The 54,928-nt window shown below is 63.3% G+C and carries 57 protein-coding genes and 3 tRNA genes; 24 read left to right on the top strand and 36 right to left on the bottom strand.

The annotated features are described in order from the left end of the window. The first annotated feature begins 303 nt into the window (after positions 1 to 303). Positions 304 to 377: transfer RNA gene (locus Q0X62_RS08020), tRNA-Cys, on the top strand. A gap of 40 nt (positions 378 to 417) precedes the next feature. On the opposite strand, the gene Q0X62_RS08015 is transcribed toward Q0X62_RS08020, so the two are convergent. Beyond that, positions 418 to 1,119, bottom strand: coding sequence for an SDR family NAD(P)-dependent oxidoreductase (locus Q0X62_RS08015; RefSeq protein ID WP_297733789.1), 702 nt, complete (start codon positions 1,117 to 1,119; stop codon positions 418 to 420). Between the two features lie 71 nt (positions 1,120 to 1,190). Between Q0X62_RS08015 and Q0X62_RS08010 the strand changes: the two genes are divergently transcribed. After that, complete coding sequence (locus tag Q0X62_RS08010) at positions 1,191 to 2,711, top strand: cryptochrome/photolyase family protein (RefSeq protein ID WP_297733786.1); 1,521 nt, start codon at positions 1,191 to 1,193, stop codon at positions 2,709 to 2,711. A gap of 1 nt (position 2,712) precedes the next feature. Here the strand turns inward: Q0X62_RS08010 and Q0X62_RS08005 are convergent, their stop codons facing one another. Further along, the gene (locus Q0X62_RS08005; RefSeq protein WP_297733783.1) at positions 2,713 to 2,853 is read right to left on the bottom strand and encodes a DUF2256 domain-containing protein; all 141 of its coding nucleotides are present in this window, start codon (positions 2,851 to 2,853) and stop codon (positions 2,713 to 2,715) included. Positions 2,854 to 2,890: 37 nt separating this feature from the next. After that, the gene (locus tag Q0X62_RS08000) at positions 2,891 to 3,241 is read right to left on the bottom strand and encodes a DUF962 domain-containing protein (protein WP_297733780.1); all 351 of its coding nucleotides are present in this window, start codon (positions 3,239 to 3,241) and stop codon (positions 2,891 to 2,893) included. A gap of 369 nt (positions 3,242 to 3,610) precedes the next feature. Here Q0X62_RS08000 and Q0X62_RS07995 point away from each other — a divergent pair. After that, a tRNA-Asn gene (locus tag Q0X62_RS07995) sits at positions 3,611 to 3,686 on the top strand. Positions 3,687 to 3,768: 82 nt separating this feature from the next. On the opposite strand, the gene Q0X62_RS07990 is transcribed toward Q0X62_RS07995, so the two are convergent. The 7 genes from Q0X62_RS07990 to Q0X62_RS07960 form a co-directional block, all read right to left on the bottom strand. Then, positions 3,769 to 4,491 (bottom strand): prephenate dehydrogenase/arogenate dehydrogenase family protein, encoded by a 723-nt coding sequence (locus Q0X62_RS07990; RefSeq protein WP_297733777.1) that lies wholly within the window; start codon positions 4,489 to 4,491, stop codon positions 3,769 to 3,771. Then, complete coding sequence (locus tag Q0X62_RS07985) at positions 4,488 to 5,186, bottom strand: hypothetical protein (RefSeq protein ID WP_297733775.1); 699 nt, start codon at positions 5,184 to 5,186, stop codon at positions 4,488 to 4,490. The genes Q0X62_RS07990 and Q0X62_RS07985 overlap by 4 nt, the downstream gene beginning before the upstream one ends. A gap of 56 nt (positions 5,187 to 5,242) precedes the next feature. Continuing rightward, positions 5,243 to 7,150 (bottom strand): ABC transporter ATP-binding protein/permease, encoded by a 1,908-nt coding sequence (locus tag Q0X62_RS07980; protein ID WP_297733772.1) that lies wholly within the window; start codon positions 7,148 to 7,150, stop codon positions 5,243 to 5,245. 67 nt (positions 7,151 to 7,217) lie between these two features. Then, complete coding sequence (locus Q0X62_RS07975) at positions 7,218 to 8,183, bottom strand: hypothetical protein (RefSeq protein WP_297733769.1); 966 nt, start codon at positions 8,181 to 8,183, stop codon at positions 7,218 to 7,220. Next, positions 8,180 to 8,527, bottom strand: coding sequence for a PadR family transcriptional regulator (locus tag Q0X62_RS07970; protein ID WP_297733767.1), 348 nt, complete (start codon positions 8,525 to 8,527; stop codon positions 8,180 to 8,182). Before Q0X62_RS07970 ends, Q0X62_RS07975 begins: the two co-directional genes overlap by 4 nt. Positions 8,528 to 8,622: 95 nt before the next feature. After that, complete coding sequence (locus Q0X62_RS07965; protein WP_297733764.1) at positions 8,623 to 8,994, bottom strand: hypothetical protein; 372 nt, start codon at positions 8,992 to 8,994, stop codon at positions 8,623 to 8,625. 5 nt (positions 8,995 to 8,999) lie between these two features. Then, entirely contained in the window at positions 9,000 to 10,019 is a 1,020-nt protein-coding gene (locus tag Q0X62_RS07960) for a LysM peptidoglycan-binding domain-containing protein (protein ID WP_297733762.1), read from the bottom strand. 120 nt (positions 10,020 to 10,139) lie between these two features. Here Q0X62_RS07960 and Q0X62_RS07955 point away from each other — a divergent pair, with 120 nt between their 5' ends. Then, complete coding sequence (locus Q0X62_RS07955; RefSeq protein WP_297733759.1) at positions 10,140 to 10,739, top strand: TIGR00730 family Rossman fold protein; 600 nt, start codon at positions 10,140 to 10,142, stop codon at positions 10,737 to 10,739. On the opposite strand, the gene Q0X62_RS07950 is transcribed toward Q0X62_RS07955, so the two are convergent. Genes Q0X62_RS07950 through Q0X62_RS07940 form a run of 3 tightly spaced genes read right to left on the bottom strand, consistent with a single transcriptional unit; the run spans position 10,740 to position 12,255 of the window. Next, positions 10,740 to 10,943: a helix-turn-helix transcriptional regulator gene (locus Q0X62_RS07950; protein WP_297733757.1), complete on the bottom strand. Its 204-nt coding sequence runs from the start codon at positions 10,941 to 10,943 to the stop codon at positions 10,740 to 10,742. Beyond that, positions 10,940 to 11,329 (bottom strand): hypothetical protein, encoded by a 390-nt coding sequence (locus Q0X62_RS07945; protein ID WP_297733754.1) that lies wholly within the window; start codon positions 11,327 to 11,329, stop codon positions 10,940 to 10,942. The genes Q0X62_RS07950 and Q0X62_RS07945 overlap by 4 nt, the downstream gene beginning before the upstream one ends. Positions 11,330 to 11,331: 2 nt before the next feature. Further along, on the bottom strand, positions 11,332 to 12,255 hold the full coding sequence (locus Q0X62_RS07940; RefSeq protein WP_297733751.1) for an alpha/beta hydrolase: 924 nt from the start codon (positions 12,253 to 12,255) through the stop codon (positions 11,332 to 11,334). Positions 12,256 to 12,457: 202 nt separating this feature from the next. Between Q0X62_RS07940 and Q0X62_RS07935 the strand changes: the two genes are divergently transcribed. Beyond that, on the top strand, positions 12,458 to 13,837 hold the full coding sequence (locus Q0X62_RS07935; RefSeq protein ID WP_297733748.1) for a serine hydrolase: 1,380 nt from the start codon (positions 12,458 to 12,460) through the stop codon (positions 13,835 to 13,837). Here Q0X62_RS07935 and gltX read toward each other — a convergent pair. The 6 genes from gltX to Q0X62_RS07905 form a co-directional block, all read right to left on the bottom strand. Next, a complete protein-coding gene (gene gltX, locus Q0X62_RS07930; protein WP_297733745.1) occupies positions 13,834 to 15,171 on the bottom strand; it encodes a glutamate--tRNA ligase in 1,338 nt (445 codons plus the stop codon). The two genes, Q0X62_RS07935 and gltX, sit on opposite strands and share 4 nt — an antisense overlap. Positions 15,172 to 15,260: 89 nt before the next feature. Further along, positions 15,261 to 15,770 carry a hypothetical protein gene (locus tag Q0X62_RS07925; protein WP_297733742.1) on the bottom strand — a complete coding sequence of 170 codons (510 nt, stop codon included), beginning with the start codon at positions 15,768 to 15,770 and terminating at the stop codon, positions 15,261 to 15,263. A 56-nt stretch (positions 15,771 to 15,826) separates the two neighbouring features. Then, positions 15,827 to 16,264, bottom strand: a complete 438-nt coding sequence (locus Q0X62_RS07920) for a hypothetical protein (protein WP_297733739.1) — start codon at positions 16,262 to 16,264, stop codon at positions 15,827 to 15,829. After that, a complete protein-coding gene (locus tag Q0X62_RS07915; RefSeq protein ID WP_297733736.1) occupies positions 16,261 to 16,668 on the bottom strand; it encodes a hypothetical protein in 408 nt (135 codons plus the stop codon). Before Q0X62_RS07915 ends, Q0X62_RS07920 begins: the two co-directional genes overlap by 4 nt. A gap of 349 nt (positions 16,669 to 17,017) precedes the next feature. Beyond that, complete coding sequence (locus Q0X62_RS07910) at positions 17,018 to 18,676, bottom strand: NAD+ synthase (protein WP_297733733.1); 1,659 nt, start codon at positions 18,674 to 18,676, stop codon at positions 17,018 to 17,020. A gap of 85 nt (positions 18,677 to 18,761) precedes the next feature. Continuing rightward, positions 18,762 to 19,691: a Gfo/Idh/MocA family oxidoreductase gene (locus Q0X62_RS07905; protein WP_297733730.1), complete on the bottom strand. Its 930-nt coding sequence runs from the start codon at positions 19,689 to 19,691 to the stop codon at positions 18,762 to 18,764. Between the two features lie 186 nt (positions 19,692 to 19,877). On the opposite strand from Q0X62_RS07905, the gene Q0X62_RS07900 reads away from it, so the two are divergent. The 4 genes from Q0X62_RS07900 (at position 19,878) to Q0X62_RS07885 (ending at position 23,125) form a co-directional block, all read left to right on the top strand. After that, the gene (locus tag Q0X62_RS07900; RefSeq protein WP_297733727.1) at positions 19,878 to 20,696 is read left to right on the top strand and encodes a DUF3667 domain-containing protein; all 819 of its coding nucleotides are present in this window, start codon (positions 19,878 to 19,880) and stop codon (positions 20,694 to 20,696) included. A 21-nt stretch (positions 20,697 to 20,717) separates the two neighbouring features. After that, a complete protein-coding gene (locus tag Q0X62_RS07895) occupies positions 20,718 to 21,713 on the top strand; it encodes an NADP-dependent oxidoreductase (protein ID WP_297733724.1) in 996 nt (331 codons plus the stop codon). Next, positions 21,713 to 22,462, top strand: coding sequence for a DUF3667 domain-containing protein (locus tag Q0X62_RS07890; protein WP_297733720.1), 750 nt, complete (start codon positions 21,713 to 21,715; stop codon positions 22,460 to 22,462). The genes Q0X62_RS07895 and Q0X62_RS07890 overlap by 1 nt, the downstream gene beginning before the upstream one ends. A gap of 396 nt (positions 22,463 to 22,858) precedes the next feature. After that, the gene (locus Q0X62_RS07885; RefSeq protein ID WP_295695939.1) at positions 22,859 to 23,125 is read left to right on the top strand and encodes an HU family DNA-binding protein; all 267 of its coding nucleotides are present in this window, start codon (positions 22,859 to 22,861) and stop codon (positions 23,123 to 23,125) included. Positions 23,126 to 23,248: 123 nt separating this feature from the next. On the opposite strand, the gene Q0X62_RS07880 is transcribed toward Q0X62_RS07885, so the two are convergent. From Q0X62_RS07880 to glmU, 5 genes are read right to left on the bottom strand one after another with little or no spacing between them, the layout of a single operon-like run. Further along, the gene (locus tag Q0X62_RS07880) at positions 23,249 to 24,619 is read right to left on the bottom strand and encodes a class II 3-deoxy-7-phosphoheptulonate synthase (RefSeq protein WP_297733717.1); all 1,371 of its coding nucleotides are present in this window, start codon (positions 24,617 to 24,619) and stop codon (positions 23,249 to 23,251) included. 1 nt (position 24,620) lies between these two features. Further along, positions 24,621 to 26,009, bottom strand: a complete 1,389-nt coding sequence (gene gor, locus Q0X62_RS07875) for a glutathione-disulfide reductase (protein ID WP_297733714.1) — start codon at positions 26,007 to 26,009, stop codon at positions 24,621 to 24,623. A 32-nt stretch (positions 26,010 to 26,041) separates the two neighbouring features. Further along, positions 26,042 to 26,743: a ribose-5-phosphate isomerase RpiA gene (gene rpiA, locus Q0X62_RS07870; protein WP_297733711.1), complete on the bottom strand. Its 702-nt coding sequence runs from the start codon at positions 26,741 to 26,743 to the stop codon at positions 26,042 to 26,044. Next, positions 26,740 to 28,209 carry an NAD-dependent succinate-semialdehyde dehydrogenase gene (locus tag Q0X62_RS07865; protein ID WP_297733708.1) on the bottom strand — a complete coding sequence of 490 codons (1,470 nt, stop codon included), beginning with the start codon at positions 28,207 to 28,209 and terminating at the stop codon, positions 26,740 to 26,742. Before Q0X62_RS07865 ends, rpiA begins: the two co-directional genes overlap by 4 nt. Then, positions 28,206 to 29,564 (bottom strand): bifunctional UDP-N-acetylglucosamine diphosphorylase/glucosamine-1-phosphate N-acetyltransferase GlmU, encoded by a 1,359-nt coding sequence (gene glmU / locus Q0X62_RS07860; protein WP_297733705.1) that lies wholly within the window; start codon positions 29,562 to 29,564, stop codon positions 28,206 to 28,208. The genes Q0X62_RS07865 and glmU overlap by 4 nt, the downstream gene beginning before the upstream one ends. Positions 29,565 to 29,679: 115 nt before the next feature. Between glmU and Q0X62_RS07855 the strand changes: the two genes are divergently transcribed. Next, positions 29,680 to 30,369 (top strand): HAD hydrolase-like protein, encoded by a 690-nt coding sequence (locus tag Q0X62_RS07855; RefSeq protein WP_297733702.1) that lies wholly within the window; start codon positions 29,680 to 29,682, stop codon positions 30,367 to 30,369. 2 nt (positions 30,370 to 30,371) lie between these two features. Here the strand turns inward: Q0X62_RS07855 and Q0X62_RS07850 are convergent, their stop codons facing one another. Next, positions 30,372 to 30,590: a phosphoglycolate phosphatase gene (locus Q0X62_RS07850; RefSeq protein WP_295695953.1), complete on the bottom strand. Its 219-nt coding sequence runs from the start codon at positions 30,588 to 30,590 to the stop codon at positions 30,372 to 30,374. A gap of 251 nt (positions 30,591 to 30,841) precedes the next feature. On the opposite strand from Q0X62_RS07850, the gene Q0X62_RS07845 reads away from it, so the two are divergent. The 7 genes from Q0X62_RS07845 (at position 30,842) to Q0X62_RS07815 (ending at position 38,917) form a co-directional block, all read left to right on the top strand. Further along, positions 30,842 to 30,916: transfer RNA gene (locus Q0X62_RS07845), tRNA-Val, on the top strand. A 193-nt stretch (positions 30,917 to 31,109) separates the two neighbouring features. After that, on the top strand, positions 31,110 to 32,150 hold the full coding sequence (locus Q0X62_RS07840) for an extracellular solute-binding protein (RefSeq protein WP_297733699.1): 1,041 nt from the start codon (positions 31,110 to 31,112) through the stop codon (positions 32,148 to 32,150). A gap of 2 nt (positions 32,151 to 32,152) precedes the next feature. After that, positions 32,153 to 33,775, top strand: coding sequence for an iron ABC transporter permease (locus Q0X62_RS07835; protein ID WP_297733697.1), 1,623 nt, complete (start codon positions 32,153 to 32,155; stop codon positions 33,773 to 33,775). Next, positions 33,772 to 34,830, top strand: a complete 1,059-nt coding sequence (locus Q0X62_RS07830; protein WP_297733694.1) for an ABC transporter ATP-binding protein — start codon at positions 33,772 to 33,774, stop codon at positions 34,828 to 34,830. Before Q0X62_RS07835 ends, Q0X62_RS07830 begins: the two co-directional genes overlap by 4 nt. Before the next feature lie 33 nt (positions 34,831 to 34,863). After that, positions 34,864 to 35,178 carry a hypothetical protein gene (locus Q0X62_RS07825; protein WP_297733691.1) on the top strand — a complete coding sequence of 105 codons (315 nt, stop codon included), beginning with the start codon at positions 34,864 to 34,866 and terminating at the stop codon, positions 35,176 to 35,178. A gap of 236 nt (positions 35,179 to 35,414) precedes the next feature. Further along, positions 35,415 to 36,449, top strand: a complete 1,035-nt coding sequence (locus tag Q0X62_RS07820) for a helix-turn-helix domain-containing protein (RefSeq protein ID WP_297733688.1) — start codon at positions 35,415 to 35,417, stop codon at positions 36,447 to 36,449. Between the two features lie 308 nt (positions 36,450 to 36,757). Further along, complete coding sequence (locus Q0X62_RS07815; protein WP_297733685.1) at positions 36,758 to 38,917, top strand: Ig-like domain-containing protein; 2,160 nt, start codon at positions 36,758 to 36,760, stop codon at positions 38,915 to 38,917. 219 nt (positions 38,918 to 39,136) lie between these two features. Here Q0X62_RS07815 and Q0X62_RS07810 read toward each other — a convergent pair whose 3' ends face one another. The 4 genes from Q0X62_RS07810 to Q0X62_RS07795 form a co-directional block, all read right to left on the bottom strand. Then, entirely contained in the window at positions 39,137 to 40,210 is a 1,074-nt protein-coding gene (locus Q0X62_RS07810; RefSeq protein ID WP_297733682.1) for a Glu/Leu/Phe/Val dehydrogenase dimerization domain-containing protein, read from the bottom strand. A 119-nt stretch (positions 40,211 to 40,329) separates the two neighbouring features. Continuing rightward, positions 40,330 to 40,854: a uracil-DNA glycosylase family protein gene (locus tag Q0X62_RS07805; protein WP_366946127.1), complete on the bottom strand. Its 525-nt coding sequence runs from the start codon at positions 40,852 to 40,854 to the stop codon at positions 40,330 to 40,332. 52 nt (positions 40,855 to 40,906) lie between these two features. Continuing rightward, positions 40,907 to 41,179: a DUF3253 domain-containing protein gene (locus Q0X62_RS07800; RefSeq protein ID WP_297733679.1), complete on the bottom strand. Its 273-nt coding sequence runs from the start codon at positions 41,177 to 41,179 to the stop codon at positions 40,907 to 40,909. Between the two features lie 6 nt (positions 41,180 to 41,185). Then, positions 41,186 to 41,629 (bottom strand): PaaI family thioesterase, encoded by a 444-nt coding sequence (locus Q0X62_RS07795; RefSeq protein WP_297733677.1) that lies wholly within the window; start codon positions 41,627 to 41,629, stop codon positions 41,186 to 41,188. A gap of 99 nt (positions 41,630 to 41,728) precedes the next feature. Here Q0X62_RS07795 and Q0X62_RS07790 point away from each other — a divergent pair, with 99 nt between their 5' ends. Then, positions 41,729 to 42,451, top strand: a complete 723-nt coding sequence (locus tag Q0X62_RS07790; protein ID WP_297733674.1) for an acyltransferase — start codon at positions 41,729 to 41,731, stop codon at positions 42,449 to 42,451. Positions 42,452 to 42,872: 421 nt separating this feature from the next. Here Q0X62_RS07790 and Q0X62_RS07785 read toward each other — a convergent pair whose 3' ends face one another. After that, entirely contained in the window at positions 42,873 to 44,153 is a 1,281-nt protein-coding gene (locus tag Q0X62_RS07785; protein WP_297733671.1) for a nucleoside transporter C-terminal domain-containing protein, read from the bottom strand. 95 nt (positions 44,154 to 44,248) lie between these two features. Between Q0X62_RS07785 and Q0X62_RS07780 the strand changes: the two genes are divergently transcribed. Together Q0X62_RS07780 and Q0X62_RS07775 are read left to right on the top strand one after the other, a co-directional pair. Continuing rightward, on the top strand, positions 44,249 to 44,464 hold the full coding sequence (locus tag Q0X62_RS07780; RefSeq protein WP_297733668.1) for a DUF1289 domain-containing protein: 216 nt from the start codon (positions 44,249 to 44,251) through the stop codon (positions 44,462 to 44,464). 6 nt (positions 44,465 to 44,470) lie between these two features. Beyond that, on the top strand, positions 44,471 to 45,190 hold the full coding sequence (locus tag Q0X62_RS07775) for a TIGR02281 family clan AA aspartic protease (protein ID WP_297733665.1): 720 nt from the start codon (positions 44,471 to 44,473) through the stop codon (positions 45,188 to 45,190). A 1-nt stretch (position 45,191) separates the two neighbouring features. Here Q0X62_RS07775 and Q0X62_RS07770 read toward each other — a convergent pair whose 3' ends face one another. Next, positions 45,192 to 46,016 (bottom strand): sulfite exporter TauE/SafE family protein, encoded by an 825-nt coding sequence (locus tag Q0X62_RS07770; protein ID WP_297733662.1) that lies wholly within the window; start codon positions 46,014 to 46,016, stop codon positions 45,192 to 45,194. Next, positions 46,017 to 47,012, bottom strand: a complete 996-nt coding sequence (gene dusA, locus Q0X62_RS07765) for a tRNA dihydrouridine(20/20a) synthase DusA (protein ID WP_297733659.1) — start codon at positions 47,010 to 47,012, stop codon at positions 46,017 to 46,019. Between the two features lie 141 nt (positions 47,013 to 47,153). On the opposite strand from dusA, the gene Q0X62_RS07760 reads away from it, so the two are divergent. From Q0X62_RS07760 to Q0X62_RS07745, 4 genes are all read left to right on the top strand, one after another. Further along, positions 47,154 to 47,705 carry a hypothetical protein gene (locus tag Q0X62_RS07760; protein WP_297733657.1) on the top strand — a complete coding sequence of 184 codons (552 nt, stop codon included), beginning with the start codon at positions 47,154 to 47,156 and terminating at the stop codon, positions 47,703 to 47,705. Positions 47,706 to 47,781: 76 nt separating this feature from the next. Next, complete coding sequence (locus Q0X62_RS07755) at positions 47,782 to 49,347, top strand: EAL domain-containing protein (protein ID WP_297733654.1); 1,566 nt, start codon at positions 47,782 to 47,784, stop codon at positions 49,345 to 49,347. A 19-nt stretch (positions 49,348 to 49,366) separates the two neighbouring features. Continuing rightward, positions 49,367 to 49,918, top strand: coding sequence for a response regulator (locus tag Q0X62_RS07750; protein ID WP_297733652.1), 552 nt, complete (start codon positions 49,367 to 49,369; stop codon positions 49,916 to 49,918). A 213-nt stretch (positions 49,919 to 50,131) separates the two neighbouring features. Beyond that, the gene (locus tag Q0X62_RS07745) at positions 50,132 to 52,744 is read left to right on the top strand and encodes a PAS domain-containing sensor histidine kinase (protein ID WP_297733649.1); all 2,613 of its coding nucleotides are present in this window, start codon (positions 50,132 to 50,134) and stop codon (positions 52,742 to 52,744) included. A 6-nt stretch (positions 52,745 to 52,750) separates the two neighbouring features. Here the strand turns inward: Q0X62_RS07745 and Q0X62_RS07740 are convergent, their stop codons facing one another. From Q0X62_RS07740 to Q0X62_RS07725, 4 genes are all read right to left on the bottom strand, one after another. Continuing rightward, a complete protein-coding gene (locus tag Q0X62_RS07740) occupies positions 52,751 to 53,296 on the bottom strand; it encodes a periplasmic heavy metal sensor (RefSeq protein ID WP_297733646.1) in 546 nt (181 codons plus the stop codon). Beyond that, a complete protein-coding gene (locus tag Q0X62_RS07735) occupies positions 53,293 to 53,700 on the bottom strand; it encodes a hypothetical protein (RefSeq protein ID WP_297733643.1) in 408 nt (135 codons plus the stop codon). The genes Q0X62_RS07740 and Q0X62_RS07735 overlap by 4 nt, the downstream gene beginning before the upstream one ends. Next, positions 53,700 to 54,419 (bottom strand): RNA polymerase sigma factor, encoded by a 720-nt coding sequence (locus Q0X62_RS07730; RefSeq protein WP_297733640.1) that lies wholly within the window; start codon positions 54,417 to 54,419, stop codon positions 53,700 to 53,702. Before Q0X62_RS07730 ends, Q0X62_RS07735 begins: the two co-directional genes overlap by 1 nt. After that, positions 54,407 to 54,928: hypothetical protein (locus Q0X62_RS07725; RefSeq protein ID WP_297733638.1), on the bottom strand; the 522-nt coding region annotated here is incomplete at its 5' end. The genes Q0X62_RS07725 and Q0X62_RS07730, both read right to left, overlap by 13 nt.

Here is a 54,928-nt window from a genome sequence, read left to right as displayed (position 1 = left end):
GCGTGCGATCAGGTCGCGGGGCACTAAACGACCGACCCCATCTACCTGGCGTGTTGGAATCGGGGTGGAGACAGCCCGGGAAAACTCCGCGGACGGGATGTCGGCGATGTCACGTTATTCAAATCAACCGGTTATCGGCATTGGCCGACATCCCGTTCCCCTCCCATCCCTCCGGCGATTGATGCGTGCGGAGCCAAAACTGTGCGCTTGGGCGCCGCAACCCACACTCCACTGCCCGACAGGTGACAAAGCCGGATTGCTCGCGCCGCGCGAGAGCGCTATAGCTCCCGGCTCGCAAGGCTTGGCACCGTGGCGGAGTGGTGACGCAGCGGATTGCAAATCCGTGTACCCCGGTTCGATTCCGGGCGGTGCCTCCAGCCTTCCCGCGAATTTCCCGACCGATAATCAACCGCCCGCTCAATACGGGACGGGCTCACCCTTGTGGTCGAAAAAGCCGCCGCTCTGGTCTACGCTCAGGGCCTCGATCACGCGCAGGATATCCGAGGCTGCCTCCCCTGCCGGGCGGACATCCAGGCCGGATTTGGAAAAGGGCGCTGACAATCTGGTGTCGACCGTACCCGGGTGCAGGGCCACGCAAATTGCTTCCGGTCGCTTGCGCGACAATTCGATGGCCGCACCACGCACGAACTGGTTCAGCGCTGATTTCGAGGCGCGATAGGCATGCCAGCCTCCGAGCCGGTTATCACCGATCGAGCCTACCCGCGCCGACAGGGTCGCGAATACCGCCCGCCCCTTGCGCGGCAGGAGAGGCAGGATGTGTCTCATCAGCAAGGCCGGCCCGACCGCATTGATGGCGAAAGCCTTGTGCAGATGGGCCGGGTCAAGATCGCGCAAGCTCCGCTCGGGCGAAAATTTCGCGTCGTGCAGGAAGCCAGTGGCGTCAATGACCAGACGAATCTCGCCCGGCTGATTGACCAGCCAGTCGGCCGCTCCGGACAAACTGTCGGGCTTTTCGAGATCCACAGCCGGAGTCGATCCGCGCGACAGGCAGATCACGCGGTCATAGGCGTCATGTGCGATCAGGGCCGAGACCAGGGCTGCGCCCACCCCGCCGGTCGCGCCGATCACCACGGCCAATCGGGCTGTTGTCCTGCTCATCGGCTCACCATCTGCTGGTCTGCTTGAGCACTGTCTACGTATCGAACGGGTGAGTGGATGAGGGATGCCACATGACTGATCTTGTGCTCGTTCTGGGCGACCAGCTCAGCCCCGGCCTGCCAAGCCTGCGCCAGACCCGGCCCGAGGATGCCGATATCCTCATGGTCGAGGCAATCAGCGAGACGGATTATGTCTGGCACCATCGCAAGAAGATGGTGCTCATCTTCTCGGCCATGCGCCATTTCGCAGCGGCTCGGCAAGCCGAAGGCCGGAAGGTCATCTATCACCGCCTCGACCAGGACAAGCCCTGCGCCGATTTCGCCGACGGGATCGAGCGCGCGCTGGCCGCGAACACCTATGACCGCCTGATCATTACCGAACCGGGCGAATGGCGCCTGCGTCGGGAATTCGAAACCTGGCACGACCGGTTTGGATTGCCCGTTGTGGTCCTGGAAGACGACCGCTTCTTGTGCTCGCACGACCGGTTCGCCAGCTGGGCGGAAGGGCGCAAACAGCTGCGCATGGAATATTTCTACCGTGAGATGCGGCGCGAAACCGGCTTGCTGATGGAGGGCGACAAGCCGGCCGGCGGGAAATGGAATTACGATGCCGAGAACCGCAGGCCGGCCACCGACGACCTCTTCATGCCTCGCCCCCACAGCGTCGAGCCCGATGCCATCACCCGCGAAGTACTGGACATGGTGGCTGATCGCTTTCCCGACGGCTTCGGCGACCTGGAACCCTTCCGCTTTGCTGTCACGACTGACCAGGCCGAACTCGCTCTGGGCCATTTCATCGCCACGGCTTTGGCCGAGTTTGGGCCCTATCAGGACGCCATGCTGCGCGGTGAAGCCTTTCTCTGGCACTCCGTGCTTTCCGCGTACATCAATATCGGCCTGCTCGATCCGCTCGCCGTCTGCCAGCGTGTCGACGCGGCCTGGCGGGCCGGCGATGTACCGCTCAACTCGGCCGAGGGCTTCATCCGCCAAATCATTGGCTGGCGCGAATATGTGCGCGGCATCTATTGGCGCGAAGGTCCCGACTATGTCCGCCGCAATGCTTTGGGCGCTGAACGCCCCCTGCCCGACTTCTACTGGAGTGGTGAGACCGACATGGCCTGCCTCGCGGCCGCGATCGACCAGACACGCCGCGAGGCCTATGCCCACCATATCCAGCGCCTGATGGTGACGGGCACATTTGCCCTGATCGCCGGCATCGATCCGCACGCCCTGCATGAATGGTATCTGGCGGTCTATGTGGATGCCTTTGAATGGGTCGAGGCGCCCAATACGATCGGCATGTCGCAATTTGCCGATGGCGGTCTGCTGGGCTCGAAACCCTATGCCGCGAGCGGCGCCTATATCGATCGCATGTCCGATTATTGCGGCGATTGCCGCTATAATGTGAAGGACAAGACGGGGCCGGACAGCTGCCCGTTCAATTCGCTCTACTGGGACTTTCTCGACCGCAATGCCGACACGTTGCGCAGCAATCCGCGTCTGGGCCCGGTCTATCACAATTGGGACCGGATGGATGACGCCAAGCGCCAAGCCTATCGTGATCGGGCCCGCGACGTCCTCGCCGCGCTTTAGCTCACCGCGCCCGGCGGCAGCGGTCGGAGCAGTATTTGACCTCATCCCAGACCGCCGCCCATTTGCGGCGCCATTCGAACGGCCGACCGCAGCTCGCGCAGATCTTGGCCGGTTTGGGTTGTCTGGAGATGTGGCGGGCCATGAGCCGAACCTAGTGCCCGGCGGCGCGCGGACCAGTCCTAGCCTTCACTCGCCTGTTCGCCGGTGGTCACGCCCGCCTTCTCCAGCTCGGCATCCAGGCGCCCGGCGAGGAAGAGGCCGTACATGCGGTAATCACCGATGAGCGACCAAAGTGGATAGGTGAAGGTCGCCGGCTTGTTGCGCTCAACGAAGGCATGACTGACCCAGGCGAAGAAATAGCCCGAGACCGGCACGGCCAGAAGCAGCCACCAGGTCTGCGAAGCCAGCGCGTAGATCAGGACGAATATGGCCAGGGTCGAGCCGACGAAATGCCAGGCCCGCGTCCAGGGCTTGGCGTGTTCGCGCAGGTAAAAGGGCCAGAATGATTCGAATGTGGCGTGTTCGCGCATGGTCACCTCCGGTGATTCGCCTGCCGAATCAGTAGCACGGCAGCTTTCTCGCCCGAATGCGGGCCGTTATCATGGTGAATGATGTCTGTGGCGTTTTCCACGTATTTCCATGATTCCATTAGGAAACAGGCAAGGACAATAAACCAAATCCCCAATTCTCCCGATCCCATTAACTCCGCTTTAAGGGTTCGGGGCTGATTTTGAGTGCGTCTTCCCGTGAAGACACCCCACCATCCACCCAATGCCTTTTCGGGAGCCCCAGCGGCTCCCGATTTTTTTTGCACCCACTTGCTGCTTCTTGCACACAAGGGTGCTTGCGCCCCGAGCAAAAGCTCTGATAAAAGCCGGGCCTCGCTTGAGAGCACATGTTCCTCGGTAGCTCAGTTGGTAGAGCAGGTGACTGTTAATCACCGGGTCGGCGGTTCGAGCCCGTCCCGAGGAGCCATTCTCAAGTCCTACCCCGCCTCGCGGGGCTGAATGGCCCGCTCTCCGGCGGGCTTTTTCATGCCGGATTTCAGCAAGCCGCCCTATTCCAGCCGCTCGTCCAGCGCCCGTGCCGTCCGGAAGAATCGCGCTCGCAAATCAGCAGCATGCGGGTTGTGGCGCTCGATGGCGCGGAACAGCGCGTCGCTGTCACCCGCGACCAGATCCGCCGCCTGTTTCAGAAGCTCATAGCTGCGCGTCGTATAGGGCGCAGCCGGCAGGTCGAGATCGGTGATGACCTTGGAGACCAGATGGGTCAGGGCCTGCACGCTGGCCATGGTGCGGTCATGGGTGTCAGCGTCGGACACATGCACATCGAGCCGCAAGTCATCGCGCAGGAAATTCGCCACACAGGACGGGTCCACGCCCGGCTCGGGACACAGAACGATGGATTGTCCTGCCAGCCCGTGCGCCGCGCTCTGCGGGCCGAAAAGCGGGTGGGTCCCGAGAATACGGGTGGTGTCGGGCAGCTCGGTGCGCATCGCCGCCATCGGTTCCAGCTTCACCGAGGCGACATCCATCACCAGCGCCCCCGGCTGAATGAGGGGCGCAATCTCGCGGCACACCTCCGCCATGACCTGCACAGGCACCGCCAGGATCACGACCGGGCGCGACGCCGCCTCTGCGAGCGAGACAAGCGTCACGCCGTCCAGCGCGGTAACTGCCGGGTCATGGACGACCAGATCGAGATGGGGGACGAGATGGCTCGCCGCCAGACGCCCGAAAGCGCCCGCGCCGATCAGGCCGACGGAAAGGCTCGATGTCATGTCCCGGCGCTCTCCGCGTGAGCGGAATCGCGATCGGCGGCCAGCTGGCCGACAATTCGGTCCACCTGTCGCGAGCCACGCCATACGCGCCAGAACAGGTAGAGGACGCCCACTGACACCAGGCCGGCGGTTGCTCGGTAGGCGACGACAAGGGAGGAAACGATCAGATTGGCCGGATTGTTCTCCAGCGGCGCGAATCCAAGCCCGAACACTTCCGGCACATCGCCGAGGGCACCCCGAAACACCTGGTCAGCCAGGAAGACCCCAATGGCCGCCCCCGACGCGGGATAGCCCGCAGCACCGGTCACCGGGTCGGCATAGCCCGGAAGAAGCCAAGGATGTGACCAGATAACGATAAAAAGAAGAAGGGATGGCCCACCGATACCGAGGGCAACGAGGCCAAACGCCCGAAGCACGGCTTGGCGGCGGGCGGTGGCGCGTGTTTCTCGCAATTCCACAATCCGCTTGTCGATAGAGTCCGGGCGTGTTGGTCGGCGGCCGCGCTTTTGGAGCAGAAGATCACTCTCCTTGAAGCCCTCAAGCACATTCAATTGTCGGCGCGCCAGCAACAAGAACCCGATAAATCCGAGCCCAAGACCAAGCCACGCATAACTTCGCTGGGCCTCCGGCGAGGTCAGAACCTGCCCGACACCCGAGCCAGAAAAGGCCTGCCAGCCCTCTAAAATCATGTCCATGAGACGCCCCCGCGCTGCTGTGAGCAGACTAGGCAGCATGGCGGCAAAGACAACGCCTATTCGGCCATGCGAGCCGTTTCCAGCGTCTCGCCCGCCGCAGAGACCGCTTCGCTCTGAAGCCGCCACATATCGGCATAGAGCCCGTTCAGGGCGAGCAGCTCATCATGCGTGCCCGCTTCCGCCACACGACCGGCATCGAGCACGAAAATCCGGTCCGCTCCGGCAATAGTCGAGAGGCGGTGGGCGACGGCAATCGTGGTCCGGCCCCGGGCGGCATCGCTGAGCGCGGCCTGGACCTCGCCCTCGGTCTGACTGTCCAACGCCGAGGTCGCCTCGTCGAGGATCAGCACGGCCGGGTCCTTGAGGATGGCGCGGGCCACACCGACGCGCTGTTTCTCGCCGCCCGAGAGTTTCAGGCCACGTTCGCCGACCAGTGTCTCCAGACCCTCCGGCAGGCCGCGTACGAAATCCGAGAGATGCGCACGCTCCAGCACGGCCTCGATCTCCGCCTCGCTGGCATCCGGCTTGCCATAGATGACGTTGGCGCGGAGCGTGTCATTGAACAGCACCACATCCTGCGGCACGAGGCCGAGCGCATCGCGCAAGCTGGTCTGGGCAATGCCACGCAGGTCCTGGCCATCGATCAGCACCCGCCCCTGCTCGGGATCATAAAAGCGGAAGAGCAGGCGCAGCACGGTCGACTTGCCGGCACCCGAGGGTCCGCAAATCCCGACAAAGCCGCCGGCGGGTATATCCATGCTCACCCCGCCCAGCGAGCGCGAGCGCCCATCATGGGTGAAGGCCACATCCTCGAAGCGCACCGCCCCGCCGGCCAGCTTCAGCGGTCGGGCATCCGGCGCATCATCGACATCGGGCTCCAGCGCCAGCGTCTCATAAACACGCTCCATGTCGACCGCGCCCTGCTTGATCTCGCGATAGGCCCAGCCAAGGATGTTCAGCGGCTGATAGATATTCATCAGCACCATGGTCACCGCCGCCACATCGCCGACGCCGAGCACGCCATTATAGGCTTTCCAGCCAGCCGTGAGCGCCATGGCCAGGAGGCCGGCATTCATCACCAGGGCCTGCAATCCGTTGAGCAAGGCCAGCGAGGACTGGGACTTCGCCGCGGCGCTGGCATAGCGCGTCATCGCCGAATTATAGGCCTCGCTCTCGCGTTCTTCGGCGGCGAAGGCTTTCACCGTCTCGAAATTGATCAGCCCGTCTACGGCGCGGGCCGAGGCTTCATTATCGGCCTCATTCATCTGCCGCCGGATGACGACGCGCCATTCAGTCATCGACCAGGTCAGGCCCATATAGACCGCGATGGTGACCACCGCGATGACTGCGAACTCCCAGCCGTAATTGGCACTGAGCACGATCGCCGCCAGCGTCAGCTCGAACAGGGTCGGCGCGATGTTGAAAATCAAGAAGCGCATCAGGAAATCGACGGCACGGGCGCCGCGTTCGATGATGCGCTGCAGGGCGCCGGTGCGCTTGGTCTGGTGATAGCCGATGGACAGACGCTGGACATGGGCGAAAGCCCGCACTGCGGTCAGGCGCTGGGCGTCCTGGCTGACCGGCGAGAACAGCGCGTCGCGCAATTGCGGCGCCCCGACCGACATGAAGCGCGCTACGGCATAGGCGATGAAGGCCAGCGAGAAAGTCGTGAGGACGCCGGGCCAGAGCGTGCTGCCCTGACTCCCCTCTCCCGCCGCGCCGCCGCCGCCGCCGCCGCCGGTGGCCTCCACGATCAGATTGATCCCGTCACCAAACAGGATCGGCGCGCCCACGGAAAAGAGCTTGGCGATGATTGTCAGGACCAGCGCCAGGCCCATGCGAAAGCGCCATTTGGCCATGTCCGGCGAGGCCAGCAGGGCGAAAAGGCGCAGCATGGTCAGCCCGAGCGCCCCCTTGGGCGCCACTTTGGCGTCTTCCGCACTATCTGGGGCTGTCGGTCTCATGACGACTAGAGATAGGGCGTGGCGGTGTCACGCGCCAGTGAGCGGTGTGCCAATGATCTCCGCCGACTCAATCGGGAGCGGACTGCGCGCCGACTATGACCGCTCCGCGATGGTTGCGCCATTCCCGATGCAATGCCGTGATACTGCTGATCAGCCCCCAGCCTCCGAACAAGGCCATGGCTAGCTTCATGTATTCATTGGTCGGCTCGGCGGCAAAGACATCGCCGGCCAGCACCATCTGGAAGAGGGCCGCCGAGAGTATCAGGGTCAGCACTGCCTCGACGCGGCGTGAGGACCGCGTCACGCGGCCGGCAAGCGCTTGCCAGGCAGGGACGAGAATGGACAGCGCCAGCAGGCCCCACAGGACCGGCGCGCGCTCCGCCGCGAAGGCCGGATCATAGGCGAAGGCGTCGAGCAGGGCGGTCGGGGCAGCGCCGCTCGTCAAACCCGCCATGACCTGTGCCGGACCAACGACCAGGATCGCCAGGCCGGCCGACCAGAAGGCGGTCGAGGCGACCATCAAGGGCCGGTTGACCGCAGCCGGATCACGAACCGGAGGCAGCGCAGTCGGCGACCATTTACCCCGCAGCCAATGACGACGGGCAAAGCCGACGATCCAGAACACGACCAGTAATCCGCCAAGGCATTGAAGGGTTGCCGCCAACGTCTCGTCAGCGATCCGGCTGCCGAAAGACGGGTCGGATCGCGCCGCCGGATCGGACAATGCAACGCCCAGCCCGAGGACCGCCAGGGCACCGACCAGGATCACGGCCAGCTTGCGGAATAGACATGCGTCAAAGGCCTCGATCACTTGAGCCGGCCGGTGATAGCTGAGCGCCACGGTTTCCGGATGCCCGAACCCCAGCAACAAAGCCTCCGCCGTCGCCGCGTCGGGCTCGCCCCCCGGCGCCCGCCCGGCGAGTTCTTCGTTCAGGAGGGCCGACAATTCGGCGCCGATATCGGCGCGTCGCCTTGCCGGCAAACGCCGGGTCACCGCCTGCACATAGCGGGCAATCAGTTCCTGGGCAGTCATTGGTCCGCTCCATCCGTGACAAGTCCGTCCATAACCGCGCCAAGCGCGTGCCATGATTTTGAAAGCCGGGAGTAGAGATGCTGCCCGTCCTCGCTCAGCGTGTAGTAGCGCCGCGGCGCCCCCTCTCCGGTCCGCCACTCGCTGACCAGCACGCCCTGCGTCTCCAGCCGCCGCAAAAGCGGATAAAGCGTGCCCTCCTCGATCTCCATGCCTCGCGCCGCCAGCGCCTGGCGCAGGGAGTAGCCGTATTGAGCGCGGGTCAGCTGCGACAGGGCCGCCAGCACGATCGCACCGCGGCGCAATTCGAGTTCAAGCTTCGCGAAGGGGTCATCAGTCTCTACCATATGCCGCACTGTACTGTGAGTCGCACAGTAAGCAATGAGAATCTCCCGGAGACAGGGTGTCAGGCCTGGAGTTTACCCGCATCCGAGCGCCGGCCTCAGGCGAGGTCGGCCCGGGTCCAGGCATGCCAGAGCACGGGAATAAGCAATGGGCAGATACAGAAAACCAGCCGGTGCCAGCCGAGCAGGCCGCTTCCGACCCGAAGGAGCAGCAGACCAAAGCCGAAGGCGGCAAAGCCGATCCAGCTGCCCGTCATGCCGGTCAGGATCGCCGCCAACGGCCCAAGCTGTGTATCGCCGGGGTCCCGGGACCACCCCACCATGACCCCGTACGGATAGAACGCAATCAGCAGGGCATGGATGATATGCAGACCGACAAGGACCACGCCCACATCCAGCAGGATGGGAGACCAACGGCGCCAGGGCGAGGAATCCAGGTCGAGCGGGAGGTCCTTTTCAGGATCGCCCATCGAGGCTAGCCGCCCTGCCCGTCTTCTGTCGGAGCTTCGAGCACTTGGCCAGGATAGATCAGGTCCGGATCCCGGATCTGCTCACGATTGGCCTCATAGATGACGGTGTACTGCACGCCTTCGCCATAGAGTCGGCGCGCCAGGCGCCAGAGCGAATTGCCCGGCTGAACAACCACCGAATTGGGCCCCATATTGAGATCCTCGGCTGCGACGCGCTCGAACGGCAGGACAATGACCGCACTGACATGGCCGTCTTCATCGACCTGGTCGATCTGGAGGTCATAAACGCCCGGCGCCAGAAGCGCCCCGGCCTGCAAGGTCCAGCGACCATCGCGTCCGACATTGGTCTCGCCGACCTGGGCGCCATTGGCATAGATGCGGACTTGGGTGCCAGCTTCCGCGCGGCCGGAGAAGATCACGGCGCCGGTCTCGTCATAATCGACGGTTTCCAGCACCAGTGGACCCATTTCACCCGTAGAACAGGACGGACATTGCCAGACACGACTGGCTTCGCCCGGACGACCGACCACGACCAGCGGGGTCGGACCACGCTGTTCCGGGATGGAGACCACGACGACCTGTTCCGAGCGCAATTCGCGCCCGTCCTGGGCGGTCATCAGCAAGGACAGCTCGACCGCACCGGAGGGCAGCGGATCATTCAGAATGATCACCCACTCGCCGCGCTCGTTGATCGGCATGCGATCGGTGCGCGAACTGGCATTGTCGAATTCCAGCGCGACATCATTGGCCAGCAGTTGAATGGCCGCGCCGGGTTCACCACGGCCCGCGACGACCGCGGTACCGGCCGGAGCCACACGGACAATGTCGAAAACCGGAGCCGCCAGCATGGCATCGCTCGGATCGGGCTGGGTTGTTGTCCCGGCAGGAGACACCGGATTGCCGACCGCGGGCGCAGGCGCTCCATCGTCGGCGGGCCCGGGACGATACATGATGAAGGCCAGCGCGGCGGCAATCGCCAGCGCGGCAAGGGCTGCAGCGATGATAAACGACCGCGTGGCGGTCATGGCGGCTCTCCCGTCGTCAATTCGGCTGGACACAAAAGTGCGCTCCGGCATACCGGAACTGGATGCAAACCTCGCGCCGTCAGCCTTCGGCGAATAGCATCCCGGTTCGATAAAGCAAATATGAGTGATGTGACGATGGCAAAACTAAGGTCGATTGGTGTCTTCTGCGGATCACGTATGGGTGAACGCAAATCCTATGCAGATGCCGCGGAGGCGGTCGGCCGCGCCATCGCCCAAGCGGAATGCCGTCTGGTCTATGGGGGGGGCGATGTCGGCCTGATGGGGATTTCCGCCTCGACCGCCGCCGCCGAGGGCGGGTCAGTATACGGAATCATTCCCGGCTTCCTGATCGCCCGCGAGGGTCATCTCGAGGGGGTCGAGATCAAGATCGTGGAGACGATGAGCGAGCGCAAGAGCCTGCTCATCGCCGAGAGCGACGCCTACATCATCCTGCCCGGCGGAACCGGAACGCTGGAAGAAGTCTTCGACGTCATTTCGCGCCAGCAGCTGGGCTTGCAGGACAAGCCGATCGTTTTCCTCAACACGGACGGCTTCTGGGCCCCCTTCATCGACCTCATCGCTCACACGGTCAAAGAAGGGTTCACCCCGCAATCCCTGGCCGACCATGTCGATCTGATTGACCGGGCTGACCTGGCAATCGCCCGCATTTGCGCCCAGCTCGACGAGCAGGACACGGCGAAGGCCGAAAAGGCGGACTGATCAGTCCGCCTCGCCTTTCGGGTCGAAGACGTCTTCAATCGTCAGGTCGAACGCACCGGCCAGGGCAAAGGCCAGGGTCAGGGACGGGTCATGCTTGCCGGTTTCAACCGCATTGATGGCCTGGCGCGACACATTTACCCGTTCACCCAGCTCGGCCTGGCTCCAGCGGCGCTCGGCGCGCAGCACGCGCAGCCGGTTCCTCACCGGTACACCACATATTTCTGGAAGCAGCCGACCAGGCCCCAAAAGCCGATCAAGGTCGGGAATATCCAGATTGTCGGGAAGGCGGGTAGTGCTAGAGCACCTTCCAGGAAACCGTAGGCGAAGCTGCCGAACCCCATCAACAAGGCTGCGATGATCATCGCCTCGGCGATCAGGCGCTGCTTGAATTCGTCAATCGAGCGATAGAACACGACCACGGCCCACAAGGCGAACAGGCCGGGTATGACAGGCATCAGGGCCACCGCGCCGCGCATCAGGGGTCCGGTCTCGTTGGACCCCAGCCAGGAGACCGAGCTGATCAGGATCAGCATGTAGGCCACCATCGAGGCGGTGAAGCGGATCATGTAGCGCTTGACGTTCTCGGCCATGATCAATTCTCCTCATTCTGGCGCACAATCACAGCACCCAGTGCGGATCGGAACCTGTCCGGCTGGTCGAGCATGATGAAGTGGCGCGAGCCATCGATCCGCAGCAGGTCCAGCGAGGCCAAACCGGCATATTGCCTTGCATAGACGGATTCGAGCTGGTCCGCGCTCATCGGCGAGCCCTCGCTCCAGGCAATGAGCACGGTGACCGGCGCGGCGACATCCGACAGGACCGGGCTGTAGTCCGTTGCCATGACCTCGCCCATCGCGGCACTGACAACGGCCTGATCGGCTTGTTCCATCCAGCTCATGACCTGCGCCTGTCCGGCCTCAGTGATCGACTGGACCGGAAGGCCCTGTCGGGACATGGCGAGGAATTGTTCCCGCGGCGCGGCCGCCATCTGCGCTGAGACGCCGGCCGCATAAGCTGCCGCCTGGCCCGGCGTGATCGCCGGATTGAAGAGCCGGGCGAAGAAGGGCGCACTGTCGACCACGACAACGTCGCTGACGCGTTCTGGCGCGCTCGCGGCGATCTGCAAGGCAATCTGCGCGCCCATGGAGTGACCAACGAGGACGACGTCGTCGAGGCCTTCGGACTCAAGCCAGCGATCCAGATCTGCGACCGCACTGCCGATGACACCGGCTTCGCCGCGCGGCACGGCCGGCACATCGCCGAAACCGGCCAGGGTCACAACATGGGCGTCGATATCCGGGCCCAGCGCCGCGACGGTCGAGTCCCAGACGTCGCCCGGGGTTGCGAGCCCTGGAATGAACACCACGGTCCGGCCCTCGCCCGAACCGTTTCGTTCGATCTCCAGGGTCGCCAGATCCTGGGCCTCGCTGCGGGCGACCATGGTTGCGGTCACGATCGCCACCATGATCCCGATCCAACCGGCCATACTCATTCGTCCGGGTCTGCGCGCTTTCATGAGTTTCTCCATCAGCTTTTCATGACTTATTGTCATGCTTACCTGATATTCCGATCCAGAATTGTCAAGACAACATGACAATAAGTCATGCTGGCCATTCTAAACGAGACTCGCACAGACTTGATTGGAGCGTGAAGCTGTCGATGGGCAATCTCCGGCGCTCCCGGGCTGTATCAGCCTCCCTGCGTCAAGTGGAATGTCGATGTTACTGACCCTTCTCTCGCCAGCGCTCGCCAGCCTCACCCTTCTAGTCCAGACCGCCGAGACGGACCCCGCACCGATTTCTGCCGCCTTCCTTGCGGAAGCCGAGCGGCAGATGAGCGACCCGGCCGCGCCCGGGCTCGCCGTGGCGCTGGTCGAAGCTGATCGCGTGTCAGACATCATCACGCTTGGTACGGCAGACACGGAAACCGGTCGGCCCCTTTCACCGACCAGTCCATTCCGGTCGGCATCGACGCTCAAAATGGTGGTGGCCGCTGCGGTGCTGCGCCAGGCAGAGATTGACGGGGTTTCGCTCGACACCCCTATCGGAAGCCTGGCACCGGACCTGCCCGGATTTCTGCATCCGATCACCCTGCACCAATTGCTGACCCATACCGGCGGGCTGGTGGACCGCACGGATGATTTTGGCCGTCTCGACGCCGCCGCGCTGCGTGACGCCATTCTCGCCCTCGAGCCGGACACACTCTACCTGCCGCCGGGCACGGCCTTCAGCTACTCCAATATCGGCTACAATATCGCAGGCTATGTTCTGGAGCGCATGGCGAGCGAACCCTTTGATGTCGCGCTCGAGCGGCTTGTCCTGTCCCCTCTCTCGATGGACCACAGCACATTCGAAACCGCGCGGGCCCAAGCGCTCGGCTGGGCCGCACCGCACTGGCAGGGCACACCGCTCGAACGAAATCCCGAAAACCGGGCCGAATGGCCCTCCGGCATGATGTATACTAGCGCCGCCGATGTGGGGCGCTTCCTGGCCGCGCTGATGCAGGACGGGATCATTGACGGCGAACGCGTCTGGCCCGCCGGCCTGAGCGAACGCCTGGTCACGGACCATGTCCGCGCCGAGGAGACGGCGACCGGCTTCGGTTATGGCTATGGCGTGATGATCGGCACGTTCGCCGGACACCGCGCTTGGTTCCACTCCGGTGGCCTGCCCGGCTATCGCGCCAATGTGCTGGCCTTGCCAGATGACAATCTGGCGATCGCGCTGCTGGCCAATGGTGAGGGCTTTGACCGAACTGCCCTGCTGGAAACACTCATCCCGTCAGCGCCCCCAAGCCCAACCTCACCAAGCGGCCCGATGAGCGGTGACGTCGCGTCCATGCCGCGCCTGGCCGGGCTCTATACACAAGCCGATGACCTGCCAAGCCTGTGCGTTTATGAGCGAGACGGCGCCCCCCGTATCGACAGTCGCGGCCGGACGCTGAGCCTGCATCGCGATGGCGAGACGGGGCTGGTGGGGCTGGATGCAGACGGCAACGTGCGAGCCCGCTATCGCCTCTATTTCGACGCGCGCGGCGAGATCCTGGCTTTGGGCAGCTGGGTCCGCGCCTTCCGGCGCACGGCGGATAGCTGTGATTAGGCCGCCTCACCCGCCAAACGCTTGAGAACCGTCTCGCGACCGATGAGTGGCAAGAGAACGGCCATTTCCGGACCGCGCGGTTCACCCGTCAGCATGAGCCGCAAGGGCATGAAGAGTTGCTTGCCCTTGCGGCCGGTGGCCTCCTTCAGGGCATTGGTCCAGACCGACCAGCTATCACTGTCAAGCTCGCCAGCGGGCAAATAATCGGCCGCAACCGCGGCATAGTCCGCCTCCTCGATCACCGGGGTGACCGGGCCATCGATCAGCGCGGCCCAGGCTTTCACATCGGCCAGGATTTCCAGATTCGGACGCACAGCCTCCCAGACCGCCTCGCCCTTGTCGGCACCCAGCTCGGCCAGGCGCGGCTGGGCCGCCGCATAGGGCATGGCGTGCAGGAGTTTGGCGTTCACACGCTTCAGCTCTTCATCATCAAAGCGGGCCGGCGAACGGGACAGCTTGCCGAGGTCAAAGCCTTCCAGAAGCCCGTCAACATCCGCAAAGGCGTCAACCGGGTCGGAGGTGCCGATCTTGGCCAGCAGCGACATGATCGCCATTGGCTCGAGGCCTTCCGCATCGCGCAATTCCTGGATCCCGAGCGAACCGAGACGCTTGGACAACTTGCCGCCATCGGCACCGACCAGCAGGGCCTGGTGTCCAAAGAGCGGCGCCTTGCCGCCAAGGGCTTCAAAGATTTCAATCTGGGCGCCGGAATTGGTGGTGTGATCCTCACCCCGGATGATGTGGGTGATATCGGCTTCGATATCATCGACCACGCTGGGCAGGGTGTAGAGATAGGAGCCGTCCTCGCGGATCAGGATCGGGTCCGACAGGGACGACGTCGCGATCGAGACATGGCCGCGCACCATGTCGTCCCACTGGACCGGATTGCCCGACAGTTTGAAACGCCAATGCGGCTTGCGCCCTTCAGCCTCGAAGGCGGCCTTTTCGTCATCGGTGAGGGCCAGAGCGGCGCGGTCATAGACCGGCGGCCGGCCATTGGCCATTTGCAGGCGACGCTTGCGGTCCAGCTCATCGCCGGTCTCATAGCACGGGTAGAGCAAGCCCTCGGCCTTCAGCTTTTCCGCCGCCGCGGCATAACGATCAAAGCGGTCAGACTGTTTGAAGGTCTCGTCCCAGGAAATGCCCAGCCAGGTCAGGTCGGCGCGGATGCCGTCCTCGAAAGCCTGGGTCGAGCGCTCGACATCGGTATCGTCAATGCGCAGCACAAAGGTGCCACCCGACTTGCGCGCGAACAGATAGTTGAAGATCGCGGTGCGGACATTGCCGACATGAAGCTTGCCGGTCGGGCTGGGCGCAAAACGGACTTTGGTCATCGACGTGGAGCCTCACAGAGATTGAGGCGCAGGGCTTAGCGCTGTCAGGGCAAAGGGGCAAGCGGGGGGTGCGGATGGGGGCGGGCTCGCTAGTCGAAGATGCGCGCCTTCATCGCCTCCTCGGCCACATCGGTCGCGCGTCCGGGACGCCCGGCCAACCGCCAATAGCACCAGCCGGCGGCCGCGCCGATGACGAGGAAGACCAGATAGAGCCAAAGCGGGAAAGGCCGTGGTCCCGCAGCGGCGCCGAAGGCCAAGGCGCCGACCAGCATTCGCAGAAATACCACCGAGAGCAGCGCACCGGCGACGAGCTCACAGAGCGGTCGCGACCATTTCATGACGCGAAACAGACTGACCAAGCCCCAGACCGGCAGCGCCGAGACAGCAGCCGTGACACCACCGGCGAATGCCCCCCAGACAGGCGCCATTGTGACGCTGCCCCAGTAAGCCTGCCGCCCCGGATCGCTGGCCGCATCGATCGCGCCAATGAAGGCAAACCCGGCAATCACCACCACAGCGGCCAGATAGCAGGTCAGCAGCCAGGCCCCGATCGCGCGCCACGCATTGCGACCGAAAAAGCGCTGGAACACTGTGGGCATGGCGGGTGTCCTCCTGAGGCGGGTGCGCGACACTCAAGCCACGGCTCGCGACCGAATTAAGGCCGCACCGACAGCCGCCAGTACACCACGCCGCCGACTAGTCCTGCAGCCGCAAAGAAACCGGTCATGGGCAGGCCTTCCAGGCCGTACTGGAGCGGAAACCCAAAAATCTGGATCGTGGCCGCCCCGGTCAGCGCGCCCATCAGGAGATGGGAGGCAAGGCCGTACCAGCCGGCCGCGCGCCTCACCCAAGTCAGGATCACAGTCGGCAGCGCCGTCAGCGCGGCGACATAGAGCCCGATGAAGAGGCTGCCGGGGATGAGGGCTTCCAGGAAATCGCTGTCGAGCGGGTCCAGTCGGCCAGCCTCAATCCCACCGACAACAGCAAACCCGACAATGATGGCCAGACCGGACAGGAGTGCGGCCACGAGCCAAGCGAACAGGTTCCGGAGCGTCCCGGCGAGGCTGAAGGGCGGGCGTGTGGTCGCGGTCACGAGGTTTCTCCATTCATCAATTGATTTGCGCGCGGTTTCCCTGCGGCGACCCAGTAGGCACTGCTACCGAGCGCGCCCAACAGGGCAAAAAGGAATGCGGCCGGGTCCCCGCCAAGCCAGGCCGCCGAAACCAGCAGGCTCAGCACGGCGGGAATGCCAGCGTCGGTATAACCTCGCTTCAATCCGAGGCCCCGGACAAGATTGACCAGGAGAATGGCGGGGATTCCGGTCAGCGCCATCGTCACCACAAGTGCGATGATGAATACAAGCGGTGCGACCGGGGCAAGGCCCATACCGACGAAAAGACTGACTGTGCCCGAAACCGCGACGCAGGCCACGAACCACGCCTTCAAACCCGCCCCCACATCTACCTCGACCGGTGCTGGTGTCGTGTTCGCTACCATGTCTCAGCCCCTCTACTTCGATTGATCTTCCCATTTCTGTTTTGACAGAAATTACAGACTATATGAATGAGGCAGGGTGACGCAGGGGATCTGGACATATGCGCAAAGCGCGAACCGGTCACCAAGACCGGATACGGCGCAGTCCCGGCAAGCGGTTTATGGATGAATGCGCACCAGGGGTACGCTTTGCACAGGTCCTCGCCCTCAACGGGCGCGGTGGACCGGCGCGCAGCGTCGAGACCGAGTGGGTGATGGGCGGTCGGTGTCGGAACGATGGCGCGCCTCAACCTGTCCGACGCATCGCTCCGCGACGCGCCACCTTCCCCATCAAGGGGAAGGACCGTCGCCCCTAGTTCCGAAACCTGTTCGTGATCGGATACCTCCGGTCGCGGCCGAAATTCTTGGGGCCGATCTTGACGCCGGGCGGGGCCTGACGGCGCTTGTATTCAGCGCGGTAAAGCAGGTTTTCGATGCGCTTGACCTCGGCCTCATCATGACCGTCCGCGACCAGATCGCGGACCGCGCGTTCTTCCTCGACGAGACCATAGAGGATGGCATCGAGCACGTCATAGGGCGGCAGGCTATCCTCGTCCTTCTGGTCCTCGGCAAGCTCGGCTGAAGGTGGCTTGGTGATAATGCGCTCGGGAATAACCTGGCCGACCGGGCCGAGGCCGACCTGGTGATTGGCCGAATTGCGCCACCAGGCCAGTTCGAAAACTTCCGTCTTGTAGATGTCCTTGAGGGCGTTATAGCCGCCATTCATGTCGCCATAGAGGGTGGCATAGCCGACCGCCATTTCCGACTTGTTGCCGGTCGAAAGGACCATCGGCCCGAACTTGTTGGACAGGGCCATCAAGACCACGCCGCGGGCCCGCGATTGCAGGTTTTCCTCGGTCGTGTCGGGCTGGGTACCCTTGAAGGGCGTCGACAGGATGGCATTGAAGGAGGCGATCGTTGGCTCGACATCGATGATGTCATAGCGCACGCCCAGCGCCTCGGCACAGGCCTTGGCATCTTCCAGGCTTTCCTGGCTGGTGTATTTCGACGGCATCATTACCGCCCAGACCCTGTCCGCTCCCAGGGCGTCGACGGCAATGGCCGCCGAGATGGCACTGTCGATGCCGCCGGACATGCCCAGCACGACCCCGGGGAAGCCGTTCTTGTCGATATAATCGCGCAAGGCGAGCGTCATGGCTTTCCAGTCCGCCTCGAGGCCGGACTTCACCGAGACCATCTTGCCGCCAGCGCCAAACCAGCCCTTGTCCGTCTTCACCCATTCGACCGCGTCGATGCATTCCTCGAAGGCCGGCAGGCGCTGGACCTCCCGCCCCTCACTGTCGCGCGAGAAGGAAGCGCCGTCGAAGACAAGCTCGTCCTGACCGCCTACCTGGTTGACGAAGATCATCGCCTTGGGGCTGTCCCACTTGTCAAACCAGGCGGAGAAGGCCTGGTTGCGCTCGCGCTCGATCGTGCGACGCCAGGGCGATCCATTGAGGGTGATGATCATCTCCGCCCCCTTCGCAATCAGCGCCTCGGGCACGACGCCCAGCCACAAGTCCTCGCAAATAGGCAGGCCGAGCTTGATGCCGCGCCATTTGACGATCTCCGGCACCGGACCCGGCTCGAAAACGCGCTTCTCGTCGAAGACCGCATAATTGGGCAATTCATGTTTGAAGCGCAGCGCGACCAGCCGCCCCTCATCGAGCAGCGCAACGGCGTTGTGCAGGCGCTTGTTCTGGCGCCAGGGCAGGCCGATGAGAATGGCCGGGCCCTCGCGAGTGATCGCGGCAAGCTCGTCCAGGGCTGTACGGCAGGCTTCCACCGCTGAGGGCTTGAGCACCAGGTCCTCGGGCGGATAGCCCATCAGGAACATTTCCGGGAAGAGGACCATGTCGCCGCCACGCGTGCGCGCCTCGGCATGGGCAGCGCGGACCTTGGCCAGATTGCCCGCAATATCCCCAACAACCGGGTTGAGCTGGGCGGTTACGAGCAGGATGCGATCAGTCATGCGCGCGACTTAGACCGCGCCGCGGGCAACGGCAAGTATTCTCGCGCGCATCGCGGTCTGAGTCTGGCCGGTCCTGCGGCGCCGGTCAGCTGCCATAGGTGCGGGCACCATCGACCGCCCGCGCCGCATCCAGCGCCCGCAGGCCGGCAATCCCCGGCACCGCCACAGGCGCGCCATCGAGCACAGAGGCGATGAAAGCATTGACGTTTGCACCCAGGGAATCCCTGGCGCTGGGATCCTCCGCAAAGTCGGGATTCAATTCGTAAGGCGTCGAATTCTCGAAAGTCTTCGCGACGAAATCGATCTCCAGCACGCCGGTCTCGTACTCGACCCGCATCTTGCGCTCACGCTCGTGATGAACCCGGCTGGCGATCAGGTCTGCCGTGCAGCCATTGTCGAAGACCAAATGCGCCTTGGCGACATCGGGATGACCGAAACGACCCTCATCGACCAGACCCTTCACGGTCTTCACAGCACCGCCGGACAGGGCGATGACGAGATCGAGGTCATGCACCATCAGGTCCAGCGTGACCGAAACATCGAGGCAGCGATCAGAGGGCGGGCCCATCCGGCTGGCGGCGATTTTCTTCGGCGTCGCATCGACCGCGAACAGACCCATAGCGTTGAAGACAAACCGCTCCTGATGCCCGACCTGCAATACACAGCCATGCTTTGAAGCCAGCGCAATCAGCTCGCGCGCCTCCTCCACCGATGCGGCAATCGGCTTTTCAACCAACACATGCTTGCCCATGGCCAGTGCTGTCGCCGCAGCCTCGAAATGATGCACGGCCGGGCTGGCCACGGTGATGGCATCGACCTCGCCGAGAAATTCGGCAAAATTGTCGAACCCCTTGGCGCCGTGCTTTTCCGCCAGCGCGCGGGCGCGCTCGATATCCGGCTCATAGACACCCACAAGCTCGACCCGCTCATGAGCGGCGTATTTCGACGCATGGAAGCCGCCGAACACGCCGGCACCGACAATGCCGGTCCGCAGGATGCGAGAATTGGATGTCATGAACTCACCTCATTTGATGGCGCCGTGCATAGCGCCGCCGCCGTCACGATCAAGCATGGCATGCATCACCACTTGTTTCGGGCGATTGCAGGGCAGAGGCTGCAATCGCTTGTCGACCGGACCCACAATCACGCCTTGCACCGGCACAGGCCCGCCCTAGGATGGCGGGAAGACGGGGGAATGCGCGTGACAGACAATCAGGACAAGCGGGACGGCGCAGCCAAGCAGGACGGCGATACGCCGCTCGATTCCCTCTCCATCGCGGTCTTTGACGTCGATGCGCGGATATTCCGGACAATGCGGGATTACTTCCTCAAACCGGTCACAGTCGCCACCGCCGGCATTTCGCGCGATTACTCACTTTATCTGTCTCCGATCCGTGTCTTCATCGCGCTCTTCTCCTTCCAGTTTGTTGCCGCCGCCTTGTTTGGAACACCCGTTACGGCCACGATCGAGTCGATGACCGCCGCAGACCCCGATGTCGATATCGACGCATGGCTGACAACGGCGCGCGTGCAATTTGAGGCCCCGCTCACCCTGCAAAGGGTCGAGGATGAATTGAAAGCGGTCCAGTCACTCACACTTTGGCCGCTGACCGTGCTTTCCTCGATGCCTTATCTGATTGCGCTCAAACTCTACCGGCCGTCGATCCCGCTCTGGGGCCATCTGCAGATTTATCTGGCGGTCACCAATGCCAGCTTCATCGTCATGATCGCCTTTATCCCGCTACACACCTTCGGTGGCGCCGGGATGGCAATCGGCATGACGATCGCGCTAGTGATCTTCTTTGTCTATGCAGGCATCCTGCTGGCACATTTGTACGGCGGATCGGCGAGCGCTCTAGCCCTGAGACTTGTGGGACTGATCGCGCTCCTGCCAATCACCATGTTAATCACAATGGTCGGCACCTTCTTCACGATCGACTGGGTACTGGAAAACTCATTCGGCCTGCATCTCATGGCCCTGATGGCGCCGGAGGCCTTTGCCGAACTATCCTCACCATAAGAAAGAAACGGGAGTTGGTTGATGAAATCGCGTGAAATCCATTTGAACGCCTATCTGAAGGGCGCACCGGATCCGAAATATTATGACGTCGTGGAGACGGAAGTCCCCGCGCCGGGCCCGGGCGAGGTGCTCGTCCGCAATCTCTTCATCTCGGTTGATCCCTACATGCGCGGCCGCATGAGCGGTGTCCGCACCTATATCGGCCCCTTCGAGCTGGGCAAGGTGATGGAAGGCGGCGCCGTCGGCGAAGTCGTCGAGAGCAATTTCGACGGGCTGAAGCCGGGTGATCATGTCTCCTCCATGTTCGGCTGGCGCGAGGGTTATGTGGCCCCGGGCGAAGCCCTGACCAGGATCGACACCAGCCAGCTGCCGCCGCAAGCCTTTCTGGGTATTGCCGGCATGCCGGGCTTGACCGCCTATGTCGGTATCAAGCGCATGATCGACCTGCAGCCAGGCGAGACCCTGTGGATGTCCGGCGGCGCCGGCGCGGTCGGCACATCCGGCATCCAGTTCGCCAAGGCCATGGGCGCTACTGTGATCGCCACCGCCGGCGGACCGGAGAAATGCGCCTTCGTCAAATCGCTCGGCGCCGACCATGTCGTCGACTACAAGGCCACCGACGATTTGACCGCCGCGATCGCCGAAGTCGCGCCCCAGGGTGTGGACGGCTATTTCGAGAATGTCGGCGGCACCCATTTCACGGCGGCGCTGAACTCGCTTCGTCCGAAAGGCCGCATGGCCGCCTGTGGCATGATCCAGCGTTACAATGACACCAGCGCGGCAACCCTGCCCGACAATCTCACCCAGATTGTCGGCAAGTCTCTGACCATTCGCGGCTTCATCGTGTCCGATCATGCCGACATGTTCGGTGATTTCGTGAAGGATCTCGGGGCCTGGATGGCCGCCGGCAAGATCAAGCCGGCGGAAACGATCATGGAAGGGATCGAGAATGCGCCGGCCGCTTTCTCCGGTCTCTTTACCGGCCAGAATACCGGCAAGATGCTGGTCAAGATCTGATGACGGAGGGGGCGCGGAAACCTCGGGACCTTTCCGGTCTCGAGGAAGTCCTGGAGGATGTTGCCGGGTTCAATTTTCGAAGCTTTCGCACCTTCTTTGACCTGGTCGCCAGACCGGGCCAGGTTTTCCGCGCCTACGCCCTGCGTGAAACAGAGACTTACACGCCAGCCCTGCGCCTCTGGCTCGGCCTGACGGTCGTCCTGGCCCTTCTCAGCTTCTTTTTCGGGGGTCAGGACGATTTGATCCGGCAAGTCATCGGCAATTGGCCCGATGCCCAACGAACGGCCTTCCTTCACTCGATCGACGGGCGGATGGACGACTTTGCGCAAATCTACGCCAACACGTTCAGCCTGTTGCAGCCGATCATTGTCGGTTTCTCGCTGGGACTGACTGTCTTCCTGATCGCAGCGCTCGATCGCGGGCTGAGCTGGGTTGCCCGTATTAATCTGACCTTCGGTGTGTTGGCCACAGGATCGCTTCTGGGTCTTGCCCTGTTCCCGATACTGGTCCGCTTCCCGCAGCTGGGGCTTTGGTCACTGATTCCGATCTGGATGGTCTATTGGCTGACACTGTTTCGCGGCGCGCCGGAGGTCCTCGCATCGGGCACCGCCGGACGGATCGCGAAGGCGACCCTGATCAGCTGCGTCATTCTCGTCCTGTTGATGATCGCGGGAATGATCACAGTCGGCATCAGCATGAACCATGCCGTGACAAGCCTGCAGGCTGCGGCGGCCAACGCGGCGCCCTGACAGCTAGCGCCGCGTCAGTCGACCCAGCGTCCAACCGCCCGCAATCGCCGCACAAACCGGTGACCAAGTGGCCCCCGCACCTGCGAGATGGGCGAGCAAATACACCCCCAAACCTGCTGCAAGTGCGAACGGGAGCATGCGAATCGAACGATTCGCGGAGCGCGCGTTATGAGTCGGTTCACCCTGATACATGCTGCCAATGGTACGCAATTTGGGGGCCGAACTGCGAAAAACCGTGTTTTGACCGGGAAAATGCAGCGAATTGGCTCGGATTCGCCTGTTGCGCCTTGCAATCGCGGGCGGTTCTTGGCCTTGATGGACCGTCAACGAACACGCGATAGCCGGACGGATACGATGACCGTACTTGCCGGACCGCGAACAACTGGGGGGAACCCTATGAACAAGTCTGATCTCGCCAAGTCTGTCTCTGAAAAGACCGGCCTGTCCCGCGCTCAAGCGGGCGAAGCTGTTGATGCCGCCATCGAAGCCATCGTGGGCTCGGTGAAGGGCAATGACAGTGTCCAGATCGCTGGCTTCGGCACCTTCTATGCCAAGCACCGTGAAGCCCGTGAAGTGCGCAATCCGCGCACCGGCGAAACGATGATGTCCAAGGCTCGCACCGCGGCGGCTTTCCGTCCGGCGGCTGCCCTCAAGGACATCTAATCAGTCCAACGGGTTCTGATTACGTCAAACGCCGTCCGGATCACTCCGGACGGCGTTTTTCTTTGGGTTTCTTCCCCACATCGCGGGTCCCCTCCCCATTTGGCATGGGGAGGAAGGCAGCCCCTACGCCGCGTCGACAGCCGAATTATTGCCCCGAACGCGCTTGAGGCTTTCGGCGATGCGGAACGCCATGTCGAGCGCCTGGTCGGCATTGAGTCGCGGATCGCAATGGGTGTGATAGCGCGCCGCCAGATCGGCCTCGGTGACGGTCTTGGCACCGCCGACACACTCAGTGACATCGCGGCCCGTCATCTCGAAATGCACACCGCCGGGATAGGCACCCTCGGCATAGAGCACATCCATGAAGCCCTCGAGCTCCAGCAGGATGCGATCAAAGTCGCGCGTCTTGTAGCCATTGCCGGTCTTGTGCGTATTGCCGTGCATCGGATCGGACGACCAGACCACATTGCGCCCGGCCTTGGTGACGGCAGCGGCGAGCGCCGGCAGGTTCTTGCGGACATTGTCCGCGCCCATGCGCACAATCAGCACGAGGCGCCCGGCTTCATTGTCCGGGTTGAGGGCATCGATCAGCGGCAGGAGATCATCCGGCTGCATGGTCGGCCCGCATTTCACACCGACCGGATTGGAGATGCCGCGGGCATACTCGACATGGGCGCCGTCGAGCTGACGGGTCCGCTCGCCGGTCCAGATCATGTGAGCAGACGTGGCATACCATTGCCCGGTATTGGGATCGCGCCGTGTCAGCGCCTCCTCGAAGGGCAGGTGCAGGGCTTCGTGGCTGGTGAAGAAATCGACCGCTTCCAGCGACGGTGCGCTGTCCCGTCCGATACCGCAGGCCTTCATGAAGGCCAGGGCTTCGGAAATGCGCGTTGCGGTCTCGGCATAGCGCTCGGCTGCCGGGCTGCCGCTGACGAAGTCCTGGGTCCATTGGTGGACATTGTGCAGGTCGGCATAGCCGCCCGAGGCAAAGGCCCGCAGCAGGTTCAATGTCGAGGCCGACTGGTCATAGGAGCGGATCAGGCGCTGCGGGTCCGGCTCGCGGGCCTCCGGCGTGAACTCGGAGCCGTTGACGCTGTCACCGCGATAGCTCGGCAGGGTCACGCCGTCGATGGTTTCCGTGTCCGAGGAGCGCGGCTTGGCAAACTGACCGGCGATCCGTCCGACCTTCACGATCGGCTTGGACGCGGCGAAGGTCATCACCACCGCCATCTGCAGCAGGACGCGGAAAGTGTCGCGCACGCCCTCGGTCGAGAATTCCTTGAAGCTCTCCGCGCAATCACCGCCCTGCAGGAGGAAGGCCTTGCCCGCGCTCACATCCGCCAATTGCCGACGCAGACGCCGCGCCTCGCCCGCAAAGACGAGGGCCGGACGGGCCGAAAGCTCGTCGATGACGGCCTCCAGCTTGGCCGCGTCCTTGTAGTTCGGCATCTGGCTGACGGGCTTGGCGCGCCAGGATTGGGGAGACCAGGTCATGTTACTCTGCTGCCTTCAACTCCGGTGGCGTCCATTTTTCCTTCATGGTCACCAACTCTTCCGCACTGGTCGGATGCACGGCGCAGGCCGCGTCATATTGATCCTTGGTCAAGCCCGCCTTCACGGCGATCCCGGCCAGTTGGATCATTTCAGGCGCATCCGGCCCGACAATATGCACGCCCAGCACCCGCTCTGTCTCCCCGTCGACGACGAGTTTCATCAACATCCGCGAGGCTTCGGACGTGAGGGATAGTTTCATAGGCCGGAACGACGTCTTGTAAACATCAACCTGTGCATATTTTTTGCGCGCATCGACCTCCGAGAGACCGACAGAGCCAACCGGTGGCTGCGTAAACACGGCTGACGCAATGTCTTCGTGGTCATAGGCGGTCGGCTTGTCGCCAAAAACGGTCGCCGCGAAGGCCGCCCCCTCGCGAATGGCGACCGGGGTCAGATTGACCCGATTGGTGACGTCGCCCACGGCGTAGACATTGTCGGCCGTGGTTTTCGAATAGGCATCGACCTTGACGGCGCCCTTTGGATCCAGCGCCACGCCGGCCTTCTCGACCCCAAGTCCGTCAACATGGGGATTGCGGCCGATGGCATACATGACGACGTCGGTGTCGATATGGTGCCCGGTATCGAGATGGACACGCTTGCGGCCATCCTCGAGTGCTTCGATGCGCTCGAAGACGGAGTGCGTGATCACACGCACGCCCGAGCGCACGAGTTCTTCATGGACATGGCTGCGCACATCATCGTCAAAGCCGCGCAGCACGGTATCACCACGATAGACCTGACAGACATCGGCGCCCATGCCAGCAAATATCTGGGCGAATTCACAGGCGATATAACCGCCGCCCGCGATCACGACATGCTTGGGCAGTTCTTCCAGGTGGAAGGCCTCATTGGAGGTAATGCCCAGTTCGGCGCCCTCGATGTCCGGGATAAAAGGCGTACCGCCAACCGCGATCAGGATCTTGTCCGCAGTGACGGTTTTGCCGGACTTCACCAGTCGGATCGTGTGCGCATCCTCGAACACCGCCCGGTCCTCGATGATCTCGACGCCGGAATTATTGAGATTGCGCATATAGATGCCGGACAATCGATCGATCTCGGCATCCTTGGCATTGATCAGCTTTTCCCAGCTGAACGACGTCTCGCCGACCGACCAACCATAGTTCTCGGCCAGCTTGAACGTCTTGGCGAACTCGCTGGCATAGACCAGAAGCTTTTTAGGCACGCAGCCGCGGATCACACAGGTCCCGCCGACCCGATACTCCTCGGCCACAGCGACACGCGCCGCGCCATGCTGTTTGGCCATCCGGGCCGCGCGCACGCCGCCGGAACCGGCGCCGATAACGAAGAGATCGTAGTCGTATTGGGTCATTCAAATAGCCTCGTTGAATAAACTGGGGCGTTCTAGAGCTCCATCACCCGCGCATCACCGTCCTCTCCGACGATGACCACGCGGGCCAGATCAATGAACAGGCCATGCTCGACCATGCCCGGAATCGCTTTCAGAGCCTGGTCGACAGCCCGGGCATCCGGGATAGCCTCGCATGCCGCATCCAGAATGTAGTGGCCACCATCTGTGACCAGAGGTTCCAGCCCGTCACCCTTGCGGCGCAACTGAACGTCCGGTGATGTCACACCGGCCTTGCGCAGGGCGTCATAGACATGGCCTGCGGTCAGCGAGAAACCGAAACGGTCGACCTCGACCGGCAGAGGGAATTTGCCCAGGGTCGAGACCAGCTTGGTTTCGTCGACCATGACGATCATCAGGTCCGAAGCGTGGGCAATGATCTTCTCGCGCAAAAGGCAGGCGCCGCCGCCCTTGATCAGCTGGAAGCGACCATCGACCTCGTCCGCCCCGTCAATGGTGATGGCGATGCGATTGACGTGGTCGACATCAATCAGCGGCACACCATTCTCGGTCGCCACCTCGGCTGTACGCTGCGAGGTGGGCACGCCGCGCACATCCAGCCCCTCCTTCACCTTCTCACCGAGGAGGCGCAGGAAAATCTCTGCCGTCGAACCCGAGCCAAGCCCCAGCGTCATGCCGTTCTCGACATAGGAGAGCGCGGCCGCGGCGGCGCGGGTTTTCTGGCGTTCGGCACTCATTGGTCGACGCCGCCCAGGAGGACGTATTTGAGTTCGGTGAACTCCTCGACGCCCCACTTGCCGCCTTCCCGACCGATCCCGCTCTCCTTGACCCCACCAAAGGGAGTCGAAGCGGCACCGACCATGGGCGCATTGACGCCAATCATGCCGTACTCAATGCCCTCTGACAGGCGGTGCACCCGGCCGACATCATTGGTGTAGATATAAGCCGCCAGGCCGTAAGGCGTGTCATTGGCCAGCTTGATGATGTCATCTTCGCTCTCGGCCCGGTAGACCGAGGCCACCGGTCCGAAGATTTCCGAGCAGGACACATCCATGGACGGGTCACCACCATCGATCAGTGTCGGGGCATAGAAGGAGCCGCCAAGTTCATCGGTCAACGGCTTGCCGCCCGTGACGATGCGGGCGCCGGCCTTGCGGGCCTGGACAACCAGCTTGTCGACGCGGCCCACGGCTTCCATGTGGATCAGCGGACCGACATCTGTACCCTCGGCAAAACCGTCACCGGCCTTGAGTTTGGAGATTCGCGCTTCCAGCGCCGCGACCAGTTTGTCGGCAATACCCGGCTGGGCGATGATCCGGTTGGCCGAGACACAGGTCTGGCCGGAGACGCGGAATTTCGAGGCGATCACGCCGTCGGCGGCCTTCTCGATATCGGCGTCATCCATGACGATGAAGGGCGCATTGCCGCCCAGCTCGAGCGCGACCCGCTTCACAGTCGAGGCGGCCTGCTTCATCAGCAATTTGCCAACGGCGGTCGAGCCGGTGAAGCCGATCATGCGGACATCGTCCGAACTGGTCAGCACGCCGCCAATGGCCGGGGCATCACCGCACACAACATTGAACACGCCGTCGGGAATGCCGGCCCGCTTGGCCAGTTCGGCCAGAGCCAGGGCGGAGAGCGGGGTTTCCGGTGCCGGCTTGATCACCATGGTGCAGCCCGCAGCCAGGGCCGGGGCGCATTTGCGCGTGATCATGGCATTGGGGAAATTCCACGGCGTAATACAGCCAACCACGCCGATCGGCTGGCGGATGGTCCAGCCGCGCGAGCCCGGGAAGGGCGTCGACAGGGTCTCGCCATGCACGCGCTTGGCTTCTTCCGCCGACCATTCGATGAAGGAGGCGCCATAGACGACCTCGCCCTGGGCTTCCTTGTTGACCTTGCCCATTTCCAGCGTGATCAGCGTCGCCAGATCCTGGGCGTTTTCCAGGATCAGCTTGTGCCATTTCATCAACAGGGCCGCGCGTTCGAAGGATGAGCGCTTTTTCCAGCTTTCAAAAGCGCGGGTCGCGGCAGCCACGGCTTGGCGGGCACCGGCTTCGCCGACATCACCAATTGTGGCGATGACCTCATTATTGGCCGGGTTGATGATGTCATCCGCGCCTTCACCCTTTACCCACTGGCCATCGATAAAGCTGTCGGTACGAAACAGGCTCTTGTCGCTCAGGCGGTCCGTCACACTCATGTCTGGCTGTCCTTTCTGGATTTCCGGGCCTGCTTGGCGGCATGGAAGCGCGCCGCCCAGCCCGGCTTGTGGGTTTGCGGGGTCCGCGCCAGGCACAGCGCGGCCGCGGGTACATCCTGCGTCACGATCGTGCCGGTCGCCGTGAAGGCGCCCTCGCCGACTGTAACCGGCGCGACGAGACAGGTATTCGACCCGATGAAGGCATTGGCGCCGATCACCGTGCGATGCTTGTCATATCCGTCGTAATTGCAGGTGATGGTTCCGGCCCCGACATTGGCGTTCGCGCCGACCGACGCATCGCCGATATAGGTAAGGTGGGAGACTTTTGCGCCCTCTGCGAGCTGCGATTTCTTGATCTCGACGAAATTTCCCACTTTCGAGCCCGCCCCCAGCTCGGCGCCGGGGCGCAGGCGGGCGAAGGGACCGGCATGGGCACCGCGACCGATGCGCGCACCCGCAATATGGGAATGGGCATGGATGACCGCATCTTCCTCGATCTCCACACCGGGACCAAAGACGACATTGGGCTCGATCACGACATCACGGGCGATTTGCGTGTCATGCGCGAAGAAGACCGTTTCCGGCGCAAGCAGGGTCACCCCGTCCGCCATCATCTGCCTGCGCATGCGCGCCTGAAAAGCGGCCTCGGCCGCCGCCAGGTCGGCGCGCGAATTGACACCGAGCACTTCATCGGGATCGGCGATGACAACGGCAGCCCGCAGACCACGAATCCGGGCCAGACCAACCACATCCGTCAGATAGTATTCGCCATTGGCATTGTCATTGGTGACCTCGCCCAGAAGGTCGAAGAGAAGCTCGGCCGGAGCGGCCAACACGCCGGAATTGACCAGGCCAACCGCGCGCTCTGCCGCATTGGCATCCTTGAACTCGACAATCCGGTCCAGATCGCCGACCTCATTCGTGATGAGACGCCCATAAGCGGCCGGATCCGCCGGCTCGAAACCGAGCACAGCCACCGACGCTCCCGCTTCGAGCGCTTCAAAAACACGGCTGACCGTGCCCGCAGTGATCAGCGGTGTGTCGGCATAGAGCACGATGGCGTCGCCGCTCAGAGCGGCCAGCGCCTCGCGGGCTGCCTGCACGGCATGGCCGGTGCCCTTGGGCGGGTCCTGCAAGGCGGTCCGTGTGCCGAGCGCCTCGGCTGCATCCTTCACTGCCGGAGAATGCGCGCCATAGACGGTGACGATATCGGCCGCCCCGCACTCGCCGGCCAGCGCCACGGCCCAGTCCAGCATGGGGCGTCCCCCGACCGGGTGAAGCACTTTCACTGTCTTGGACTTCATCCGCGTGCCTTGACCGGCTGCGAGGATGATGGCGGCGCGGGTTCGGGACATTGCGGCTTCCTTGTCCTGTGGAATCGACGGTTTCGACCTGTCGAGCGCTATAGCCTATCGCTCCGGCGTGCGTAACCTAGCTTCTCCTGCTTTCAACGCTCAAAGGCCTGAAATCATGCCCGACCTGGACGATGCTGCCCTGTTTGACGGCGCCGCGATCGCCTTCGACCTCGATGGCACGCTGGTCGATACCGCGCCGGACCTGCTGCGCGCGCTCAACGCGGTGATCGTCCCGCGCGGCCTGGTCGCCGTGGAATTGAGCGCGGTGCGCGCCATGGTCGGACGCGGCGCGCGGGCCCTGCTCGAGCGGGCCCATGACAGTCAGGGGCGCAGGCTGGAGGGCGCAGAGGCCGCGGTTGCCGAATTCATCGAGATTTACGCCGCCGATATCTGCGCCGACAGCCGGGTCTTTGACGGGGTGGAGGCGACACTGGACTGGTTGCGCACACGCGGCAGTCGGCTGTCCGTGTGCACCAACAAGCCCTCTATCCTGTCGGACGCCTTGATGAAGGAAACGGGTCTGGCAGGGTATTTCGACCGCATCATCGGGCCGGATCGCACGACAGCCAAGAAGCCGGCCGCCGACCACTTGCTGGATTCACTCGGCAACGGGTATACGCGCGCGGCCCTGGTCGGGGATAGTGAGCCGGATGTTGCCTCGGCGGCCGCAGCGGGCCTGCCCAGTATTGTGATGAGTTATGGCTACAGCGAAAGACCGGCCGGCTCCTTGGGAGCCGACCGGGTCATTCATGCCTTCAGCGATGTACCGCTGGCGCTCGCTCAATTGTGGCGAGCGAAGACCTGAAATCAGGCCGTGCGGCGCTCACGACCAGCGTCATTGGCAGCGCGGGTCGGCATGCCGTTGACGAGGTTGGAACGCACATCCGTGCGTGCAGAGCGCATGGCGGGCATAAAACCGGCTTCCACGAGATCCACGGAAACATCATAGCCGCGCTCGGCCCAATAGGCTTCAATACGCGCTTTGAGACGACGCGCACCGTCGGGCGTGCACAGATCATTACTCATGAACAAAACCTCCTGCTCGACCGAAGCTGTCCTCGGCCGGGAATTGCGTCCAATCGGGTGATTGACGGGACCGGCCACTGCGGCCGAATTCCAGCTTGGTGGAGGCTGATATAGGCAGGGGGCGGATATGACGAGAGCATGACGGTGTGGCAAGTTGTCGCACTCCACGCGTGTCCCATCTGCTCTTCAACTTCCTCGCGTAGTTGACCGGTCCGAAGTGCCTGCTTATACGGTCGCTTTCCGGAAACACCGGGCGATTAGCTCAGCGGGAGAGCACCTCGTTCACACCGAGGGGGTCACTGGTTCAATCCCAGTATCGCCCACCATTTCCATTCTGCCCCGTCCAACATGCCCGGCGAGTAGCGCGCAATTGCGCGTTGATTCCACGCGAATCCTCTCGCCTCGAGAACAGCGGCAACGCCCTGCGGCGCGATGGCGCAGTCAATTCCTGCAGGGATTTCTTGCGAAACATTCTCAGAAGTGGGAGAGGTAATGCAAATCAGTCTTAACGGGTGAGCCATGAAACCGGTGAAATTCTTCGCATTTGCTGCCAGCCTCGCGGTTGCAGCCTGTTCACAGCCGGCCGATGAGGCCAGCGAGACCGCACAAGTCGTCAATGTCTACAGCGCTCGTCACTATTCCAGCGACGCCGCCATCTATGCCGCCTTCACCGAGGAAACCGGCATCGAGGTCAATCTCGTTTCAGCCAATGGCGACCAGCTGATCGAGCGCGTGCGCGCCGATGGCGAGCGCAGCCCGGCCGATGTCATCATCACCGTCGACGCCGCACGCCTGCATCGCGCTGAAGAAGCCGGCCTGTTCGCACAAACCGATTTCTCGGACCTGACCGATACGGTCCCCGCCAATCTGATCGATCCGGAAGGCTATTGGGTCAGCTTCGCCAAGCGCTCTCGCGTCATCGCCTGGTCGAACACGCGGGTCCAGCCGGGCGAGATAACCTCCTATGAGGATCTGGCCGATCCGCAATGGCAGGGCCGTATCTGCGTGCGTGGCAGCGGCAATGCCTATAACCAGTCGCTGCTCGCCTCCCTGGTCGCCCATCTCGGCGAAGAGAGCGCCGAGGCCTGGGCCCAGGCCATTGTCGACAATATGGCGCGCGACCCGCAGGGCGGTGACCGCACCCAGATCAACGGCATTGCTGCCGGCGAATGCGATGTCGCCATCACCAACCATTATTATTACGCGATGATGGTCAATTCCGACGATCCGGCCGCCCAGGCCGCCGCGGCCCAAGTGACGCTCTTCTTCCCCAATCAGGAAACGACCGGCGCTCATGTGAACGTGTCCGGCGCCGGAATCGCGATGAACGCGCCGCACCCGGACAATGCCCGCGCCCTGATCGATTTCTTCTTCTCTGACACCGCCCAGCGCGCCTTTGCCGAGATGACCAATGAAATCCCGGTCCGCACCGATGTCAGCTGGGAGAATCCGACCCTGGCCGCCATGCTGCCCTTCAATGAAGACGACCTGAATGTCTCCGACCTGGGCGATCACAACGAGACGGCCCAGCGCATCTTTGACCGGGTCGGCTGGCAGTAGGCGTGAGTCTGACGGCTGCCTTCAAACGCCCGGGCACCCTAATGCCCGGGCGGGCCACCAGCCTGGCCATCCTCGCCGCGACCCTGTGCGCGGCGCCGATCCTCGCTGTGGTCTGGATCGGCCTGTCCGGCGAGACCGGTGATTATCTGCGTCATCTCGCCGGAACGCGACTTCCCACCTATCTCCTCACCTCTGCTCTGGTTGGCCTGATCGCGGCGGGTGGTGCCGGGCTGATCGGCACGGGGCTGGGCTGGCTGATGGCGCGGACCGAGTTTACCGGACGCCGCACGCTCGGCTGGATTCTCATCCTGCCACTCGCTGTCCCGGCCTATGTCGCCGCCTATGCCTGGCTCGACCTCAGTGCCGCTGGCGGGCCGCTGCACGCGGCCACGGGCGGCCTCTTCCCGACCATTCGCGGCAGCTGGGGGGCGGGCCTGATGTTCGCCCTCGTCCTCTATCCTTATGTCTACCTTCTGGCCCGCAACACCTTCTCCAGCCAGTCCGCCGACGCCTATAATGCGGCGCGCACACTGGGTGCCGGGCCCATGTCCGCCTTTTCGCGCACCTCGCTGCCAATGGCGCGCCCGGCCATCGCCGCAGGCCTCGCCCTGGTCGTGATGGAAAGTCTGGCGGATTACGGCACCGTCTCCCACCTCGGTGCCCCGACCCTGTCGATCGGCCTGATCCGCGCCTGGAGTGGCGCCGGTTCGCTGGTTGATGCCGCGCGCCTCTCCCTCGTCCTCGTCTTCATCGCCATGCTGGTCTTTGGGCTGGAGCGGGCTCAGCGCCGCCGCGCGCGCAGCGTCAATGCCGCCGGCCGGCACAAGCCCTCGCCGCGCATTCGCCTGAGCGGCCTGCCCGCGCTGGGCGCCCTCACGGCCTGCCTCTTGCCGCTGACCCTCGGCATGCTCATTCCACTCGGCCGGCTGGTCTGGCTGGCCGCCCATACCGAGACCGCGCCGGGCCTTGTCGCGGCCAGCTGGCATTCGCTGAGTCTGGCCGGGATTACCGCCCTGATCGCTGCAGCACTGGGTCTGGCCACCGCCTATGCCCTGCGCAGCCGCACAGCCATCGCCACCCTGGCTGCCCGCGCGGCCGGCCTGGGCTATGCCGTACCGGGCGCCGTCGCCGCCGTCGGCGTGATCGCCATCCTGTCCGGCACGCAATCCCTGCTCGATCCGGCCTGGCGCTCTGTTACCGGTGAGGTCTTCCCCATCCTGCTCACCGGGACCGGCGCCGCGCTGGTCTTCGCCTATCTCTCGCGCTTTGCTGCCGCCGCCATCAGCCCTGCCGAAACGGCGCTGGCGCGCGTCACGCCCTCGCTGGATGGTGCCGCCCGGACGCTGGGTGCGAGCCGCGGCCAGCGCGTCTGGCACATTCACTGGCCGCTCATTGTCGCGGGCGTAACCTCGGCGGGTCTGCTGGTTTTTGTCGAGGTGCTCAAGGAGTTGCCGGCGACCATGATCCTGCGCCCCTTCAACTATGACACCCTGGCCATCATCGCCCACAATTTCGCCAGCGATGAGCGTCTGGGCGAGGCCGCCCTGCCCTCACTCCTCATTCCGCTGGTCGCCCTGCTTCCCATGATCTTCGTGGCCCGCTACCTATCCAGACAGGATCCGTGAAACGTCTCCTGGGGGAAGCCCGCATGGCCGACATGCGTACAGTGCTGAGCATTCGCGGAGCCGAGCGTCGCTACCGCGCCGATCATGCGGCATTGGCGGGTGCCGATCTCGACCTGCAGGCCGGGCGCATCACCGCGCTGCTGGGCCCGTCGGGTAGCGGCAAATCCACCCTCTTGCGCGCCATCGCCGGGCTCGAACGCCTCGAAGCCGGATCGATCCGCCTCGGCGACACGATCTGGAATGATGCGCGCACCCATGTCCCGCCAGAAGCGCGCCGCGTCGGCATGGTTTTCCAGGATTACGCCCTCTTCCCGCACATGACCGCTCTGGCCAATGTCGCCTTCGGTCTTTCCGGTCCGGACAAGCAGGCGCGCGCCATGACGCAGCTGGAGGCGGCGGAGCTGGGTCACAAGGCCAAGGCCTATCCGCACGAGCTTTCCGGCGGCGAGCAGCAGCGCGTGGCGCTGGCGCGGGCGCTGGCACCCGAGCCCGCGGTCGTTCTGCTGGACGAACCCTTCTCCGGTCTCGACCGGCGCCTGCGTGGCGAGCTGCGCGAGCGCACGGTCGACACGCTGCGGGCCGCCGGCACCACCGCCCTCATCGTCACCCATGACGCGGAAGAGGCCATGGCCGTCGCCGACCAGCTGGCCCTGATGGATGGCGGTCGCGTGATACAGACCGGCGCGCCGGACGAGGTCTGGATGAGCCCGGTCTCCGCCACGGCGGCGAAACTGCTCGGTGATGTCGAGATTATCGAGGCAAGCGTCACCGGCGGTCAGGCCGAGACACCCTTTGGTCCCGTCGATGCCAATGGCTTCGAGGACGACCAGCCGGTCTCCGTGCTGATCCGTCCCCGCGCCTTCACACTGAGCCTCAAGCCCGAAGGCGAGTATACCATCACCCGCCGCCGCTCCGCCGGCCCTCACCTCACCCATCGCTTCGCCAGCGAGGCGGGCGAGTGGACCGCGCAAACGCCCGCCCCCTCTCCGATCCAGGAAGGTGATCGTGTCAGCGTCGAGCTGGACCCGGTCTATGTGCGGGTCGTGGCGGCGTAGGCTTACAACTGGACTCGTCCGGGGCAACTCGTATTGCAGGCCTTCCTAGATGGGACAGACAGAGTAAAAAGTTCTCTTGCGGGAATCGAAACGAAGCAGGAAGAACACTTTGCCGGTGATGCCGGCGTCGAGGACTTCGTCAGCGATATCGCCCTGTACCGGAAAACAGGCGGCGACTATCTGATCGGAGCGTTGGAGATGGTCGCCAAGGTAAAGCGCATCACCACCAATCTCTCAAAAGTCACCAGCATTCGCCGCGACCAAGCCTCAGCGGGCGACGACAACAAGGTACGCAAGCCTCGCGCCGTCATCCGAGACCTCCGGCTGACCATTGCTTCAACCGGGTAAAAGGTGGAAGCTCTACAACATAGAATTAGTAATCACCTCTATATATTCGATCACGAGATAATCTTTGACTAAACTCTCATTAACGTGACCTTGAATTTCGCCCTATCATCTCACAACACAAAATATTATTGATCCCGCAAAGGTCTCAAATTATGCCTGTTACCTCAAATCAGCAGTGAGTGAGGGTCCCGGTGCAAAGTCCGCAAGGGTTTGCAGAAGCCGGGATTGGGTAAGAATTGTCGAACACGACCGATCACTCTTATTTTGACACGTCGAGTCTTGCGCCCTCGGACCGGTTTTCCATCTGGCGAGAGGCGATCGACGTTTGTTTTGAGGTAAACCCTCATCGAAGCGGGCACACCCGTCCATTCAACGCATGCGTTGAAAGTTTTCTGCTGGAAGACATCGCGGTCAATCACTGCCGTCTCGGCGCGCAAGAATTCCGGCGCGACCCCGCCCGCATCGCCCGCGACGGGATTGACAATTATCAGCTGCATATCTTTTTGAACGGACAGGCGGAGATGAAGTGTGCAGGCCGCGCCGTGGAAAGCGGAGCTGGCGATTTCGTGGTTCTTGATCAGGCCGATGAATTCTATTCCTGGACGAGCAACTACGAGATCATTAACGCTTTCATTCCCCGCCGCCGGCTCGCGCCGCTCCTGCAGCGCCCGGACGCCACACACGGCCTCGTGTTCGATGGCCACTCTGGTGCTGGCATGCTTTTGAAAGAATTCCTGGTTTCCCTGTTCAAGGTCGCCCGGGACCTGCCGGATTGGCAGATCTCCGAGACGGCGAAGACGCTGGTCAATCTTGCCGCGATGGCGCTGAACGGCGCACAGATCGATCTACAAAACCCGCCCAAGGTATATAATCGCAGCATTCTGATGCGCGCTCAAATATTCATGAAAGAACACCTACACAATCCAGACCTTTCAGTGTCGCATATTTCAGCGCACCTGAGCGTTTCCCGCTCGAAACTATACGAGCTGTTCAGGGAGTTCGGAGGCGTGAAGGCCTATCTGCGCGAGCTTCGACTCAGGCGCGCTTTTTCTGAGCTCGCAGCTTTTAGCGGACAACCAAAGAGCATTTCCCATTTGGCGTTCACGCTCGGCTTCTCCGATCCGGCAGTCTTTTCGCGCCAATTCAAGTTCCGCTTTGGTATCAGCCCGACCGAAGCACGCTCGGAATCGCAGACAGCGAATGATGGCCGGGCGCTTTCCAACCGCGTTGGTGATGTCAAATATGCGGACTGGATCCGGCAGATTGCGTGAAGCGTTTCACCGCCATTCTGGACACGGTGCAATGCGATTATGCACGAGCGATCATTAACACGGCTTTGCGATAACACTTAACTGACCCGCATGGCTATGTTGTCGTCCAGACAGCACAGAACCTGAGTAGCGATTGGTATTGGCCCCAATATCAATGCTGAGCTGTCGGTCTCTCGTGTGTCCCTGCTCCAGTATTGGCGGTCAACTAAAAATTGGGCGTATTCAGCTCGCGTAGAACAGGTTTTCGCTGCGAAGCCTTTGATTTGTTCGCGGGCGTAAACGCTTGTTGTTCAAGAGGGGGACGTCCAGTGAGGAACGGTTTCAGAAAAACGAGTAATCATCCGATTGTTTACTTGTTTATGGTCATATTAATCGGGAGCATGAGCGCCATAGGGCATACTGGCGCGTCGCTGGCGCAGGCTGTTGAGGATTTCTCTGGCGAAACACCCGGCGCGAAGGGCGATAGCTTCACGAATGATGAAAACACATTATCGTTCGGCGCGTCCGGCGGCAGCATCGAAGTCATTGCTGGGTCCTTGCGAATGCAAAGATCGACCGGATCCAGTTCCATTACTGCGCTGGGCGGCAATGAGATTACCCAATTCACCCTGACAAATTTTACTGCGAATTCAGGCACTACTTCAATTACATACGGGGATCCGGGCGTAATTGGCTCTGAGGCGTTTGATCCCGGGAATGGTGTCTACACGCCACCGGCAGGAACGACCGTTCTCTACATTGGTGGAGTAGATCCAAACGGAATGCCCCATAGTTTTGATATTGATGACATCCAATACAGCGGTGGCGATACGACCCCACCGGACGTGTCGCTCAGCTCCGCCGCGGGTGGCCCCGTACAAGGCGATTTCACGATCACGGTGACCTTCTCTGAGGCCGTGAATGGTTTCACGCTGGGGGAGATCGATGTCGGAAATGGTACCGCGTCAAACTTCACCGGATCAGATGGCGACACAGTCTATACGGCCACGATTTCGCCGGTTGGCACCGGGCCGGTTACCATTGATGTTGCGGCAGGCGTAGCGAGTGACGCGGCAAATAATCTCAGCCTCGCCGCGACCCAGTTTTCTATCCAGGCAGACGCGTCCGCCGCCCTGGTTTCGCTTGACGCCGCATCAGACCTCTCTGGCCAGGTGCTGGCAACGGAGGCCTCTAGCACTTTAATCGGCAACCTCGTACTTGATTTCGGTCTTTCCGACAGGTTCGTGCAGATGGGCGCTGGCGGCGAGGTCGACCTGCTCATCACACTGTCCAACGCGGTATTTGACCAACCTGTGAACACGGGCGATTTCAGCCAGGCAACCGATCCGGACTGCGCCTTTCAAATCGCGTCTGGCGGTGGGGCACGCGGCTCCTCGATTGGTTTCGTTTCCACCGGTCAAGTCAACGCCTGCAGCGGATTTGACGCCAATGACGGCTCAATCCTGCTGCCGATCGAGGTGGTAAGCAACGGCGATCCGGTAAGCGTTGAGGTGACCCTTACTCCGACGAATGATGCGGGCTCCTATGCCGGCGACAGTGAGACTCTTGAGGTGTTGACCTTCGCCGGGTTTGTCTCCTTCGCGATCGACTTCGACACTGCGGCCGACCCACCGGTTGGTCAGTTCGACAGCAATGGCGACGCCCTGCAGGGCACAGGCCAGATCGCGCGGATCGCGACAGTGCGCGATGGCAATGTGGACGAAACCACGATCGGGGGTGGCGGCGCCTCGGCTGACAGCGCCGACGACGTGCTGGCATCGGCTGACGTAATCATCACCTTCCCGGCCGGCGCGACCGGGATTGGCGGCGTAGCGGTCTCGGGGGCCGGAGCGTGCACGCCAGGAGGCGGAGCGAGTGCGAACGTGTTCACATGCCCGGCGACGGGCGCGGAGGTGGACGCCTTTGACGGCGCCACGGACGGGCTGGTTACGATCACGGCCGACGCCGACAACCAAACCGTCATCACGCCGCAAACGCCGACGGTCACGCTTGAACTGGTCGCGGATGCCGGGTTTACGGCGAGCGCGGTCGCAGACACCGACGCCGCGCCGCTCTCACGGGACGACGGGCTGGAGACCACCGCCATCACCCATGGCGACTTCGCCTGGGTTAACCTGCGCGAGAGTGGCGGGGTCACGAGCCGATTCCGTATTACCGGAATCGCTTCCGGACTGGACACGCTGGCAGGTGAAGGCATTCAGGTCACAGTCAGACGAACGACTGGCCCGATACCGACCGCGACAGCACTCATACCCGACGTATCGCTGGTCGAGGGTGCGAACGGGACCTGGACGGCAACATTCTCAAGCACGGACCTGGCAGCCGCTCTTGGCACCACCGGCCTCAACGTCAATGGTGACATTACCCTCGCCCTGATCCACGACGACACGGTCAACCATGCCGGAGCCCGGGCGCTGCGTCTGCTTACCCGCAACGGACATGTCACCGGCACCGGGTTCGATCAGTAGCTGTTCGGCTTGCAATCCAGCGCGGTCCGGCACCAGGCCGGGCCGCCTGGCGCCGCCTGACTGAAAAGCCGAACGGGCGCGGAGCATTCCTGCAGGCGGTTACGGTCCGACTGGACGACCCCGGCAATGACACTTGCGGAACGAATGCGCACCCAACGACAAAACGCCCCCGCCGATCGGCGGGGGCGTTTCGCATTCGGCTTGTGCAGCGCAGCTTGCCTAGGCAGCCTTGCCCAGCTTGGCGGCGCGCTTTTCCTCGATGCGCTGACGGGCGATCTCGTCGGCGATGAGGTTGGACGGGCGGCCTTCACTTTCCGACTGGTCGAGGATCTCGCCCAGCGTCTTCTCGAGACCGATCAGCTTGCCCTTCACCCATTCCGGATTGAAGTCGCCGGCAATCTCGCCCATCACATTGATGATGCCGCCGGCATTGAGCACATAGTCCGGCGCGTAGACCTTGCCGCGCTTGAGGATTTCCGCCCCCATCTCGCGCGTGGCGAGCTGGTTGTTGGCAGCACCGGCGATGATCTTCGCCTTGATGCGGTCAATCGTGTCCGGATTGATCACCGAGCCCAGCGCACAGGGTGCGAAGACATCAACATCGAGGTCGTAGATATCGTCGAGGCCGACAATGGTGGCCCCATGCTCGGCCTTGAGACGCTCGAGACCGTCCTGGTTGATATCGGTGATGAAGAGCTCGGCCCCGGCCTTGGCCAGATGGCCGGCCAGATAGGCACCGACATGACCGGCGGCGCCCTGGATGGCGACCTTGACGCCGGACATGTCCGACTTGCCCAGGCCGCGCTCGACGCAGACCTTCATGCCGCGGAACACGCCCTCGGCGGTCACCGGCGACGGGTCACCCGAAGCGTCCTTGCCTTCCGGCAAACCGACCACATGCTCGGTCGAGGCGCGCACGGCCATCATGTCGTCCGGGCTGACGCCGACATCCTCGGCCGTGATGTACATGCCATTCAGGCTGGCCACGGCGCGACCGAAGGCCTCGAACAGGGCCTTGCGGTCGAAGGAGCCTTCCGGCTTCATGATCACGGACTTACCGCCACCGATCGGCAGGTCGGCCATGATATTCTTGTAGCTCATCCCCTGGGACAGGCGCAGCACGTCCTGGAGCGCAGCCTCCGAATTGGGATAAGACCACATGCGGCAGCCACCGCAGGCCGGACCGCTGACCGTGGTGTGGACACCGATAATGGCTTTCAGCCCGGTGACTTCATCGGTCGCGAAAAGAATTCTCTCGTGATTGTCGAAAGACGGATGCTCGAGAACGCTCATAGGCAGCAAACCCTTTTGTTCAGCTGAGACGGCCACCGCTGACGGAGCCGCGATTTCGGGCGCCGGAATACCGCTTCGCGGGCCAACACACAAGCGCTCGAAAACACCCCGAAACGGGTTTACGGCAACAATTCTTTCATGCGGCACCGCAGCATCGGGAGAATTATTGCCTCGAACCAGGGGTTTTTGCGCAACCAGGCACTATTCCGCCATGACGGATGGGGGAGCGGGAGAAAATCAGGCCCGTAATCGGCCGCATGGCGCACGGTTTCGGTCAGCGTCTTGTGCGCCTGCGAACCCAGCCAGAAACGCTGGGCATACTGCCCGACCAGCAGGGTCAAGCGGATATTGGGCAGGGCCTCGCGCACCTGATTTTGCCAGAGTGGCGCACATTCGCGACGCGGCGGCAGATCGCCGCCCCTGGCGTCCAGACCGGGGAAACAGAAGCCCATCGGCGCGATGGCCAGCTTGGCCGGGTCATAGAAATCCGCTTCATCGATCTGCAGCCAGTCGCGCAACCGGTCACCGGACGGGTCGGTGAAGGGCTTGCCGGAGGCATGTACACGCGTGCCCGGCGCCTGGCCGACCAGCAGGATGCGAGCGTCCGGATGCGCCTGGATGACCGGTCGAGGCTCATGCGGCATGGCCTCCGCGCAGACCCGGCAGGCGCGGATATCCGCCAGAAGTGCGTCGAGATCAGGCGCGGCCAATCCGCCAGACACCCTTGAAAGCCTCCGGATCCTCGACCGGCTTGCCCTTGCGCAAAATGGTCACCTTGCCTGCCTTGGCGAGACGGATGGCGGCCTGGCGCACATGGCCGAATTTGCGATTGAAACGCTCCGGGTCCACCGCCTTGGCAACATCGGCGGGCGAGATCGAGCGGTTCTCCGGGGCCGCCGCGACAAGGCTGAGGATGGCAGCCTCGATCGGATCGGGATCGGTGAGCTCGGTTTCGGGTTTCTCGGTCATACAGGTTCAGCCATGATGTTGCTTGGGCGGCAGTGAATAGGTCGCGCTGGCCTGGGCGATCAAGTCATCCGAGCCGCCCGCCTTGATATCACAATCGGTGACCGCCAGTCGCGAGCCCAGTTTCAGCAGGCGGCATTGGCCGGTTACCGGTCCCGGCGGCGCCTTGCGCAGGAAATTGATGTTGAGATTGGTGGTGACGGCCAGCGCCTGCCTGCCGACATGGCCAAGGATCACCGCATAGGCGGCAAAATCCGCGAGGGTGAAGAGCGTCGGACCGGACACCGTCCCGCCCGGACGCAGATGCGCGGTCTGGGCCTCGGCACTGACAATGGCCCGGCCGGGCTCGATCCGCTCAATTCCGAACTTGATCCCGCCCTGATTCCATTGCGGAAAGACCTCGTCGAGATAGGCCGCGACCGCCGCAGCATCCATGTGAATCGTCAAACTCATCGTGTCCGCTTTCCTTCCGAGCGCTGCAGACGAAAGCTTTGCCGCCGCCGCGCCGTGCGGCAAGTTGCGGACACAGCCGCCAGCCAGACGGGACCCAGCATGCGCCGCGACCACCGCCCCTATTGGATGCACCGTTTCTGGGAGCAGTTCGAGAATGCCTGGGCCGGCCATTTCCTGGCCCCGCACTTCGCCGGGCTCGGCCGCAACCCCAAGATCGTCCTGCCCTGGGCGGTCGAGGTCTTCGGGCCCAATATCACCGCCGGTGACCATCTCCACATCATCGCCAACAAGCATGACCCGGTCCGCCTCACCGTGTGGTCACCGCAGACCCAGGCCGGGCGGATCAGCCTGGGCGATCATGTCTTCCTGGCGCCGGGCACGCGCATTCTCGCCGCCGGCGAGATCGAGATCGGCGATGCAGCCCTGATCGCCAACAAGGTCACGATCACCGATTGCGACTGGCATTCCATCCATGACCGCGTCGATCCGCAGCCGGCGTTCAAACCGGTAAAACTGGGCAAAAATGTCTGGATCGGCGATGGTGCCTTTGTCGGCAAGGGTGTCACCATTGGCGAAAATTCCGTCGTCGGCGCCCGCTCGGTGGTCACCAAGGATGTCGAGCCCTGGACCATCGTCGCGGGCAATCCGGCCAAGGTGATCAAACGCATCGACCCCGACGCCCCGATGAAAACCCGCTCCGACCTGTTCGCCGACGCCGAAGGTCTCGACCGTTTCATGGACACAGCCTACCGGCAGTCACTGGCGGGCAATTCGACGATTGGCTGGCTGAGGAGTCGGCTCTGGCCGGCGCGGGGGGATTGAAGTGGAGCAGGTCCTCGCCCTTGATGGGCGAGGTGGATCGCCGCCCGACGGCGAGACGGAGTGGGTGATCGAAGGTGGATGCCGGAACGCTGACGCGTTTTACCCCTTCCGACCCCTGCTACGCAGGGTCCACCTTCCCCATCAAGGGGAAGGACCTCTACCGAGCCAATCCACTTTTCCCGGAGGCGCGGGGTTCCGTCCGGGAAAAATGGTGAAGGTGGGATTGGCAAGGCGCGCATCGGCGCAAACCCGTCCATACATCCCTTGCCGGGACAAAGCCGTATCCGGGTCTTGAGGTCAAGGGTGAAACCGCGAAGCGGCGCTGATGCGCCCTTGACCTCAAGACCCGGATACGGCGCACTGGCTGACAAGGGATGTATGGAGCGGTCCGCGCCGTGCGCGTTCCTTCACCTCCCCGCCCCTACCCGAACAAACCCTGCGGCAGCACGCCAATCGCTGCGCCGGTCATCAGCGTCGCCAGCGTGCCGGAGATCAGCGCTTTCGGGGCCAGCTGGAGAATGTCCTCACGCCTTGAAGGCGCAATCGCAACCAGGCCGCCGGTCAAAATCCCGACACTGGAGAAATTGGCGAAACCGCACAGGGCGTAGGTCATGATCAGGCTGGTGCGCGGGGAGAGCTCGTCGCCGATCTGGGCCAGGCGGTCATAGGCATAGACCTCGTTGAGCGCCGTCTTGAGACCCATCAGGGAGCCGGCCTGGGTCGCTTCCGACCACGGGACACCAGCCAGCCAGACGATGGGGGCGAAGAGCCAGCCCAGGATGCGGTCGACCGACAGGGCGGCGCCGAACACGTCGGGGAAGAGGCCCAGCATGACGTTGAGCAAGGCGACCAGCGCGGTGAAGACCAGCAGCATGAAGATGATGTTGAAATAAAGCCGCATCCCGTCCGAAACGCCGGTCGTGAGCGCGTCCATGGAGGAATGATAGATCTGGGTCGGCACCTTCTCCTTGGCCTCGGCCTCCGGCGTCATGGCTTCTGCGGGCATCATCAGGCGCGACAGGAGGACGGCGGCGGGCACCGAGATCAGCGAGGCAGTGAAGATATGACCGGCCGCACCGTCGATGATGCCGGAGAGTTGGGAGACATAGAGCGCCATCACCGAGCCGGCGACGGTAGAAAAACCGACCGTCATGATCAGGAAGAGGTCAGAGCGGCTCATATCGGGCAGGCGCGGCCGGATCAGGACCGGGCTTTCTGTCATGCCGAGAAAGATATTGGCCGCGGCGCCGAGACTGGCCGAGCCGGACAGGTTGAGCAGGCGTTGAAAAGCAAAGGCAAAGCCGCGCACCAGGACTTCAAGGATACGCCAGCGCCACAACAGCGCCGACAGGGCCGAGAGCACGATGACCATGGGCAGGGCCTGGAAGGCGAAAAGGAAGGTACCGCCAGCCGCGTCCGGATTGATCTCGAAGGGCATGACGCCGCCAGCCAGATAGCCGAAGACGAATTGCGCGCCCTCATTGGTCACCTCCTGAAGCACCGCGACCACACCGGTCAGCGATTGCAGGAAGGCGCGAAACGGTGCGACCGTGTACAGCAGTGTGGCGATGATCAGCTGCAGGCCGATGGCCCCGCCCAGCAGGATGAAGGGGAAGCGTTTGCGCGGTCCCAATAGCCAGGCGATGCCGGCAAGAAGGAACAGGCCCGCAAAGCTGCGGCCTTGCAGCAAAAGATCATCCATGAAAGTCCCCGCCGGTCAAAGCGGGACCATATTCCGCACGACCCCGCGGCTGCAAGCACTTGCCTCAACGCCCGGCCCGCGAAATGCTGCAGCGCATGACGTCAACGCCCCTCAAACCGCCGATCAGGACGCCCTGCGTACAGGTCTGTTTCGTCGATCCCAAAGCGCAATTATGTGTCGGCTGTTTCCGCACAATGGAAGAATTGGGGCGCTGGACGCGCTATAGTGACGCCGAACGCGAGACCATCATGACCGCCCTGCCCGAGCGCGAAGCCGCGTACAAGGCGGCCAAGCCGGTTCAGCAGGGATAACAAGAGATGCGCGCCCTCATCATCCGTTTAGCCCTGCCTGCCCTCGCCCTTGGCATCGCCCTGATCGGGCTGCGCCTGATCAGCTGGCCGCTCTGGACCGACGTCGAACCTATGGTGCGCACGCTCTATATCGCGATCGCGCTCGCTCTGCTGGCCCTGGCCCTTCTGGGTTCCGCCGTGGCGCCAGACGGCGCGCGGCATCGCAACCTCCTCGCCTGGCTCTCCATCGGTGTCGCGGCCGGCGGGGTCGCGATCCTGGATCGTGACTATACCCAGCTGGAGCATCAGCGCGTCTGGGGCGTGGCCGCGATGGATGGCGAGACGCGCCCACTCCGAGGTGGCAATGGCGTGCAATTGGCCGACGGTTCGCTGGTTCTGGAACGCCATTTCGACGGTCATTTCTACATCGACAGCGAAATCAATGGTGCGCCGGTCCAATTCCTGATCGATACCGGCGCGACCGGCGTGGCGCTGACGCTGGACGATGCCCGGCGCATCGGTATCCGTACCGACACGCTGGATTTCAACATCCGCACCTCGACCGCTGCTGGCCCGTCGATGGCCGCGCTGGTCACCATCCCGGCGCTTGTCCTGCCCGGACGCACATTCGAGAACCACCCGGCCCTGGTGATGAGCGGCGGCGAACGTTCCCTGCTCGGCATGTCTGTGCTGGGCGAGTTCGACGCGGTGGAGATGCGCCGCGACCAGCTGGTCCTTCGACCCTAGGTCAGCCGGCAGCGTTGGCCAGCCAGGCTTCGCGCACCAGCATGACGCCGACCACAACCAGACCGATCGCAAAGCACCGCTTGAGTGTTTTTTCCGGCAGGGCGTGAGCCAGCCTGGCGCCCAGCGGCGCAACAAAAAAGGCCGAACCGGCGAGCAGGGCGAAACCGGGCAGATTCACATAGCCCAGCGAGTACGGCACGATCACCTCACCCCAACCATTGACGATGAAGCCGACCGCGCCTGGCAAGCCGATGGCGACACCAAAACCGGCAGCCGTTGCAACCGCCTTGTGGATCGGCTTGCCGCACAGCGTCATCAAGGTGACGCCGAACACACCACCGCCAATGCCCATCAGGGCCGAGAGAATACCGATCAGACCACCCAGGCCCCAGCGCAGCGGCCCGGACGGCAGCGTGTCCGCAAGGCGCCAGTCCGGTCGGCCGAAAAAGAATTGGGCCGACAGAAGCACCGCCATCACGCCGAACAGTCCGGTCAGGAAATTGCCGGGCAGCATGTGAGCAATGCGCGAGCCGATCAGTGTGCCGATCACGATCCAGGGCGCCCAGGCCTTGAGGACGGGAAAATCGACCGCATCCCGTTTGGCATGCGAGGAGACGGATCGCATCGAAGTGGCAATAATCACAGCCAGCGAGGTCCCGACCGCGACCTGCATGATGCGCGGATCGTCATAGCCGAGGAATTGAAAGGCGTAATACATGGCCGGGACCATCACGACGCCGCCGCCAATGCCGAACAGGCCGGCGATCAGTCCGGCAAAGGCGCCCGTGGCCGCCATCGCCAGGACCAGAATCCAGATTTCGGTCATTCAGGCCGCCTCATCTCGCGGCGACACGGCCGCCTGGGCTTCATCAAGCACATCGAGGCCGGCACCGCGTCGCGGCGCCTTTTCCGACAGGATGCGCCGCCATTGGCGCGCGCCCGGCTCGCCGGCATAAAGGCCGAGCATGTGGCGCGTGACATCGTGAAGGCGCCCGCCCGCGTCCAGATGGGCCGCGATATAGGGCCGATAGGCTTCCAGCGCCTGCGAGCGCGTCGCGACCGGATCTGCCTCTGAGAAAATCTGTGAGTCGACCCGGGCGAGAATCCAGGGTGTGTGATAGGCGGCGCGGCCGATCATGGCGCCATCCAGCGCCTCGGCCTCGGCGAGGGCGTGATCAAGGTCGGCCAACCCGCCATTGAGGATGATTTCCAGCTCGGGCCGCTCGGCCTTGAGGCGGCGCACCAGATCATAATCAAGCGGCGGCACGGAGCGGTTTTCCTTCGGGCTCAGACCTTTCAACCAGGCTTTTCGGGCATGCACGGCGAAACTGGTCACGCCACGCGCAGCGACCGTGTCGACCAGAGTGAAGAGCGCCTCTTCGGGTTCCTGGTCCTCGACACCGATCCGGCATTTCACCGTGACCGGGATTGTGACCGCCTCCCCCATGGCCGCGACGCAATCCGCGACGAGTCGCGGCTCCTGCATCAAACAGGCCCCGAAACGGCCCGACTGGACCCGGTCGGACGGGCAACCGACATTGAGGTTGATCTCGCAATAGCCGAAGGCCTCTGCGGTTTTCGCCGCGGCCGCGAGCTCGTGCGGATCAGACCCGCCCAGCTGGATCGCAACCGGATGTTCGCGCGCGCTGAAACCGATCAAGCGGTCCGTGTCGCCATGAATGATCGCCTTGTCGACCGCCATCTCGGTATAGAGCAATGCCCGTCGCGTCAGGACACGGTGAAAGGCCCGGCAATGCCGGTCGGTCCAGTCCATCATCGGCGCCACGGAGAGGCGGCGGGAAAAAGGCATCTTGGCGTTCATGACCGGCGACATAGCGTGTGCGCGCGCTTATCGCAACGCAGCACACGCGCCCGGAGCGTCGATCTTTCAAATCCGACCTGTTCCGTTCACCCGGTTTAAACGGGACTGTGTTTGTGTGAGGGTGGCGAGGGAGAAGCGGACATGGCCAAGGCAGTCTTTCACAAGCATCAGCGGGTCTTTGTCGGCCCGGTCGGGACCTGGGCGCTGGTCGAGCAGGTCAAGCCGCAGTGGGTGAAGGACGTCGAAGAGCCGATCCGGGTCGCTTATGATTGCGGTCTTGGACGCGATTTCACCGCCGAGGAGCTGTCGGCCGAACAGGCCGATCATGTCGAGGCCGGTCATTGGCGCGTCCTTCGGGCCAAGAATAAATGGCAGACCATTGAGGACTGTGCCGGGCATCCCTTCCCCGGCACTTTCCCCGTCGTGGTCACCGAGGCGATGGATTGGGGTGGCTGGCGGGTGCCGGCGGCGGAGTATGACCGCGATCCGCACCGCATTGAGGCCCAGGCCCGCCTGCTCGCGAACAGTCCGCGTCTGCTGGAGATTGCAGAGCATCTGGCAGCCCTGGCTGGCGAAGATGGTGAATTACCACCCGCACTGGCCGAGCTTTCGCGCCGCGCCGAGAGCGTTCTGAAAGACGTGAACACCAAGCCTGCCAAGCGTGATGGCCGCTCCGAGTCGCGCGCAGCCTGATTTACCTAAAATTTTAAGGGCGTTCTAACGATTGCCGGACGAAAATCATCGGTCTGTGCACACGATTGGATTGCCCATGTCGCTGGTCGAACAACGCAACCGTTTTCTCTCCTTCGCCTTTGCTTCGGCAGACATACTCATCGAGACCGACCCCAAAGGGCGTGTCACCTATGCGGCCGGCGCCATCGCCGCCCTGGGTGAACCGACCCTGGCCGGAACCGGAGAAGAGTTGGCCAGGCGTTTTGACCGGACGTCCAGGCCGGTCTTTCAGGCCATCATGCATCGGCTCAAGCCGGGACGCCGCCTGGGGCCGGTCCGGGTGGCCGTGGGGGGCCGCGAATGCCGCCTGTCCGGCTGGATGCTGGGCGATGACGAGCGCATTCGCTGGAGCCTGTCCTACGAAGCCATGCATGCGCCGGACGAGCTTGACCCGCAAGCCTTCGAAAGCGCGGCCGAAGACGCCATCGCGAAAGCCCGTTCTGCCGGCCTCGACATGGCGATGTCGGTCCTGCGTGTGGTCACCGAGGATACCCTGGACCGTCTCGTCGGACCGGATCGTGCCGCAGCGATCCACCAGTCCATCGCGGCGTCCTGTGCGCTCGCTGTCGGCGATGATGGCGTCGCGCGGCAGGTTGACGAGGAGCGGACGGCGCTGATTCATGGCCGGTCGGTCGAGCTTGATCTGCTCAAGACAGAGATTGAGGGCGCCCTCGCCGATGCCGGCCTGCACAACGCACAGGTTCAGATCGACTCGGTTTGCGACGCGCCCAACATCGAGCCGGGCATCGCCGTGCAGGCCTTCCTCCATGCCGTCAATGAGGCCGCCCAATGTGACGGGGTTCTGGATATTGTCAGCCTGCAGGAAACCGCCGAGGTCATGATGCGCGAAAATGAGCGGCGCATGTCCGAATTGCGGACGACGATTGCAGGCCGTGTGATCGAACCTCACGCCCAGCCCGTGGTCGATCTGGCAACCGGTGAGATCCACCACTACGAGCTCTTGCTGCGCCTGCCGGGCGGCAGCCCGGTACAGGACAGTGTCGGCTTTGCCGAGAGCACCGGGCTGATCTACGAGATCGACACCGCGATGGTGGATATCGCCGCGAGCTTTTTGCGCGATGATTTCGATCGCCCCTCCCTGGCCGTCAATCTCTCCGGCAAATCACTGACCAACATGGCCTGGGGCAAGCGCTTCCTGGCGCAGCTGGCCGATCTGAAGATTGATCGCAAACGGCTGAGTTTCGAGCTCACCGAGACCGCCGCCGTGAACAATATCAAGTCCGCCAACGCCATTATCCAGAAAATCCGCGAACGGGGCCACGAGGTCTGCCTGGATGATTTCGGCGCAGGCTCGGCCGGCTTCCACTATCTGCGCGATTTCCCGGCCGATGTGGTGAAGATCGACGGTTCCTATATCAAGCGTTTCGAGCAATCGAAACGGGATGCGACATTGCTGAAAGGCATGATCAATATCTGCCGCAGTGTGGGCGCCGCCACGGTCGCCGAAATGATCGAAACCGAGGCCCAGGCCAAGGCGCTCAAGAGCTTCGGTGTGACTTACGGCCAGGGTTACTATTTCGGTAAGCCTGTGCCGCTAAGCTCACTGAAGGATATGAAGAAGAAGGCCTCGCGCGCGGCGTGAGGCGTTGAGGTAGGCAGCCATGGCCGCAGATTTCAGCCGTGTACGAGTCCTGATCGTCGACGATAACGGCTATATGCTGACGATCCTGCGCACCATTCTGCACGGGTTTGGAATCAAGCAGATTTTCGAGTCCAAAGACCCGGCCGATGCGTTTGACCTGGTGCGATCCGATTCCGTCGACATCATCATCACTGACTATCAGATGGAAATCCTGGATGGTCTCGACTTCGTGCGCCTGGTGCGGACCGCCGATGACAGTCCGAACCCGCTCGTCCCGATCATCATGCTCAGCGCCTATTCGGAGAAGTCCAAAGTGATGCTGGCTCGCGATGCCGGGGTCACGGAATTCTGCTGCAAGCCGGTCACGGCGAAGGAAATGTTCTCCAAGATCGCCTCGGTGATCAATGAACCGCGCCCCTTCATCCGCAACAGGAATTATTTTGGACCGGACCGCCGTCGTGCCAATCCCGATGGCGGCACCTATAAGGGGCCGGAACGCCGCAAGGCACGCCAGAAAGTCGGCGCCGATATCGAGGCAACCGGCGATGCCCCGCCTTCCGGCGAAGGCTGAGCCAAAAGACAAATGGAAGCCCGCGTTGTTCGGTCGACACAGACCGCGAACGCACCTTAGTTTGAGATCATGAATCAGATGCGGTTCGATCACCGCTCGTCCGGGTCCGCCAAGGGTCGGGACAGGGCGTCGAACTCCCCGTCACGGGGATCGCATCGTCACGCCCGCGATCCGGACGAAACACCCCGCAAATCACGCCGCAGCAGTGGTGCGATGTGGATCATTCTGGCGATGGTACTCTTCACCCTCGCCTATGGCGGCATCCTGCTGGTGAAGATCCAGCAGGAGCGCGAGATCCTGATCACCGAGGCGGAGCGATCTCAGGCCAATGCCGCCGGCTATCTTGCCGAACGCGTCACCGCCCGTATCGCCGAAGCTCGCTACGCCCTGGCCTTTGCCGCCGCTGATTTGCGCAGTGCTCGCGCAAGCGAGGTTGAAAGCCTCGCCAATGCGCGCCTGGCCGCTATTGCTGAATCCGATCTCGTCGCTGACGTCGCGCTCCTTCTGCCGGGCGGACAGGTCATCGCCAATGGCGAAGCGGTCGAAAACCTGCGAGATCTGGCCGGCGCCGCACTCGATGCGCAATCGGGCCTGACAGCCCAGGTCAATGGCAATCAGGCCTTTCTTGTGCTCGCCGTCCCGACCCCGCTGAGCGATGGCACGGTCGGCGCCTTCGTGGCGCGGCTGAGTGCCGAGACCGCGCTGCCGGACTGGGGCGATGATCGCGTCGTGGCGCTCGCCGATGCCGATGGCAGCATGCTGGCGATCCGCCCGCGCATGCCCAGCGCGCGCGCCGGCACGCAGCTGGCCGAACGTTTCGGCCTGCAGCCTGCCTTCATCGATACGCTGGCAAGCGGCGGCGGCGGGGCCACATCCGATGCGCGCTTTGGCGAGGAACGCGTGACTTTCGCGGTCGCCCCGATTTCCGGCACCGAGCTGCGCGTCTATGCACTGGGCGCCATGCGGATCAACCAGAATGCCTGGTACCGGACGATTTCCTTCTACGGGCTGATGTTCATCGCCCCGATCTTCGTGGCACTTGGCCTGTGCGCCCTGGTTTTCATGCAGATGGGTCGCCTGCGCTCGACCCGGCAGATGCTGGAGGACAATGAACAGCGTTTCCGGGTCGCCATCGAAGGCGCGCGCTGCGGTGTCTGGGACTGGAATCCGGAAGCCGACACGGTCTTCATTACCGACTCACTGGCCCGTATCCTGGGGCTGGAAGCGGCGACCGAATGCACCGGCCAGCAATTCCTGCAGCTCTTCTCCAAGCCCGACCGCGAGCGCCTGCGCGCGGCGATGCGTGGCGCCCCGGCCGGCGCCGAAGTCGATCATGAAGCCCTCGCCGCCCGCTCACCCGTCTGGCTGCAAATGCGCGGCCGCATCCTGCCCGGTGGAGAAGCCAGCCATACCCGGATTGTCGGCGTCGCCATCGATGTGACGGATCGCAAGGGTGCCCAGGCCCGCGTCGCTGCGGCTGAAAGCCGCCTGCGCGCCGCCCTCGAATCGATGTCGGAAAGCTTTGTGCTCTGGGACAGCCGACAGCGGCTCGTCCTGTGGAATCGCAAATTCCGGGACTTGTTCGATTTTGCCGAAGGCATGCTCAAGCCGGGCATGAGCTATGATGCGGTCGAGCAAGCGGCCTCGCGGGCAATCAAGACCGTGCATGGCGGAACCGAGGGCAAGGCAGCCTATGAGATCGAGCTCTCGAATGGTCGCTGGCTGCACTATTCCGACCGCCCGACTGCCGATGGCGGCCTGGTGTCGGTGGGCGCCGACATTACCGACCTCAAGCATCATGAAGCCGCCCTCACCGAGAATGAGAGCCAGCTCCGCAAGACGGTCGACGACGTCAAGCGCTCCCAGGCCCGCATCGCGGACCTGGCCCGAAAGTATGAAGAAGAGAAGATCCGGGCCGAGGAAGCCAATCGCTCCAAGTCGGAATTCCTCGCCAATATGAGCCACGAGCTGCGTACGCCGCTCAACGCCATCAACGGCTTCTCCGAAATCATGATGCAGGAAATGTTCGGCCCGCTCGGCGATGATCGCTATGTCGGCTACATGAAGGACATCCTGTCCTCGGGCAAACATCTGCTGGAACTGATCAACGACATTCTCGACATGTCCAAGATCGAGGCCGGCAAGATGCAGCTCCAGCCCGAGCCGACCGATGCCAGCGAGCTCGTCGAGCAGAGCATTCGCATCGTCCGTGGCCGTGCCGAGGAGAAACGTCTCCAGCTGCGTGCCGATGTCTCCGACCTGCCCGAAATCGAGGTTGATCCGCGCGCCTTCAAGCAGATCATGATCAATCTGGTCTCCAACGCGGTGAAATTCACGCCGGAAGGTGGCCGGGTCACGGTGCGCGGCTTCCTGTCCGGCCTCGGCGTCGCCTTTCAGGTCTCCGACACCGGCATCGGTATCGCCAAGGACGACCTGCCCCGTCTTGGCCGGCCCTTCGAACAGATCGAGAGCCAGCATTCCAAGAGCTTCCAGGGGTCCGGCCTCGGCCTCGCCCTGTCCAAATCCCTGATCGAGCTGCACGGCGGGACGCTGTCGATCGACTCGACCCTGGGCGAAGGCACCACCGTCTCCATCGTCCTGCCCATCAGCCAGGATCAACCCATCACACGCGATGCGAATGATGACGGCGCCGACGAGGCCGCCCTCGCAGACGCGCTGGAGCTGGACATGGACGATGCAGAGGCCGCGTTCGATGCGCATGCACCGCTCGGCCAGTCACCGGCACTGCCGATCGATGACGGTTTCGATGCCGATGATGAATTCGTCGATGGCGACAACCCGCCCCGCTTCGCGGCCGGTGAATAGACGCGGCTAGTCGCGCGTCGGCGGGCCGTCCTGCGGCCGACGATGACGATGTCCGTCCGGTGGCGGCCCTCGCCGCCCCATCCGCTCCCGGCCGGCCTGCAGGGCAGCGGTCCGGGTCTCGGCATCCAGATCTGCGACAACATCGAGGACGATGGCCTCGATCCGCGCCTCGACCTCGCGCTGGGTGTCGCGAAGCTGCGCCATCGCCGCGGCAACCGCCTCGGTGTCGAACTCTTCGGCCACAAGAAGCGCATCCAGCTCACGACGTGCCGCCCGCCCGTCCCGGGCCAGACCACGCATTTCGTCAAAGTCGGCCCGCAGGCGCTCGCGGGCTTCCTGACGGCTGGCCTCCGGCAGGGCCTCCACAAAGCCGCGCAGGTCAAAACCGCCGCGCCCTGGACGATCGCCGCGCGCATGGTGGCCGACAGACCCCGGCGCCCGCACACGCCACTCCGGACCGTCAGACGTGCTGTGAACCAGATAGCCGACAAGCGCGCCATTGATCAGCACCGAGCCGATCAGGGCGATAATCCAAGGAAGGCCCGGCCTCATGCGTCCTCTCCCAGCCACTCGACCCAGTCCTCTTCATAGCCTGTGAAGGCATCGGCATAGAGCACATCATCGGTGCTGTAATCGCCCGTGAGCGCGCCACTGGCAAATCCCAGGCAGACCCCCAGAAGGAGCGCAGCCGCCAGCGCAGTCGGGGCCATCCAGCGCGAGGCTGCCGGCACAGGCAGTCCGGCCAGCAGTCGACGCTCGAGGAATGCATTGTCCCGCGCCGGTTCGGCCAGCTGATCGAGCAGATCATCCAGCGCGCTTTCCGCGCGCATCACGGCCCCGGCCTGCTCGGCGTGTGCGCGTGCAAAGGCCTCGGCCGCGGCGCGCTCATCAGCCGGCCAACGGGCCGGATCGGTGCCATAGGCTTCGAGAATCTGGAAAAAGCGGTGCTCAGTCATCATTCATCACCGTAGCGGGCATCGCCGCCCTCTTCATAACTGGCTATCAGATCGCGCGCATCGCCCAGGAGCAAGGCCTTGAGCTTGCGCCGACCGCGCGCCAGCAGGGATTCGAGCGCATCAACGCTGACCGACATGATCGCGGCCGCCTCGATATTGCTCAGCTCCTGGAAATGGACCAGTTCCAGGGCCTGGCGCTGCCGGTCCGGCAGCCGGGCCACCGCGTCAGCGACACGATGGCCGCTTTCTGCCTGTTCCATGCGCCGGTCCTGGCCGGGACTGGCATCCGCCTGTTCCGGCACAGAGTCCGTCAGGACTTCGCGCCGCTTGCGCAGACGGTCATAGCAGAGATTGAGGGCGATCCGACAGACCCAGCTGGAGACGCGGGCCTGACCGGATTGCCAGCGGCCCGCGGCCTTCCAGATGCGCAGAAATGTTTCCTGGGCGATATCTTCGGCCTCCACGGCATCGCCCAAGGTGCGGCGGGCCAAGCCGAGAACCCGCGACAGATTGGCCGCCATCAGCTCGCGCGCCGCGTCACGGTCGCCCGCGCCGATACGCGCCATGAGCCTGTCTTCCGCAGCCCGGACATCGACCGGTGCCGATGTCGCGGATTGCGGCCGTTTGCGGACACGGCCGGACATGGGCCCGGCATCCGCCGGTTCAGCTGTCGTCATGCCGTGCCCGTCAAACATCAGCGAAGCGGCTAGTTCCGCCACCAATGTCGGCGATCCTGTCGCCGTTCCACAGCGGCGTCCAGCTCGTCCGGCGTGATCACACCATCCTCATCGGTATCCAGCCGCGCGAAGATTCGGCTTTCGCTCTCCAAATATTCGGCCCGCGAAATGCGACCATCCTCGTCGGCATCCATATGCCGGCCCGGACCATCTCCGCCGCGCCCGCCACGGCGATGGCCACGACGTCCGCGGCGATCATCCTCATCGCCTTGTTCGGCGCGTGCAGCTTCATGGCGTGCCCGCAAGCGCTGGCGCACCGGCGAGGCATCTGCCTGGTCCAGATAACCGTCGGAATTGCGGTCCATCCAGGCGAACATCTCCGCCCGCAGGGCGTCGACTTCGGCGCGCGTGATGGAATTGTCGCCATCGGCATCGGCCGCACGCAGCGTCATCATGGCGCGATGCGCGCCACCACCGCCGGGCCCGCCATGGCGGTCAGCGCCGTGATGGCGGCCACCGGGGCCCTGGGCCTGGGCGACGGCGCCGGCCAG

Source organism: uncultured Maricaulis sp. (assembly GCF_947259345.1).
Taxonomy (GTDB): domain Bacteria; phylum Pseudomonadota; class Alphaproteobacteria; order Caulobacterales; family Maricaulaceae; genus Maricaulis.
The sequence above is the reverse complement of the archived record's forward strand: the minus strand, read 5'-3'. Positions and strand labels throughout refer to the sequence as shown.

Coding starts and splice junctions, on each gene's coding strand:
- Q0X62_RS07855 (WP_297733702.1), top strand. CDS start 29,680: ATGCCCGACCTGGACGATGCTGCCCTGTTTGACGGCGCCGCGATCGCC.
- Q0X62_RS07865 (WP_297733708.1), bottom strand. CDS start 28,209: ATGAGTGTGACGGACCGCCTGAGCGACAAGAGCCTGTTTCGTACCGAC.
- Q0X62_RS07810 (WP_297733682.1), bottom strand. CDS start 40,210: ATGAGCGTTCTCGAGCATCCGTCTTTCGACAATCACGAGAGAATTCTT.
- Q0X62_RS07905 (WP_297733730.1), bottom strand. CDS start 19,691: ATGACATCCAATTCTCGCATCCTGCGGACCGGCATTGTCGGTGCCGGC.
- Q0X62_RS07925 (WP_297733742.1), bottom strand. CDS start 15,770: ATGCCCACAGTGTTCCAGCGCTTTTTCGGTCGCAATGCGTGGCGCGCG.
- Q0X62_RS07940 (WP_297733751.1), bottom strand. CDS start 12,255: ATGAAAGCGCGCAGACCCGGACGAATGAGTATGGCCGGTTGGATCGGG.
- Q0X62_RS07895 (WP_297733724.1), top strand. CDS start 20,718: ATGAAATCGCGTGAAATCCATTTGAACGCCTATCTGAAGGGCGCACCG.
- Q0X62_RS07980 (WP_297733772.1), bottom strand. CDS start 7,150: ATGAGACCGACAGCCCCAGATAGTGCGGAAGACGCCAAAGTGGCGCCC.
- Q0X62_RS07970 (WP_297733767.1), bottom strand. CDS start 8,527: ATGGTAGAGACTGATGACCCCTTCGCGAAGCTTGAACTCGAATTGCGC.
- Q0X62_RS07755 (WP_297733654.1), top strand. CDS start 47,782: ATGTCGCTGGTCGAACAACGCAACCGTTTTCTCTCCTTCGCCTTTGCT.
- Q0X62_RS07800 (WP_297733679.1), bottom strand. CDS start 41,179: ATGACCGAGAAACCCGAAACCGAGCTCACCGATCCCGATCCGATCGAG.
- Q0X62_RS07740 (WP_297733646.1), bottom strand. CDS start 53,296: ATGAGGCCGGGCCTTCCTTGGATTATCGCCCTGATCGGCTCGGTGCTG.
- Q0X62_RS07880 (WP_297733717.1), bottom strand. CDS start 24,619: ATGACCTGGTCTCCCCAATCCTGGCGCGCCAAGCCCGTCAGCCAGATG.
- Q0X62_RS07790 (WP_297733674.1), top strand. CDS start 41,729: ATGCGCCGCGACCACCGCCCCTATTGGATGCACCGTTTCTGGGAGCAG.
- glmU (WP_297733705.1), bottom strand. CDS start 29,564: ATGTCCCGAACCCGCGCCGCCATCATCCTCGCAGCCGGTCAAGGCACG.
- Q0X62_RS07975 (WP_297733769.1), bottom strand. CDS start 8,183: ATGACTGCCCAGGAACTGATTGCCCGCTATGTGCAGGCGGTGACCCGG.
- Q0X62_RS08000 (WP_297733780.1), bottom strand. CDS start 3,241: ATGCGCGAACACGCCACATTCGAATCATTCTGGCCCTTTTACCTGCGC.
- rpiA (WP_297733711.1), bottom strand. CDS start 26,743: ATGAGTGCCGAACGCCAGAAAACCCGCGCCGCCGCGGCCGCGCTCTCC.
- Q0X62_RS07735 (WP_297733643.1), bottom strand. CDS start 53,700: ATGACTGAGCACCGCTTTTTCCAGATTCTCGAAGCCTATGGCACCGAT.
- Q0X62_RS07840 (WP_297733699.1), top strand. CDS start 31,110: ATGAAACCGGTGAAATTCTTCGCATTTGCTGCCAGCCTCGCGGTTGCA.
- Q0X62_RS07780 (WP_297733668.1), top strand. CDS start 44,249: ATGACGTCAACGCCCCTCAAACCGCCGATCAGGACGCCCTGCGTACAG.
- Q0X62_RS07890 (WP_297733720.1), top strand. CDS start 21,713: ATGACGGAGGGGGCGCGGAAACCTCGGGACCTTTCCGGTCTCGAGGAA.
- Q0X62_RS07795 (WP_297733677.1), bottom strand. CDS start 41,629: ATGAGTTTGACGATTCACATGGATGCTGCGGCGGTCGCGGCCTATCTC.
- Q0X62_RS07965 (WP_297733764.1), bottom strand. CDS start 8,994: ATGGGCGATCCTGAAAAGGACCTCCCGCTCGACCTGGATTCCTCGCCC.
- Q0X62_RS07745 (WP_297733649.1), top strand. CDS start 50,132: ATGTGGATCATTCTGGCGATGGTACTCTTCACCCTCGCCTATGGCGGC.
- dusA (WP_297733659.1), bottom strand. CDS start 47,012: ATGAACGCCAAGATGCCTTTTTCCCGCCGCCTCTCCGTGGCGCCGATG.
- Q0X62_RS08005 (WP_297733783.1), bottom strand. CDS start 2,853: ATGGCCCGCCACATCTCCAGACAACCCAAACCGGCCAAGATCTGCGCG.
- Q0X62_RS07760 (WP_297733657.1), top strand. CDS start 47,154: ATGGCCAAGGCAGTCTTTCACAAGCATCAGCGGGTCTTTGTCGGCCCG.
- gltX (WP_297733745.1), bottom strand. CDS start 15,171: ATGACCAAAGTCCGTTTTGCGCCCAGCCCGACCGGCAAGCTTCATGTC.
- Q0X62_RS07990 (WP_297733777.1), bottom strand. CDS start 4,491: ATGACATCGAGCCTTTCCGTCGGCCTGATCGGCGCGGGCGCTTTCGGG.
- Q0X62_RS07750 (WP_297733652.1), top strand. CDS start 49,367: ATGGCCGCAGATTTCAGCCGTGTACGAGTCCTGATCGTCGACGATAAC.
- Q0X62_RS07785 (WP_297733671.1), bottom strand. CDS start 44,153: ATGGATGATCTTTTGCTGCAAGGCCGCAGCTTTGCGGGCCTGTTCCTT.
- gor (WP_297733714.1), bottom strand. CDS start 26,009: ATGACCCAATACGACTACGATCTCTTCGTTATCGGCGCCGGTTCCGGC.
- Q0X62_RS07985 (WP_297733775.1), bottom strand. CDS start 5,186: ATGGACATGATTTTAGAGGGCTGGCAGGCCTTTTCTGGCTCGGGTGTC.
- Q0X62_RS07770 (WP_297733662.1), bottom strand. CDS start 46,016: ATGACCGAAATCTGGATTCTGGTCCTGGCGATGGCGGCCACGGGCGCC.
- Q0X62_RS07885 (WP_295695939.1), top strand. CDS start 22,859: ATGAACAAGTCTGATCTCGCCAAGTCTGTCTCTGAAAAGACCGGCCTG.
- Q0X62_RS07910 (WP_297733733.1), bottom strand. CDS start 18,676: ATGACTGATCGCATCCTGCTCGTAACCGCCCAGCTCAACCCGGTTGTT.
- Q0X62_RS07960 (WP_297733762.1), bottom strand. CDS start 10,019: ATGACCGCCACGCGGTCGTTTATCATCGCTGCAGCCCTTGCCGCGCTG.
- Q0X62_RS07935 (WP_297733748.1), top strand. CDS start 12,458: ATGTTACTGACCCTTCTCTCGCCAGCGCTCGCCAGCCTCACCCTTCTA.
- Q0X62_RS07850 (WP_295695953.1), bottom strand. CDS start 30,590: ATGAGTAATGATCTGTGCACGCCCGACGGTGCGCGTCGTCTCAAAGCG.
- Q0X62_RS07955 (WP_297733759.1), top strand. CDS start 10,140: ATGAGTGATGTGACGATGGCAAAACTAAGGTCGATTGGTGTCTTCTGC.
- Q0X62_RS07915 (WP_297733736.1), bottom strand. CDS start 16,668: ATGGTAGCGAACACGACACCAGCACCGGTCGAGGTAGATGTGGGGGCG.
- Q0X62_RS08015 (WP_297733789.1), bottom strand. CDS start 1,119: ATGAGCAGGACAACAGCCCGATTGGCCGTGGTGATCGGCGCGACCGGC.
- Q0X62_RS07945 (WP_297733754.1), bottom strand. CDS start 11,329: ATGGCCGAGAACGTCAAGCGCTACATGATCCGCTTCACCGCCTCGATG.
- Q0X62_RS08010 (WP_297733786.1), top strand. CDS start 1,191: ATGACTGATCTTGTGCTCGTTCTGGGCGACCAGCTCAGCCCCGGCCTG.
- Q0X62_RS07805 (WP_366946127.1), bottom strand. CDS start 40,854: ATGCCGCATGAGCCTCGACCGGTCATCCAGGCGCATCCGGACGCTCGC.
- Q0X62_RS07775 (WP_297733665.1), top strand. CDS start 44,471: ATGCGCGCCCTCATCATCCGTTTAGCCCTGCCTGCCCTCGCCCTTGGC.